The sequence below is a fragment of the Thalassospira xianhensis MCCC 1A02616 genome (assembly GCF_003326475.1).
Lineage (GTDB): Bacteria > Pseudomonadota > Alphaproteobacteria > Rhodospirillales > Thalassospiraceae > Thalassospira > Thalassospira xianhensis.
The window spans coordinates 1-56,310 of sequence record NZ_JPWA01000015.1 but is presented as its reverse complement, the minus strand read 5'-3'; the positions used below and the strand labels follow the sequence as shown (position 1 = coordinate 56,310).

The following is a 56,310-nucleotide window of genomic DNA, read 5'->3' as shown; positions in this document are numbered from 1 at the left end:
TTTCTCGTGGCCCGGTATTGGCAAATGGATTGTCGAGGCGTTGAACCGCCGCGATTACCCGACCATCCAGGGCGGCATCCTGATGATTGCCTTCGTGGTTATGGGGGTCAATCTGTTCGTCGATCTGATGTATGGGGTGATCAATCCCCGCATCCGGCACAAGCGTTAAGGGGGCACGGGAAATGACAAACCAGAATACCCAATCGACCACCCCCGAAACGGCAGCAGCCGAAGTGGTGGCCGTCGAGGACCAGAAGATCAATCCGCCCAGCCCGTTCATGGAAACGTGGAATTATTTCCGCAAGAACCGTGGCGCTTATGTCGGGCTGATCGTCATCTGCTTTATCCTGTTCATGGCGGCATTCGCCCAGTGGATTGCCCCGTTTGATCCGATTGCACAGGACCGCACCGCGTTCCTGAAACCGCCGATCTGGATGGAAGGTGCCGATCCGCGCTATATTCTTGGCACTGACGCGGTTGGCCGCGACATCCTGTCACGTCTGATCCATGGTGCGCAGCTTTCGGTGACCATCGGCGTATTCGTCGTGATCATTTCAATGATCGCCGGTATCATTCTTGGACTGGTTGCGGGATATTTCCGCGGCTGGATCGAAGTCGGCATCATGCGCATGATGGATACCATGCTGGCCCTGCCCAGCCTGATCATGGCGATGGCGATTGTCGCGATCCTCGGCCCGGGGCTTGAAAACGCCATGCTGGCGATTGCGATTGTCCAGTTGCCGCATTATGTGCGCCTGTCGCGTGCATCGGTGGTGTCGGAACTGAACAAGGAATATGTCATCGCATCGCAGATTGCCGGTGCCGGTCATATCCGCCAGATGTTCGTCAATATCCTGCCGAACTGCATGGCACCCCTGATCGTTCAGGGCACATTGGGCATTTCCAGTGCCATCCTTGATGCTGCGGCCCTTGGCTTCCTTGGCCTTGGCGCGCAGCCGCCGCTGCCGGAATGGGGCACCATGCTGGCCGAAGCCCGCGAATTCGTGGGATCGGCATGGTGGGTGATCACCTTCCCCGGCCTTTGCATCCTCGTCACCGTGCTTGCCTTCAACCTGATGGGTGATGGTCTGCGCGATGCCCTTGATCCCAAGATGAAGCGGTAAGTCATGGCTCTTCTCGAAGTTAAAAACCTGACAGTCGAGTTCGGCTCCGAAGACCGGCCGTTCCGTGCTGTTGATAATGTAAGCTATTCCGTTGATCGCGGTGAAGTCCTTGGCATCGTCGGTGAGTCCGGGTCGGGTAAATCCGTATCCTCGCTTGCCGTTATGGGCCTGATCGACTTCCCCGGTCGTGTCACTGCCGACAGCCTGACCTTTGATGGTCAGGACCTGCTGACGATGTCGCCCGGCAAGCGCCGTGCGATTACGGGCAAGGATATCGGCATGATCTTTCAGGATCCGATGTCGGCGCTTAATCCGTGCTTCACGGTTGAAGCCCAGATCATGGAAGCCCTGAAAGTCCATGAAGGTGGTTCAAAAAAGGAGCGGCGTGAACGTACGCTTGACCTTCTGAACCAGGTTGGTATTCCCGATCCGAAATCACGCATGACGGCCTATCCCCATCAACTTTCGGGCGGGATGAGCCAGCGTATCGTGATTGCGATGGCAATTGCCTGCAATCCGCGCCTGCTGATTGCCGATGAACCGACCACCGCCCTTGACGTGACCATTCAGGCCCAGATCATCGACCTGCTGCTGAAATTGCAGGACGATAGCGATATGGCCCTGATCCTGATCACGCACGATCTGGCACTGGTATCGGAAGCGGCTGATCGCATTCAGGTGATGTATGCCGGTCAGCTGTTTGAAAGTGGCCCGGCTGACAGCATCTTTGCCGCCCCGCGCCATCCCTATACCCAGGCGTTGCTTGAGGCATTGCCGGAACGTTCCGAAGGCCATGATCGCCTGCGCACCATCCCCGGTGTGGTTCCGGGTCAGTATGACCGCCCGGCGGGCTGTCTTCTGGCGCCGCGTTGCCGTTATGCCAATGATCGTTGCGTTGTCGAACGCCCCGATGTTGGTGCCTATAACGGGCGCGATGTGCGTTGCTTCTATCCGCTTGACGACCACGGCCAGCCGACCGGCCAGACAACCGGGGAGACCGTGTAATGAGCTTCCTTGATGCAAAACCCGGTGTTCCGCTGCTGGAATCCGATGATCTTGTCCGTCACTACGAAGTCAGCCGCGGTCTTGGCAAACCCAGTGCGATGGTCAAGGCGCTTGATGGTGTTTCCTTTACGCTGGAAGCCAAGAAAACGCTGGCGGTTGTTGGCGAGTCCGGTTGCGGCAAGTCCACGCTTGGCCGTCAGCTGACCCTGATTGAAAAGCCCAGCGCCGGACAGCTCAAAATCAACGGCGAAGCGGTTGGTGATCTGAGCGACAAGGAAGCCAAACTGTTCCGTCGCACGGTTCAGATGATCTTCCAGAACCCTTACGGGTCGCTGAACCCGCGCAAGAAGGTCGGCCAGATCCTTGGCGAGCCGGTGTTGCTGAACATGGATCTCGGCCGCAAGGAGCGCGAGGAACGTGTGCGCGATACCATGGCCAAGGTTGGCCTGCGCCCCGAATTTTACGGGCGCTATCCGCATATGTTTTCGGGCGGGCAGCGTCAGCGTATCGCGATTGCGCGCGCGCTGATCCTTGAACCGAAAGTCATCGTTGCCGATGAACCGGTTTCCGCCCTTGACGTATCGGTCCAGGCACAGGTTCTGAACCTGATGATGGACCTGCAGGAAGAGATGAATGTCGCCTATGTCTTCATCTCGCACGACCTTTCTGTTGTTCGCCATATTGCAGATGACGTCATGGTGATGTATTTGGGGCGCGTCGCTGAAAAGGGACCGACCGAAGAAATCTTTGCCAAACCGCTGCATCCCTATACAAGGGCGCTTCTGGCATCGGCACCAAAGATCGATCCGGCGCATCGCGTCAAGGCAGAGCCGCTTACCGGTGAACTGCCTTCACCGATCAATCCGCCGTCGGGCTGTGCGTTTCATAAACGCTGCCCGTTCGCGACCGACCATTGCGCACAGGTTCGCCCTGAATTGCGCATGTATGAAGGCCGCGAGGTGGCTTGCCATCGGGTCGAAGAAATCGCCTGAAAACAGGCGATCGCCCGGATATCCGGGTAGACAAGGGAGCAAGGGGGCGCGCTTTAACCAGCGCGCCCCTGAGCATTTGGAAGATAACTTTTCCGAGATTTCCGATCAGGCGGTACTACGCGTCCGGTCCGTTAAGGCCAGCAGCACCCCTGCGGCGATCAGAAGGCTGCCGCTAATGCGGTTAAGCCAGCGCATGTGACGTGCGGAACGGATCAGTCCCTTTACCTGCCCGCCGACCAGCCCGTATCCCAGAAGAACACAGGCCTCCATCGCGATGAAGGTCACGCCCATGATCGCAAATTGCGGGCCGTATGAACCGGCCTGATCAAGGAATTGCGGGAAGAAGGCGGTAAAGATCAGGATCGCCTTGGGATTGCCAATCGCGGTCAGGAATTCCGTCCGGGCCAATGACATCGCACCGGGATGGGCGACAAAACCGACGCTATCACCGGGAATCTCCGGTTCGGCAACCTTGGTCCGCCAGCTTTTGAGGCCAAGATAAACCAGATAGATCGCCCCACCCCATTTGATGATCATGAAGGCGGTTTCGCTGGCGGCAAGCACCACGCCAAGCCCCATGGCCGTCACCACAATCATCAGGGCAAAAGCAAGCAGTCGGCCCGCCCCGCCGATGGCGGCCGACGCAACGCCGTGACGCGCGCCATTGAACATCGCGAGAAGATTATTCGGTCCGGGGGCCATCGAAAGCGCCAAGGCAGCGCCGGAAAACAGCAACCATGTATCAAGCTGCATTTCGGGAAGTCCTGTGAAAAATTGGTGACCGGCTGATTGCGCCCGAAATTCAGTCGCGCGTCAAGGCGGCAATCATGGTTGCCGCAGCCGGCCATTTCGACGACAGGTCGGCCCGTTTGCCCATCGCAAAATCGGCGAAATCAAAACCGGGCGCCACCGTACAGCCCAGAAGGGAAAATTTGCCACCGGGTTTAAGGCGCGCGCCCTGCCAGACATTTTTCGGCACAATCATTTGCGGTTTCTGCCCCGCCAGCAGGTCATTGCCGATTTCAACCCGCCGGTGACTGCCATCGGCATAAAGTTGGAGCTGTTCAACCGGATCGCCAAGGTAATGATGGAAAATCTCGTCACTGGTCAGGATATGCATGCCCGAGAAGGTATCAGGGGTCAGCAGGTAATAGATCGCGGTCCCCGTTGATCGCACGCCAAGATACCGGTTGCCCGGATTGCAGGTTTCCAGCGCGCGGAATGTTTCCGCATAAAAGCCGCCTTCCGGATGAGGTTGCAGGCCGAGTTTTTCGATCAGGCTTTCGATGGTGAAATCATGGGGCATGATGGCACTTCCCTGCATGGATTGGATGATTGCCAACCATCATGACAAAAAAGGGGAACGGTGCAAACCGTTCCCCCGTATAATTTGGACATATGCGAAACGAGGACTTAGTGGCCCTTGTGTTCCTGATCGCCCATTTTCATGTCGCCGTGATCCATCCCGGCATCGCCGTGCGGGCCTTTGGACATTGACCCCATCACATCAATGGTCACCGGTATGTCGCCCGCCTTTTCAAAGGTCAGCGTTACGTCGATTTTTTCACCTTCGACCAGCGGCTTGTGCAGGCCGATCAGCATGACGTGATAGCTGCCCGGTTTGAACATCAGTTCACCATGCATCGGCACATCGATCCCGCCTTCGACCGGGCGCATCTTCATGACGTTGTTTTCCATGATATGCGTGTGCAGTTCGGTTTTATCGGCCAGATCGGATTTCACCCCGACAATGCGATCCGCCATGCCGGTATTTTCCACCGTCAGGAAGGCCGCGCCATTCGGCACCTTGCCAAGCGATGCCTTGGCCCAGGCATCCTTGATTTCGATATCGGCGGCAAACGCCTGGGTCGCGGCAAACAGACCGGCCAGGGTCGCAATAACAGCAAACAGTTTTTTCATGATCTTTGTTTCCATCCTGATCCGGTGTGGATTGGTTGCATCACACCGGTGATTTGATTTCGGGTGTATCGGGAAATCAGATGGAATACGGTGGTGCGCGGGAATAGCGCGTACGCGGCAACGTGATCGTGGTGGCAATCAGGCGGGCTTGCGCATATTCGGCATCATGGATGATTGAAACCGGCGCACCAAACGGCACGCCCAGATTTACCATCGCCCCATGATGGGACGCGCAGAGCGAACAGAAACCATGACCTGCAGAATGCCCGCCGGAATTTTGGGATGCAGCATCGGGTGTGGCGTCGCCAAACGATACTGCGCGCACCCCATCCGCCGTGCAGATGAAAATCAGATCGCCACCGGGTGCGGCATTTGCCCCGGTAATGGCGGTTAACCCGCCGCCACTGCCCCCACCCAGAAGTGCGGTCACGAAACCCGATTGCGTCACCCCGGTCATCAGGATGACAACCGCCAGCAGCCAGACACGCAGGAGTTTGCCCGCGGCCCGGATATTCGTATGTGACAGCTTCGGTTTGGTGCGAATAAGCATGGAATTGGGTATGCCCGAATTTACCCCCCGCGACAATGAGATATATCATTGCCGCAGGATGACAATTGGGGCACGATCACTGCCGAAAAAGCTGATCCAGGCTGATCGAAAGGATACGTTTTTGCCGTACGCAATGGCTGTTCCGATATCCCTGCCCCATCCAGCAATGGTCGATGCCGATTGGGCAGACAGTTTTGCGATCACGATTGACGATCCCGACATCACACCCGAACAAGCCGCGCAAAAGATCATGGATGGCCGGCCGGTCTGGATGGGTTATCTGCTGGCACTGCGTAACATGATGGTCCGGCCGCTGGGGCTTAAAACCGGGCCGGAGCCAGATGCCAACGTCATCGGCCTTTTCCCGGTGATTGAGCGCGGGGACGATTTCATCGTGCTGGGCATGGATGACAGACATCTGGATTTTCGTCTGACGGTAGAGGTCGAAAAATTCCAGTGCGGGCAGACGGTGATCCGGTCCAGCACCCTTATCCGGCGGCACAATATGCTGGGTCGGGTGTATCTTGGCAGCATCATGCCGTTTCATAAGGCAATCGTGCCCGCGATGCTAAACGGCGCGTTCGCATCCCGATAGGCGGATAAAGAACGGGCCGGTCAAAACCGGCCCGCGTCATCCCATCAAATCAGATCATATCCCGTGCCCGGACCAGTTCATCGAACTTCGCCCCGTCAAGGAAGCCGAGCGCAATGGTTGCTTCCTTAAGGCTGCTGCGATCCTTGTGCGCCTTTTTGGCGACGGCGGCGGCGTTGTCATAGCCGATATGGGGTGCAAGGGCGGTCACCAGCATCAGGCTTTGTTCGACATAGTGATCGATTTTTTCCTGATCGGCTTCAAGGCCGACAACGCAGTTATCGGCAAAGCTGACCGAGGCATCGGCGATCAGGCGGATCGATTGCAGCAGGTTATAAATGATCACCGGCTTGAACACGTTCAGATCCAGATGACCGTTTGACCCACCAACCGTTACCGCAACATGGTTGCCGATAACCTGCGCGCAGACCATGGTGAGGGCTTCGGCCTGGGTCGGGTTGACCTTGCCCGGCATGATCGATGATCCCGGCTCGTTCGCGGGCAGGACCAGTTCACCAAGCCCGCAACGCGGACCGGAACCCAGCAGGCGGATATCGTTGCCGATCTTCATCAGCGACGTCGCCAGAACGTTCAGCACACCCGACATTTCAACACAGGCATCGTGGGCGGCAAGGGCTTCGAACTTGTTGGCCGCCGTTTCGAATTTAAGCCCGGTGATTGTCGAAACCTGTTTGGCAAATTCGACGTCAAAGCCCTTTGGGGCATTCAGGCCGGTGCCAAGCGCCGTGCCACCCTGCGCCAGTTTGCGAAGCCGAACCAGCGCATCATCAATACGATCAAGGCCAAGGGCGATCTGGGCGGCATAGCCCGAAAATTCCTGCCCCAGTGTCAGGGGTACTGCATCCTGCATGTGGGTGCGGCCAATTTTGACGATATCTGCAAAGGCTTTGACCTTGGCATCAAGGGCACTTCGCAAATGGGCAAGGGCCGGTTTCAGGTTTTCTTCGATCTCGACCACGGCGGCGATATGCATGGCGGCCGGGAAGCTGTCGTTGGACGACTGGCCGCGATTGACATGATCGTTGGGGTGAACCGGGTCACGTTTGCCCATCGGCTTGCCAAGGATTTCACAGGCACGGTTGGCGATGACCTCGTTGGCATTCATGTTGGTCTGGGTGCCACTGCCGGTCTGCCAGACGACAAGCGGGAAGTGATCAAGAAGCTTGCCATCGGCGACTTCGCGCGCGGCTGCCTCGATTGCCTTCGCAAGGTCTGCATCCAGATTGCCAAGGGCTGCATTGGCGCGCGCGGCGGCAAGTTTCTGGATCCCGAATGCCCGGATCAGCGCATCGGGCATGCGTTCGCCCCCGATGCGGAAATTCTGTTTGGATCGCTGGGTTTGCGCCCCCCAATACCGGTCCGCAGGCACGTCGATGCTGCCCATGGTGTCCTGTTCGGTGCGGGTGGTCACTGGATTGGTCACGATAGAAATCCTCCGTGTCAGAAAACATACTGACCGGGGCGGGAACCCGGCTGGCAACTATCTTTTGCCGTTCCCGAATATGGGCGCAAATGATCGTTCGCGCAAAGTCACTGTGTTGAAAAAATGCAGTTTTATCATCAGCGATAAAATATCAGCTGGCGATGGCACCCTGATCTGACGAGGCGTTGTCCTGCCATGCGACAATCTGAACGCCCATACGGTCAAGATGTGACAACAGTTTTTCAGGTGGCAAGCGATCCGTGATCACCCCGGTCAGGGCTTCAAGCGGTGCGATATTTTCAAGGTAACGCTGATCGAACTTGGTGTGATCCACCATCAGCCACGTTTCATCGGACCGTTCCATCATGGCGCGTTTGACCGCGACCGCGCGACGGTTAACGTCACTGAACCCCTGCCAGGCAACGCCCGATGCCCCGATAAAGGCCTTGTTGGCGTGAAAACGGCGCAGGAATTCGATTGTGTCATTGCCGTAGACCGCATTTTCACGAGGATCAAACTGCCCCGGACACATGATGACATCGTCAATGACGGCCTGTTCGCCCATGCCATGCACCACCGCATAGCAATTGGTCAGAACGGTGCGCCGCAATGCGCCGGGATTCTGGGCCATGTAGGGGGCAAGCTGGCTGACGGTGGAACCGGCATCGATCATGATCACATCGCCCGGCCGGATCATGTTGCCCGCCATGATGCCGATCCGTTCGAACCCGGCGACCGCGGTCATCTGGCGCTGGGCCAGATCAGGTTGATGGCCCATTGGCTGTGCGGATGCGCCGCCGAATTCGCGCTTGATCAAGCCATCGTCACTTAGCGCGTCCAGATCGCGGCGAATTGTTTCAGTTGCCACATCGAATCGTTCCGCCAATGTGGCAACTCTCACATGCGGATGAATTTGCAGTTCCTGAAGGATACGCTGCTGTCGTTCTTTTTTTCCGATACGCAAAGAGCCTCTCTCCCCCTGAACCGCCTAGCCCGCACCACTTTCGGATAAGGTTAGCAGTTATTTTTGTAACTGATTGTTACAGTTTTATGTTGCTTTTCAAACTTTTTACCACTTTATAATGTTGATAAAAGCAACAACAAAAACAACAAAACCACATTTAAAACCGGCATGAAGCCCGCGTTTACAGGGAAGAAAGGTTCTGTCACATGTTTTCACATGCGAAAAAAATGGACATTTTGAAAGTTTCCACACTGCTTGCCGCCATCGGAATGATGAGCTTTGGCAGCAGCCCGGCATTTGCACAGGCCGATGATTGCATCGCACGTGGCGATCTTGATCAGATGTATTGTGATATGGATGGCGATCTGGTTGCCGATGCACCGCCCGCCGATCAGCAGGTTGACCCGGACACCCTCGTGTTTGCCTATACCCCGGTCGAAGACCCGGCGGTTTATGCCGATATCTGGGAGCCGTTCCTTGAACATCTTGAAAAAGTGACCGGCAAGGACGTTCATTTCTTTGCGGTTCAGTCGAATTCCGCCGAAGTCGAAGCCATGCGCAGCGGTCGTCTGCATGTTGCCGGTTTCTCGACCGGGCCGACCCCGTTTGCAGTTAACCTTGCCGGTGCGGTTCCGTTTGCCCTGATGGGTGCGGATGATGGCCGTTTTGGTTACACCTTGCAGCTTTATACCCGCGTTGACAGCGGCATCAATTCGCTTGCCGATCTTAAAGGCAAACGTGTCGCCCATACGTCCCCGACCTCGAACTCGGGCAACCTTGCACCGCGCGCCCTTCTGCCCGGTCAGGGCATCGTCCCGGAACAGGATTACGAAGTCGTCTATTCCGGATCGCACGACCAGTCGATGCTGGGCGTTGTTGCCGGTGACTATGACGCAGCCCCGGTCGCATCCGAAGTGGTTGAACGTATGGCCCAGCGCGATCTGTACGATCCGGCTGACGTCAAAATCCTTTATGAAAGCAAGCCGTTCCCGACCACTTCGTTCAACTATGCCTATAACCTGAAGCCCGAACTGATCGAAAAGATCAAGGAAGCCTTCTTTACCTTCGACATGAAGGGCACGGCACTTGGCGAAGAATTCAAGGGTGTCACCAAATTCGTACCGGTCACCTATCAGAAAGACTGGGACGTCATTCGTGAAATCCAGGCTGCCAACGGTGTGAAATACACCCCGGACAACCTGAAGTAATCCCTTTTTTCAAACTGCTTCTGCCGGGATCGATTTTCGATCCCGGTAGTCTTTTTTCAAGGTATCGTGATGCTGCGTATCAAAGATCTGGTCAAACGCTATGGCAAGGATGAGGCCGTTCTCAAGGACCTGAACCTTGAGGTTCCCGGCGAAAGCGTCGTTGCCATCATTGGGGCATCGGGTGCTGGTAAAAGCACGCTTTTGCGCTGTATTAACCGTCTGGTCGAACCGACATCGGGCTCAATTGACCTTAACGGCACCGAACTGACGACTTTGTCCGGCGGCGAGTTGCGTTTGGCACGTCGCCGTATCGGCATGATTTTTCAGGGTTTCAACCTGATCAACCGTTTGACGGTGATGGAAAATGTTCTGTCGGGACGGTTGGGATATGTTCCAACCTGGCGCGCCATGACCCGCAATTTCCCCCAAAGCGACATTGATCGTGCCTTCCAATTGATGGAACGTGTCGGTATTGCCCATTATGCCAACAAACGCGCCGATGAATTATCGGGTGGCGAACGCCAGCGTGTCGGCGTCGTTCGCGCCCTGATGCAGGAACCCGAAATCCTGCTGGCCGATGAGCCCACGGCGTCGCTTGACCCCAAAACATCACGACAGATCATGGAATTGCTGCGTGCGCTTGCATCCGAGCTGCACCTGCCGGTTCTGATCAATATCCACAATGTCACCGAGGCCAAGGAATATACCCAGCGCATCGTCGGCATGCGGTTTGGTCGCATCATCTTTGACAGTGTGCCGACCGATCTTACCCAGGATGCCATGGATGAAATCTATGCCGGGGTTCCGGCAGAAGAACGTGGCGAAACCGGCGATCCGGAATCCCTGCGCGAGGTTGTATCGCAATGACCAGCTCCGTTGAAAAAACAACGGGCCATCGCACTTGGAAAAAACCGCCCTTTATCGCCAATCCGGCGATACGCTGGGCGATCATCCTTGGCGTATTGGCCTATGTCGTGTGGGCGGTCACCAGCCTGCCGTTTAACTGGGAACGTATTCAGGAAGGCATTCCGCGCGCCATCCGTATTTTCAAGGGCGCCTTCCCGCCTGACATGATCCGGGGTGAACTGGTGTTGCAGGGCTTTCTTGAAAGCATCAAGATCGCCATCGTTGCAACCCTTGCCGGTGTGATGCTCAGCGTGCCGATTGCCTTTGCCGCCGCATCCAATATTGCGCCCAAATGGCTTTATAACATCGGGCGTGCCACCATCATTATCGCGCGCAGTTTCCATCCGGTGATCGTTGCCATCCTGTTCGTCAAGGCGGTTGGTTTTGGTCCGCTGGCGGGGATTCTGACCCTGACGATCTATTCCATCGGTTTCGTTGCCAAAATGCTGGCCGAGCGGATCGAGGAAATCGACTGGGGCCAGGTTGAAGCCATCCGGGCGGCCGGTGGCGGGACATTTATCACCATGCTGTATGCCGTGATCCCGCAAATCATGCCCCGTCAGATCGGTCTTTCGATCTATCAGCTTGACAGCAATCTGCGTGCATCTGCCGTGGTCGGCATTGTGGGCGCGGGCGGGATCGGATCGACCCTGATGAATGCGTTTCGGCGCTATGACTATGACTTCGCGCTTGCGATCACGCTTTGCATTATCGGCGTCATCCTGATCAGCGAAGCCATAAGCGGCCGGATCCGGAGGAACATATGGTAACTACAACAAAAAATGCCGGGCCGGACGCCATCGCCGAACGCGAATGGTCACGCTATACCCCCAAACAACGCTGGCTGCGCTTTGCCATGTATGGCGGCGTAGTTCTGGCAACGGTCTGGTCGCTTTCGACGATCAACATCATCTGGCCGTGGCTTTGGGATGCCCCGAAACAAATGGGCGATCTTTTTTCGCGCATGTATCCGCCATCCCTCAATGATTGGGAAATGATCGCAATCACATTGCTTGAAACCGTCAATATTGCGACGATTGCAACCTTCTTTGCGGTGTTCCTTTCATTGCCGATTGCCCTGATCGCGGCCCAGAACACCACGCCCAACAAGCTGACGCTTTGGATTGGCCGGTTTATTCTGGTGTCGTCGCGGTCGGTCAATACCATCATCTGGGCGCTGCTGTTTGTTGCGATTTTCGGCCCCGGTGTGATGGCCGGTATTCTGGCGATTATTTTCCGTTCGATCGGTTTTATCGGCAAATTGCTGGGCGAGGCGATCGAGGAAATCGACCGGGCCCCGATCGAGGCGCTTGAGTCCGTCGGTGCATCGCGGTTCAAAATCCTGATTTACGGGGTTGTGCCACAGGTCATGCCGACTTTCTTTGCGGTGTCGATCCTGCGTTGGGACATCAATTTGCGTGAAAGTACGGTTCTGGGTCTGGTCGGGGCTGGCGGGATCGGTATCGTCCTGCAAGGCGCGATTGACACCTTTGCCTGGCAGACGGTTGCCACCATTCTTCTGGCGATCATCGGTCTTGTGATCGTGGGCGAGGCCCTGGCGGCCTGGCTGCGCAAAAAGGTGATCTGACGTGTCTGAACATTACGACCTTCTGGTCGTAGGCGGCGGCATCAATGGTGCGGGTATTGCCCGTGATGCCGCCGGTCGCGGCCTGTCCGTCCTTCTGGTCGAACAGCGCGACCTTGCCTCGGCCACCTCTTCATCCTCGACCAAACTGATCCATGGCGGTCTGCGTTATCTTGAACATTACGAATTCCGGCTGGTGCGCGAAGCCTTGCAGGAACGCGAAGTTCTTCTGGCAGCCGCCCCGCATATCATCTGGCCGCTGACCTTCGTTCTGCCGCACCATAAAGGCCTTCGGCCCAAATGGATGCTGCGTGCCGGACTGTTTCTGTATGACCATCTGGCAAAGCGCAAACGCCTGCCGGCTTCACGTGCCCTGTCCCTGAATGGCACGGCTGAGGGCAAACCGCTTCTGAACCAGTTCACCAGCGGCTTTTCCTATTCCGATTGCTGGGTCGATGATGCCAGGCTTGTGGTTTTAAACGCCCTTGATGCGCAGGCACGCGGGGCGGTGATCAAAACCCGGACGCGCTGTGCCGCCCTTGTGCGCGGAACGGACGGCTGGACCGCGACACTGCAATCCGAAGACGGCAAGGAAACCAGCATTTCGGCAAAGGCCGTGGTCAATGCCGCAGGTCCATGGGTGACCGAAATGGTCAATCGTGCCGGGCTTGGTGACAAGGCCGCGGGGTTACGCCTTGTCAAAGGCAGCCATTTTGTCGTGCCGCGCATTCACCCGCATGATCATTGCTATATCTTCCAGAACAGCGATGGTCGCATTGCCTTTGCCATCCCCTATCAGCAGGATTACACCCTGATCGGGACGACGGATGTGCCCTATGACGGTGATCCGGCCGAGGTGAAGATCAATGATGACGAAATCGATTACCTGCTTGATCTGGTGAACGGCTATCTGGCGACGCCCTTAACGCGGGCAGATATCGTTTGGGATTATGCCGGTGTCCGGCCGCTTTATGACGACAAGAACAGCAACGCATCGGCGGTCACGCGCGATTACGTGTTCGATCTCGATACCGGAGACGGCGATGCACCGGCGATCCTGTCGATATATGGCGGGAAAATCACCACCTATCGGCGGTTGGCCGAACATGCCTTGCAAAAGCTTTGTCCGGTTCTGGGCAATGATGCATCGGACTGGACCGCGACATCGGTTCTGCCGGGCGGGGATATGGCCGATGGCAATTTCGACCGGTTCCTGAGCAGTGTCAGGACAAAGTTCGGTTGGCTGCCCGAACAGGTCGCCCATCGCTGGGCACGCTGTTATGGCACGCGCCTGTTTGACATCGCGCCAAATGCCAAGGCCATTGGTGATCTGGGTGCGGAAGTTGCGCCCAACCTGTTTGAGGCAGAACTCCGTTTCCTGATGACACAGGAATGGGCCCGGTCCGCCGAGGATGTCCTTTGGCGACGGACCAAGCTTGGCCTTGGCATGGAAGAAAGCGATATCAACGCGGTTCGGGACTGGTTTGCAAACCGCGCGGATCAACTTGCCGCACAGTAAGCAACCGGCAACCGGTTACTTGCGCAGATCATCCCATTTGACGAATTCGTGGGCGATGAAATCTTCCATCATCGCCCGCCACATCCGTTCGGCCATGTCTTCGTCAAAGCCATCGATGCGGCACTGGGCACGGACCTTGGTGATCACATCCTCGATCCGGTCTTCGTCACGCACGGCATCGCGGGTCGGTTTGATGCGCGCGGCCTGTTCGATATAGTTCAGCCGTTCCGCCATCAGCGCCACCAGAAGCCTGTCCACCCGATCCACATTCGCACGTACATCGGACATGGTTTCGCAAGGGTTGGCTTTGGTCGTCATCACGGCAGAACTTTCATTATTCACGGAAAATGAAAAATGGCGGCGATTATTCACCGCCATTTCACAATATCTAATAGGCGTATTCCCGGAACAGCGGATCAACCGATCCGTTCCATTCGGTTTCGTATTTATCAAGGAATTCCTCGGCCAGGGTACGGCCACTTTCGGCAACGTCTTCGAGGCTTTCGAGGAAGTGGCTTTCATCGTCGCCATAGGCATCCATGCGACCACGCGCCTTAAGCCCCTGTTTGGAGACGGCCAGAACGTCCTTGGCGAGGTCCTGAACGGTGCCGTTTTTGAACTTCGTAGCAAGGGCGCTACGCGGTACATCGTCGCGAAGGGCTTCGCGTTCGGCATGGCTGAGATCCTTGACGAGATCCCATGCAGCATCGAGTGCGACATCGTCATACAGCAGGCCAACCCAAAGGGCCGGAAGCGCACAGATGCGTTTCCACGGGCCACCATCCGCGCCGCGCATTTCAAGGAATTTCTTGAGGCGGACTTCGGGGAAGGCGGTCGTCATGTGATCGGACCAGTCATTCATCGTCGGGCGTTCACCCGGCAGAACGTCAAGCTTTCCGGCCATGAAATCGCGGAACGATTTGCCTGCGGCATTGATGTATTTGCCATCGCGATAAACGAAATACATCGGCACATCGAGCATGTAATCGACATAACGTTCAAAGCCAAAACCGTCTTCGAACACGAAGGGCAGCATGCCGCAACGGTCCGGGTCGGTATCGGTCCAGACGTGGGATCGCGACGACAGATAGCCGCTTGGCTTGCCATCCACGAACGGGGATGCGGCAAACAGCGCGGTCGCAACCGGCTGAAGCGCCAGCGACGTTCTGAATTTCTTGATCATGTCGGCTTCGGAGGCGAAATCCAGATTGACCTGAATGGTCGAGGTCCGAAGCATCATGTCCAGGCCAAGATTGCCAACCTTGGGCATATAGTCGCGCATGATCGCGTAGCGGCCCTTGGGCATCCACGGAATATCGTCGCGTTTCCATTTCGGCTGATGACCGACACCCAGCATTTCGATATCAAGATCACCGCAGATTTCGCGGATTTCATGAAGATGCTGATGCACTTCGCCACAGGTCTGGTGAATGTTTTTAAGCGGCGCACCGGACAATTCGATCTGCCCGCCCGGTTCAAGCGAGACGGAACAGTTATCCTTGGTGAGCGCAATCACATTGCCGTTTTCAATGATCGGTTCCCAATCAAAGCGTTCGGCAAGTTGTGTCAGAAGGGTCTTTACCCCCCGCTCCCCTTCGTAAGGGATCGGGCGAAGATCGTTACGGGTAAAGGCGAATTTTTCGTGTTCTGTGCCGATGGCCCAGTCTTTTTTCGGTGTACATCCGGACTCGAACCATTCGACAAGCTGACGACGGCTTTCGATGACCGGGCTGTCGCCGGTGGAGGCGCTGACAGTCATAAGGGCTTCCCCTAATCTCTCGTGACCGGAGGTATCGACCAGTCGCCGATGCGATCCTGAAACACGGACAAAGCAGCAATTGCCGCGGTTTCAGCCCGCAAGATACGCGGACCAAGGCTTACAGGCGTTGCAAAAGACTGTTTGCGGATGCGTTCAATTTCGTCGGCGCTAAAGCCGCCTTCGGGTCCAATCACGATTGCATGGTTAACAACATTGTCGTTGTCGATAGCCGAGCCAGCGCCCTTTGCCAATAGCTGACTTAACACTTCACCAATTGGTGAGCCCGATCCCGTCTCGTCACAGAACAATAAATGCCGGTTTTCCGGCCAGTCTGCGAGCCAATCAAGCAATTTAACCGGTGGGGCAATTTCCGGCACGCTGAGGCGTTCGCATTGCTCGGCGGCCTCGATCACCTGGGCTTGCAGACGATCAAGGCGGACCTTGTCGGTAATGCCATGTGCGGTGACAATCGGTTGCAGGGTGCCAACCCCCATTTCGACCGACTTTTCGATCAGAAAATCAAGGCGCTGCTTTTTGATCGGGGCAAAAGCCAGGATCGGACCGCGTTCAACAATCTGGTCACGCAATTGCCGTTCGGCAGTCAAGGTGCCCTTCTTTTTGCGAAGGTGATCGATGGTCGCCAGCCATTCACCATCAAGACCATTAAATATCTTGATTGGCGTTCCGGGCTTGAGGCGCATCACATGTTCAAGGTAATGAGACTGTTCAGGTGCGAGTTCGATCTCGCATCCCGGCGTGATAGGATCGGAAACGAATAGGCGTTGCCGGGCGCGGGTGGCGTCGTCTGTCATATATGTCCCCAGGCCGGTTATTCGGCGAAGTTCAGTTTGTTAAAGAGTTACATAGGCCAATTATGTCACAGGTCAACCAACCGATACAGAACACGAAGAACGATATGCCGTCTGATGGCTGGATCGACCGGTTCGCGCCGTTGGCAAGTCGGCCCTACCTTAAACTGGCACGACTTGACCGTCCGATTGGCACATGGCTTCTGCTTTTGCCTTGCTGGTGGTCAACCGCCATGGCAAGCGACGGTGCGCCCAGCATATTGATGATGGTTTACTTTGCCATTGGTGCATTGATCATGCGCGGGGCCGGTTGCGTGGTCAATGATCTGGCGGATCGCAATTTTGACGGCAAGGTCGAACGCACGGCAACCCGCCCGATCCCTAGCGGTCAGGTCAAGGTATGGCAGGCGATTGCGTTTCTGGGTCTTTTGCTTCTGATCGGGCTTGCCGTGCTGCTGCAATTCCGGATCGAGGCGATCATTGTCGGCATCTGTTCCCTGCCGCTTGTCATCACTTATCCGTTCATGAAACGCATCACCTATTGGCCGCAGGCGGTTTTGGGGCTGACATTTAACTGGGGGGCGCTTGTCGGCTGGGCCGCGGTCACCGGCACCGTCGCACCGGCAGCGGTTGCGATGTATGTCGCGGGGTTCTTCTGGACGCTTGGTTACGACACCATATATGCCCATCAGGACAAGGATGACGACATCAAGATCGGGGTAAAGTCGCTTGCCCTTCGGCTTGGCGATGCAACGCCTAGATGGGCGATGGGATTTTATACCGTGACGACCCTTTTTCTGGGTGTTTCGGGCATGCTGGCCGGGTTGCACTGGATTTATTTCCCACTTCTGGCACTGGCGTGTTTGCATCTGGCGTGGCAGGTTGCCACGGTCAAACTTGATGATGCCGCAAACTGCCTGAAACGGTTTAAATCAAACCGTGATTTCGGTTTGATGGTATTGGCGGCCATCATCATTGCCAATCTGGTCGGCACCGGACTTTAGGCCGATATATGAGCTGATTTTTCCTTCATCTGAACCATTATCGAAAGACCGCCCATGATCGCACCGCTTGCCCTGATGATTGCCGGACTGATCCTTGCGGGTGTCGGGGCGCAATGGTTCGCATGGCGGGCCGGTATTCCGGCAATCGTGTTGCTGTCTATCGTCGGCCTGCTGCTGGGACCGGGAACCGATCTGATCGATCCGGTCAATGATTTCGGCACACTGTTGCAGCCCCTTGTTGCCGTCGCGGTTGCGGTGATCCTGTTTGAAGGCGGGCTTGCGCTTGATTTCCGGGAACTGACGCACAGTGTCAGTGGCGTGATCCGCCTGACGACGATTGCCCCGCTTGTCGCGTGGCTGCTGGGCGCAGGTGCCGCACATTATCTGGCCGATCTTTCATGGCCGGTGGCGGCCCTGTTTGGCGGGATCATGATCGTGACCGGCCCGACGGTGATTGCACCGCTGTTGCGCCATGCCCGATTGTCAAAACGACCGGCGACGCTTCTGAAATGGGAAGGCATCGTTAATGACCCGATCGGGGCACTGTTTGCCGTACTTGCCTACGAAGTCATTGTCGCCAGCCAGCATGGCAACGGGTTTGGCGCGGCAGTCGGTCATCTGGCACTTAATATCCTGCTGGCAGTCCTGATCGGCCTGGCGTTTGGCTTGGGGACGGTTCAGATTTTCAAACGCGGCTGGATCCCGGAATTTTTGAAAGCCCCGCTTGTCCTTGGTGTGCTTCTGACCTGCTTTGCCGGGGCCAATGAAATTCAGGAAGAAAGCGGCTTGCTGGCCGTAACGGTGCTGGGCCTGACGATTGGCAATGCCCATCTGATGGCGATTGATGAAATCCGCCGGTTCAAGGAAACCCTGACGGTCATTCTGGTTTCCAGCGTGTTCATCATCCTGACCGCGACACTTGAATGGTCGATGATTGCCGAACTGACATGGGGGCATGGGCTTTTTGTTCTGGCCATGCTGTTTGTCGTGCGACCGGTTTCGGTGATCGGGTCGCTGGCATTTTCACGGGTGACCTGGAAAGAGCGGTTACTGGTCGGCTGGATCGCACCGCGCGGGATTGTCGCGGTGGCGGTTTCCGGCCTGTTTGGCGCGGAGCTTGTCGAACTTGGCTATGCCGACGGGGCGCTTTTGATCCCGCTGGCCTTTGCCATGGTGTTTTCGACCGTGGTGCTGCATGGCTTTTCCATCCGCCCCATGGCCCGCCACCTTGATCTGGCCGTTAAAGGCCCACCCGGTGTTCTGATTGTGGGTGCGCATCGCTGGACGATTGATCTTGCCCGGCGTCTTGTCGAGCTTGACATTCCGGTGGTGGTTGCCGATAGCCGCTGGCACAGCATGCGCATGGCGCGCGAGGCCGGATTGCAGACCTATTACGGGGAAGTGCTTTCGGAAGTTTTCGAACATCACCTTGATACTTCCTCGCTTGGCAAGCTGATCGCGACCACGGATAACGATGCCTATAACACGCTGGTTTGTACCGATTTCGCGCCCGAGTTCGGCCGACGGGCCGTTTTCCAGACCGGCATGCACGGATCACCCGAAGACCCGAAACGCCATAGCCAGACACTTGGCGGGCTGCCACTGTTTTCCGAGCCGATGACAACCGACGACATCCGGGAGGATTTCCGGCACGGGGCCGAAATTCGGCAAACCCGTCTGACCGACGAATTCGGATGGAATGATTTTATTGAGGTTCAGGGCACCGAACCGCCGGTCATTGCCCTTGTCCGCGGGGCGCAGCTTCATATGGGGCCTGACATTCCCAAGGCAAAGCCGCGTGATATCTTGCTGTATCTTGGTCGCAATGCCCAAAACAGCCAGAAGCCCGACGAAAGCCCGGATGCGACTTCGCTTGCACCCGGGTCACAAAGCAAGTAAGCCCCGGCAATCAAATTCACCCTGATATGGGCCGATCATGACCGATAATGTTTTCGCCGATGCCTTGGTCCCCGAAGTCGACGATCCGCGTTTTGCCGATCTGATCGATACCTTTACCGTACCGGCACGGGTGCCATTGGCGCCCGAGGTCGAAATGTATCTGGCCACCCATATCACGCCACTTTGGCAGGCGACCGAGGATATTCTTGGTGTGCTGGATATCCCGCCGCCCTATTGGGCGTTTGCATGGCCGGGCGGACAGGCGATTACGCGATACATCCTTGATCACCCGGAATTGGTCCGCGGCAAAAAGGTTCTGGATTTTGCGTGCGGTGGCGGCATGCAGGCGATTGCCTGCGTCATGGCCGGTGCGGACAGCATTCTGGCAAACGACATTGACCCGGTGGCCATTACCGCCACCCGACTGAATGCCAAGCGCAATGGCGTTGCATTTGAAACCACGACCGAAAACTTTGTCGGGACGCAATCGGCAACCCGGCGCTGGGATGTGATTTTTGCCGGTGATGTCTGCTACCAGCAGCAAATGGCCAATGCCGTCCTGCAATGGCTGATGAGCGAGGCACGACTTGGCACGCGGGTCATCCTTGCCGATCCGGGCCGGACATATGCCCCGACACGCAACATCGACGAACTTGAAACCTATGACGTGCCGGTGGATGTTGCGGTCGAGGATGTTGAAAACAAATTCACCCGGATCTGGCAGCTTTTGCCAGACCGGGAGAATTAGGGTCAGGATCTATTCAGCTTGCGATCTGTTTCACGCAATCATTCAGTTCGCTGATGCCGGTGAACACGAACTGGATATTCTTTGAAATATCCTGTGTCACGCTGGTTTGTTCTTCCACTGCCGAAGCCACGGCATTGACGTAATCGCTGACCTCGTTGGCCGATGTTGAAATTTGCTGTGTCGAACTGACGACACGTTTGGTGATGCTCAACATCGAGCCAATCTGGACTTCGATCTGATCTGTTGCCTTGGCCGTCTGGGTTGCAAGGTTTTTAACCTCGCCCGCGACCACGGCAAAGCCCTTGCCCGCATCACCGGCACGGGCGGCCTCAATCGTTGCATTCAGGGCCAGCAGGTTTACCTGTTCAGCCAGATCACGGATGATCTGCACCACGCCGGTCATCGCTTCGGATGTTGTTTCCAACTCTCCGCGAATTTCATCGGCCATCTGGATTTTTGAAACAATGTCGGTCACGGCAATCTGGGAACGTTGCATGCTTTCGCTGATTTCCTGAATGGCTGCCAGCATTTCCTCGGATGCGCTGGCGACGGCTTCAGCACTTGCGCTTGATCCTTCAGCAAGTTCTTCGGCCGTGATACGGGTCTGAACCTGTTTGGTGATGTCGGTGGCATATTTGACCACCTTGAACGGCCGACCGTTCATATCTATCACCGGATTATAGCTGGCCTGAATCCAGATTTCCTTGCCACCCTTGCCAAAGCGTTTGAATTCCGCGACCTGATATTTCCCCTGTCCAAGGGCCGCCCAGAAATCACGATATTTGTCGCTTTTGGCATATTCCGGATCAACAAATATGCTGTGATGCTTTCCTTTGACCTCGTCGCGGGAATAGCCCATCGCATTCAGAAAGTTGTCATTGGCATCAATGATCGTACCGTCCATCTCAAACGAAATAACCGCCTGCGATTTGCCGATGGCATCAATCTGGCCTGCAAAATCGGCTCTTTGTATTTTTTCGGCTGTGATATCGGTCGCGTATTTTACAACCTTGAACGGGCGTCCGGACATATCCATGATCGGGTTGTAACTGGCCTGTATCCAGACTTCCTTACCGTTCTTTCCAAACCGCTGATATTCGGCAGACATATATTTACCGTCGCGCAGCCTGGCCCAGAAATCGGCATATTCGCGGCTTTGGGCAAATTCGGGTGAAACAAACATCCGGTGATGTTTGCCCTGCACCTCGGACAACTCGTATCCCATCGCAGAAAGGAAGTTTTCATTGGCCTTCAGGATCGTACCATCCATGGCAAATTCTATCACTGCCTGGGATTTTCCGATGGCATCGACCTGTCCGGCATAATCCGCCGATCTCAGTTTACGATCGGTGACATCGGTTGCGACCTTGAAAACCTTGTAAGGGACACCGCGATGATTAAGCACCGGGTTATAGGTTGCCTGTATCCAGACTTCCTTGCCATTCTTGCCAAATCGCTGGAATTCGGCGGTAAAGAATTTACCCGCACGCAGTTTTTCCCAGAAATCCTTGTATTCGGAACTTTGGGCGTATTTCTCATCGACAAACATTTTGTGATGCTTGCCGCGAATATCTGACAGGTCATAGCCCATCAGGTTCAGGAAATTCTGGTTCGCATCCAGTATCTTGCCATCAAGCGTGAACTCGATAGTACCCTGGGATCTTTTGATCGCTTCGACGATATGGGCATCGTCGGACCGCGCACTAAACATTTCATCCTCCCCACGAAATGAGCATTGCTGCGTAACGCAGCAATGCTGGCAGCAGAAAAACTGCGCCAGTTAATCCCCCCAAAGGATCTTTTGATTTTTCCCATTCCGATACCTCTGTTGTACCCCGAGCATCGGAATTGTATTTTCAACGAATACAACCGGATGTTTCTGGTTCATCCGATTGCAGTCATCAAAGTCTTTTTGGTTTCAGGTTGCTTTTCCCCTTGCAAACCACATTCGAAATCAAAGCAATTTCAAATGGTTACAAAACATGAGAAAGAAAGCAACAACGTAATGGAACGATAATTCTGATGTGGGATCATTCCGCTGATTTTAAATAGCGGCCGGCCAGTTTTTTCCGCATTACAATATTATCAGTCAACCAAAGCACGAAATCGGGATGCATCGGTTGCCCCGCGCGCATTGCGATATGTGCGATCATTTCCCACTGGTTCAGGGACCTGAACCGCCGTTTCGTTGCTGCGATCCCCGCCAGGGCAAAGATATCGTTCGCGTCAAAAACATGCCCGGCAGTCGACTGATAGCTGCCGATCAGATCAACCGATACCCCGCAATCAAGATGCAGGTTTTTTCCGTCAATCTGCTGGTACCGGTAATGATCGGGAACGGATTCCGTTGCGTGCATGTGGGTCAGTTGCACCGCATTCAGCCACGTCACGGCAACCCGTACGCGGGTTCCAGGTGACGGGGCCAATGTTGCGGGGATCGCCCCATAGCCGGTCATATGCGCGGAATAAACGATATCATGGTGATCCATCCAGCCAACCGTGACCGGAACCGGGTCCAGATGACGCGGGGCAGCAAATTTTCGCGCCAGTTGAACCGGCGCCCGGTTGGACCCCACCGCCAGAACAGGCGTTCGTCCGGCGATGGCATCGGTAATGCTGTCGTCCGGAAGGGCCACAACCGCACCATCGACAAACAGGAAGTCATGATCCGGCGCGGTATAGGGATATAAAAACGCGCGCAGGAGATCCTGCGCGCGTGGGTGTTTTTCAATCTGTTCGCGCAAGGAACGATCCGGGATCGCCTGCGCATCAGAAACAGAAAACATCGTCAATCGGTTCCGGTTTTAAGGCCGGTTCAGCCCTCAACGACGCGATAACGGCAATTGCAGTTATCAACGTGCTGCCAAGCCAGTTTCGACCAAGCCTTTTCGGCATCCTTGAAGGTCGCAAACGGGCCGTGGCGTTCTTCTTCGCCGCCGACCGGCTTTTCGAAATCGGTGGTTTCGTATTCGCCACCGACAACCCAGTATTCTTCGAGACGTTCGATACGGTAACGCGAATTGGCGTCGTCAACCGACTGCCAAGCCATCTTGGACCATTCTTTTTCCGCGTCTTCGAAGCTGCCAAACGGACCGACTTTGGTTTCTTCGCCGATCGGCTTGTCAAAACCGGTATCCTGATAGGTGCCCCCGATAACCCAGTACTTGGCCATCTGTGCGTCCTTCATGCTTTGGTGAATGTCGACAGGCCGCACAGGGTGGTGCTGCGCAACCCGGTTTCTTGCCCCTGTATAACCAAATCCGTCTGCAACCGACACCACCAATTTGGTCAATATTGCCATTCAGTCGACGCATAGACGACCAGAAGGCGACAATTTTCCTTTTTATTCTGACTGTTCGCTCTGCCGGATCGCCGCCGTAGGCGGCAGATATCCCAAATGATTTGGTGGGCACAAAGAGCAAAAGGAAAACAAAATGAACATAACACATATCAAGCGTGCCGGTCTTGCTGGCGTTATTTCGATCACCGCGGCCCTGTCTGCCTGCGGAACACCATCGGCGACCCCGGATATTGATGTTCAAAGTGACGATATGGAAGAAGCCACCGCAACGGTTGTTGCGTCGGGATACAGCCCGTTAACCGGTACCGCATTGGTCAATACGATCAATGACCAGACCTTTTCCTATCGTGACGAGGGCAAGGAAACCAACGTGAATGTCACCTATTTCCAGAATGGCATGGCATCCATTACCTGGATTGATGAGGACGGTGATCGCGGCATGCGCGAAAAACTCTGGACCATCGAACAGGGGCAATATCTGTGCCTTTGGGGCCAGGATGAGGAAGATGATTGCATGTCGGTCCTGACCAAGGCGGGCCAGTTGGCAACCATCGATAATGATGGAAACGTCGCCTATTACACCAATCGTTCTTCGTAATTTTCCTGTCTGGCATCCACTCCCTTCAGCCCGATAAGGGAGTGGATGCTGGACATCACGCCTGCACCGTATTAATTCGTGAAACAACAGATTTATTGTTGGCACGGTTTGTTGCTGGTCCGGCTATTGCCAGCTTTGACCGACCGATTTCACAGATTGCGGTGCCCATGCCCTATCAATCCCTTCGCGACTTCATCGACGAGCTTGAAAAGACAGACCGTCTGGTCCGGGTTAGCGAACCGGTTTCCCCCTATCTTGAGATGACGGAAATCCAGACGCGCCTTCTGGCCGAAGGTGGCCCGGCGGTCCTGTTTGAAAATGTCATTGGCGAGGACGGCCAGAAATATGACATGCCGGTTCTGGTGAACCTTTTTGGCACCGTGGACCGCGTGGCGGCCGGCATGAACCGCAAGCCCGAAGAATTGCGCGAAGTCGGCGAAACGCTGGCGTTTCTCAAACAGCCCGAACCACCGGGAAGCCTTAGGGAAGCATTTTCGATGCTGCCCTTGGCCAAGACCGTAATGGCGATGAAGCCCAAAACGGTTTCCAAGGCACCGTGTCAGGAAATCGTCCTTGAAGGTGACGACATTGACCTTTCAAAATTGCCGATCCAGTCCTGCTGGCCGGGGGAGCCGGCCCCGCTGATCACGTGGCCGCTGGTTGTGACACAGGGCCCGACCGCCAATGAAAAGGGCGGTGACAAACGCGATGTGTTCAATCTTGGCATCTATCGCATGCAGGTTCTGGGCAAGAACAAGGCGATCATGCGCTGGCTGAAACATCGTGGCGGGGCGCAGCATCATGCGCGATGGAAAAAGGAAAAGCGCGATCCGTTGCCGGCCGCCATCGTGCTGGGTGCCGATCCGGGTACGATCCTTGCCGCGGTGACACCGGTTCCCGATACGCTTTCGGAATATCAGTTTGCCGGATTGCTGCGCGGGGAAAAGGTCGAGCTGGTTGAGTGCAAAACCGTTCCGCTGAAAGTTCCGGCGACGGCCGAAATCATTCTGGAAGGTTATGTGTCGCTTGATGAATATGCGCCCGAGGGGCCGTATGGCGACCATACCGGTTATTATAACTCGGTCGAGGAATTCCCGGTCTTTAACATCACCGCAATCACCATGCGCAAAAAGCCGATCTATCTGTCGACCTTTACCGGTCGCCCGCCAGATGAGCCATCGGTCCTTGGCGAAGCGTTGAACGATGTCTTCGTGCCATTATTGCAGCAGCAATTCCCCGAAATCGTCGATTTCTGGCTGCCGCCCGAAGGATGTTCGTACCGCATCGCGGTCGTGTCGATGAAAAAAGCCTATCCGGGGCATGCCAAGCGCGTAATGATGGGTGTGTGGTCGTTCCTGCGGCAATTCATGTATACGAAATTCGTCATTGTGGTGGATGACGATATTGATGTGCGTGACTGGAAAGACGTGATGTGGGCGATTTCAACCCGCATGGATCCGGTGCGCGACATCACCACCGTGACCGAAACCCCCATCGACTATCTTGATTTCGCATCGCCCGAAAGCGGCCTTGGCGGCAAGCTTGGCCTTGATGCGACCAACAAGCTGCCCCCGGAAACCCATCGGGAATGGGGCGAAAAGATCTTCATGGAAGACGAGATTATTGATCGGGTTGATGCCAAATGGGACCGGTACGGATTGCCGGGATCGGGCAAGAAAATCTGGCGGGATTAAATTCCCTGAAACACCATGTCCAGTGCGTCGGTGAGAACGAATTTTTCAGAAAACTCACCGACCACTTCTCCGAGTTCCGCAACCGCGACTGTCGCAATGAACTGCGGAAGCAAAACCCATCGGGTATCGTTAATCATGATAACCGGGTTCAAACGCCCGATTGGTTTTGGTATTTCCGAATGCGGACGAAGCGGCACAACCACACGCGTGTTCATATCCGCAAGAAGATCGGCCTGCACATCCACAACATATCCGTTGGCGAATTTATGAATGTCATAACGCGCCATCAGAATTTCCGATGCGATGCCAATGGAATACCGTGCGTTTCAACATAGTCATTGCTGGCCTGTATCGCCGCACTATTTTCCTTTTTCCAGATTTCGGCCTGTCGTTTCGTAACCGCGTCTCTTAGTCCGGCCTCGGCACTGCGTGAAATATTGATTCCAAGCTGCTTTGCCGTTTCCAGAAGTTCGGAATCAAGACTGACATTGGTCGCCTTGCGGGTATGTTTGTTCGTAACAGCGCCCATACTGCACCCCATATCTTATGTGCATAATATATGCGCACTATATCACGCATACTTTCCCGCCTCAATTCCGGAAGAACACCCAATTCTGTCCGTCATCAGACGGCTTATCCGACCAGAAGAACTGTGGCGCGTCACACATGAAATCGTCGACCCGAACCGCGATATTGCAAAGATCGCCATCACCCATGACATCACGCATGTATTCGGGATCGTTGACCTGCCAGCTCATGACCGGCGGGGCGGTTTTATCGTCGATGCACAGGGCGTATTGTTCGGACTGGGCAAACGGGATCTGTTTTAATTCGGAATGCGCCTGTCCCTTGTGATTGGACACCATCAGGACGTCGAAAAAAGGTCCTTCGGGATTGTCACGATCCACCCAGCCGACGATCTGGTCATTGACATCGTCGCAGGTGAAATCCCCCACCAGAACCTGATGACGGTTTTGCGCGGCATATTGCCCGGCCTGAATGCGCATTTCGCGGTAAAGGTCATCGGCGGTTACAGGTGCCGCCACAGTATCATTTGGTGTCGCAGTTTCCTGGGCATTAGCCTGCAACATCGGCAGGGAAGTTCCCAGAAGCAGTGTTGCCACAAACAGGTTTCGCACGTGTATTTCCCGTCATTTCTTGCAGGTTTCCGGTTTTTCCCGGTTCGGTTTTCCGGTCATAATAGCAACTTGCGAAGAAAAAATGGCCAAAGATCAATTTCGGTCAAACAAACGCTTCACACACCGGGTGCGCGCGAAGCAGAGCGCCCTGCCAGATGATATCAGCGACAGTTTCAGGTCCCTGTCCTTTTCTTGCCCTTTGCGAAAAGCGATCAGCCTGCCTATAACCATAGGAAACCACATTCCGATCAAAGGGAGCTTCCATGCCCAAAACCGACATGACACTCGATCGCATCACCGACCTGCTGGCGCGCGCAAAAAAGGCGGGTGCCGACGATGCGGATGCCGTTTATGTCGAAGGCACGTCACTTTCGGTATCGCAGCGACTGGGCAAAATGGAGAAGCTTGAACGATCAGAGGGTGCTGATCTTGGCCTGCGTGTTCTGATCGGCAAGCAGCAGGCGGTTGTCTCATCATCCGACACCAGCGAAAGCGCGTTGAACGAGCTGGTCGAGCGCGCCGTCGCCATGGCGAAAAACGCCCCCGAGGACCCATTCTGCGGCATTGCCGACCCATCTGAACTTGCCGAAACATTTGATGTCGAGGCGCTTGAACTTTGCGAACCGGGTGAAGTCAGTCAGGAAAAGCTGATTGCATGGGCCACCGCCTGCGAAGAAGCTGCACGATCGGTTGAAGGCATCACCAATTCCGAGGGCGCAGATGCAGGATGGGAAACCCACCAGATCACGCTTGCCGCGACCAACGGCTTTGCCAATTCCTATGCTGGCAGCGGCAGCCACATTTCCGTATCCGTCCTTGCCGGAACCGGCACCGGCATGGAACGCGATTATGATTATGACAGCGCGGTCTTTTCGACCGATCTGCGCGATCCGGTCGATATCGGCCTGAAGGCAGCGGAAAAAACCCTGAAACGGTTGAACCCGCGCAAGGTCAAAAGCACACAGGTGCCCGTGATTTACGATCCGCGCGTTTCGGCATCCCTCGTCGGGCATCTGGCCGGTGCGATCAACGGATCGGGTATTGCGCGCGGCACCAGTTTCCTTCTGGATGCCATGGGCAAGGAAATCTTTGCGCCGGGGATCAACATCATTGATAACCCGCACCGCAAACGTGGCCTGCGATCCAAACCGTTTGACGCCGAAGGTGTCGCCAACGAAAAACGTCATCTGATTGAAAATGGTGTTCTGAAAACCTGGATCATGGATTTGCGGTCCGCCCGCCAGCTTGGCCTGAAATCAACCGGCAACGCATCGCGTGGTGCAGGAAGCCTGCCGGGTCCGTCCACCACGAACCTTTACATGGAACCGGGCACCATATCGCCCGCCGACATGATCAAGGACATCAAACAGGGCCTTTACATCACCGAAATGATCGGAAGCAGCGTTAATGGTGTGACCGGCGATTATTCGCGTGGGGCATCGGGCTTCTGGATCGAGAATGGCGAACTTGCGTATCCGGTGTCTGAAATCACGGTTGCCGGCAACCTGAAGGACATGTTCAGAACGGCCGTACCGGCCAATGACCTGACCTTCAAATACGGCACCAATGCCCCGACAATCCGGATTGATGGCATGACACTGGCCGGGCAATAAGCCCGAAAATCAATCGGCGGCGATTTGCAACAGGGGTGTGTTTTGCGCATCCCTGTTTTCGTTTTGGCGGCCATTGCATTGGTCGGCATAGGCCTGAGGCACCATAACCCGTACCGGATAAGGTGACAGGCTGATTTCGCAGGGCAGCTTGCCGGCACTTTCGCCGTCAATCTGCAAGGGTGCGGGGCCGCAATGGCTGGTGATGGTCAGTCGTTCGGTCTGTACGACCGATACATCGGTTTGCGCATGCAACCGGTTCAGCGTCAAAGCAATCCCGTATCGCGCCAGCGCCATAAAACCGCTTCCTGGCATCAGCACGACATCAAGGCTGTTATCGGTCAGTTTGGCGTCGGGGGAAATAACGAACGCCCCGCCATAATGCTTAGCATGTGTCGCAACCACACCGGCGACGCGATATTGTTCGCGTCCGATATTGACCTCGAAATCGCGGTGATGCGGAAAGATGATATTACGGAGCCCTTCGATAACATATGCGCCCTTGCCGATCAGTCTTTTAAGTTTTAGCGACACATTTGCGACGGTATCGGCATCAGCCCCCATACCCACCATCAAAAAGAACGCCCGGCCGTTGACCAGCCCGGGCCGCACCCAGACCTGTGCCGGGTTATTGATGTAATCGGCAATTGCCTGCGCGCGGATTTCAAGCCCGACCTCGACCGCCAGAACATTGGCTGTTCCCAGCGGAATGATACCAAGCGGCGGAACTTCGTGGCCTTCGATCTGCGCATCAAGCAAACCGTTCAGAGCCTCGTTCAGCGACCCATCGCCGCCGGCAACAAAAAGCCGTTGATGGGCACGAACCTTGCGCGCCAGTTCACGCGCATGGCCGGGATGGGTTGTCTGTAACAATTCAACCTTTACACCGGCTTTTTGCAAAATGCTTGAAAGGAAACGCTGTTTGTTTCCGCCTGCACGCGGATTGAAGATGACAGTTACCCCGTCATGGGTCATTGCGAAAAACTTTCGAAATAAAAATGAAACATTACTTTCGCGTTCCCTTTATACAAAATGAAATATGTAACAGGATATTGACAGAACCGATAAATTTATATGAACGGGTTATATATTCGCGCCATTTGTTTTAAACAATTACTGGTTGGGGACAGTATCCGGCATGTAAAACCGTCGGATTCCAGCCGTCCTTATGGCAGGATACGGAGGAGCGGCAATGACAGCGATGACGCTGCAACCGCATTACCGCACGGTCTGGATTTCAGACGTCCATCTCGGAACACGTGGATGTCAGGCAGATCTTCTTTTGGATTTCCTCAATGAAGTAACGGCGGATACCTATTATCTGGTTGGCGATATCATTGACGGCTGGCGGCTTAAGAAAAGCTGGTACTGGCCCGAAAGCCACCACGCCGTTATCACCACAATCATGGACAAGGCCAAGAACGGTGCAAAGGTCATTTTTGTGCCCGGCAACCATGATGAATTCGCCCGTGAGTTTGTCGATATGACCTTCGGGCATGTCGAAGTCAAGATGAACGACATTCACGAGACGGCGGATGGCAGAAAGCTTCTGATCATTCACGGCGACGAGTTTGATGGTGTCGTCAAATATGCCAAGTGGCTCGCCTATCTTGGGGATACGGCCTACAACCTCGCGATTGTCCTGAACCGTTACTACAACGGCATTCGCCGCCGATTGGGTTACGGATACTGGTCGCTGTCGGCCTATCTTAAGAACCGGGTCAAGAACGCGGTCCAGTTCGTCTGCAACTTCGAAAATGCCGTCGCGCACGAAGCCGCCAAACGCAAGGTGGATGGCGTGGTTTGCGGCCATATCCATCATGCCGAGAAACGCATGATTGGCGATGTGCTGTATTGCAATGACGGCGACTGGGTCGAAAGCTGCACCGCGCTTGTCGAAGACAAGGCCGGAAAACTTGAACTGCTTTACTGGGCGGAAATGCGCCAGATGGCGATGACACATTCCCAACCCGGCCGCGATGCAGCCAGTGCGCCGTCCCTTGGACTTGGCAAGCTGATGTCGCTGTTCCGGATTGCCGGGGAAAGTACCCGCACCGCGTCCCGCAGTTCAAAAAAGAACAGCGGCACGCCGATTGGAAAGACCGCATGAGAATATTGATCGTATCCGATGCCTGGTATCCCCAGGTAAATGGAGTAGTGCGTACCCTTGAAACCGTGCGCAACGAACTGGGCGAGATGGGGCATGATGTCCATATCATCTCGCCCGATCAATTCCGGACGATCCCCTGCCCTACCTATCCGGAAATCAGACTGGCTCTGTTTGCCAAACGCAAGCTTGCCCGGATGATTGATGCCCTGCAGCCGGTTGCCATCCATATCGCGACCGAAGGCCCGCTGGGTCAGGCGGCACGTGCTTATTGCCTGAAACGCGAATTGCCGTTTTCATCGGCCTATCACACCCGGTTCCCGGAATATCTGCATGCGCGGACGCGCCTGCCGCTTTCGATTTCCTATCGCGGGATGCGGCGGTTCCATAACAAATCACAATCGGTCATGGTGGCCACGGAAACGCTTCGCGAAGAACTGGCCGATCGCGGCTTTAACAGGCTGAATATCTGGTCGCGGGGTGTTGACCTTAACCTGTTCAAACCACGACCCGATGCAAGTTTCGGGGATTTCCCCAAACCGCACTGGCTGTTTGTTGGCCGGGTGGCGGTTGAAAAGAATATCGGACATTTTCTGGATCTTGACCTGCCGGGGACAAAATTCGTTGTCGGTGACGGGCCGCAACTGACGGAACTGAAATCGAAATATCCGAATGCGCAGTTCCTTGGCAAAAAAATCGGCGAGGAGCTGGCAATTGCCTTTGCCTCGGCCGATGTTTTTGTCTTCCCGAGCAAAACCGACACCTTTGGCCTTGTTATTCTTGAGGCCCTGGCATCGGGAACCCCGGTTGCGGTATTCCCGGTTCAGGGACCAGCCGACATCGTGCGCGGGACCAAGGCAGGTGCCATTGACGCCGACCTGCGCGAAGCCGCCATGGCAGCCCTTGAGCTTGACGGTAAAGACGCACGTGCATTGGCGGAACAATATAGCTGGCGCAATTCAGCCACGCAGTTCCTGCACAATCTGGCACCATTTTCGGGCGGGTTTGACGGGGCTGCGGCAAAACGTCTGGCCGTTGAGGACATCACCGAGGTGAAAGCATCGGTGGAACCGGCAATAGTCATGCCCGTGGAACAACCGGCGCAGTAATCTGCGCCGGTGTTTGGTGTTTTATTCGGTCACCGGGGCAACGTCATAGGGAGCGTCCTTGCCGCGCAGACTTCGACGCAGAATGCCATATGCCCGCATCGCGTTGATCGCATCCGTCCCGAGCCAGCGACGGAAAGGTTTCAACGCAATGTAAACCGGTCGAATAACCCTCACGATATGAGACAGCGGTTTCATTTGGGGCGCGGTCCTGCCGGTTGCCGCCAGATATGCCCGCCATCCCGAACGCAAAAGATCGGGACGGCGTTTGAAGCCGCGTTGGATGGAAAACAGAAACAGCAGGACATCGCGCGCCTGCGCATCGGGCAATGGCATGCGTTTGTTGGGGTCTTCTTCGAAATCGATGAAGCCGATCCTGCCATCATCACGGATGGTCATGTTGCGCAAAAGGGGCGCGCCATGGGTAAAGCCGCTGATGTGCAAATCGGCCAAGGCGGCCCCGGCCTTGGCAATCAGTTCGGCAACGCGGTCTTCATCACCGGCCTTTACCGCATCGCTGATGACGGTTTGCAAAATGGCCCCGTTATCCCCGATTGCAATCCAGTTATCTGTGACCGCCAGAAGATCGGGAACCAGAACCCCCGCCTTCGTCAAGGCATGAATGATTTCAGCCTCGCTCGCCAGACCGGCCTTGCCGCCGGGCGATACGGTCGGGCGCAACATCGGTATCCGCGTCAGGGTCGCGATCAACCGCTGCAGGCGATGCCAGCCCTTTTCCTTTGGCGGAACGGCCTGCTTGACCCAGATACGGCGACCGGCCCAACGCAGCGGAAAAACACGTGCGCCCACACCTTGCGCAATCGTCTGTTCCACGAACACGTGGAGTTGCTCTGTCATTTTTTTATCTTATATGTCGTTTTTCGTGGCCTGCATTCCTGCAAGCCCTGTCAGTATCAGTTAAGTTACGTTGCTGCGGCTTGCCGCACCTGCCCGGGCATGCTAGCAACAGCCCGGAAAGATCAAGATATCCATGATGCCTCATCCATATAGATAGTGTCGGACTGACACAATCGGAAATGGCGTCGCACGACCGGGAAGAATTCATTGCCAAAGCATTCGTTAGATCACACGACAGAACATTGGAACACATTGCCAATGATCAAACGCATCGTTAAGGATGCGGTTGCCCCCTATTTCGGCAAGATTGTTCTGGCTTTGGTTTGCATGGCGCTTATGGCGGCGGCAACCGGCGGCTATGCCTATCTGATGGACCCGGTGATTAACGAGGTCTTCGTCAAAAAGAACCCGGCGATGCTGCTCCCTGTCGGGGTTGCCGTCCTTGCAGCCTTCGCGCTGAAAGGCTTTGCCAATTACGGGCAATCGGTTCTGATGAGCTATGTCGGCGGTCGTATTCTTGCCGATATTCAGAACAAGCTTTACGAGCATGTCATCCGGCTTGATATCGGATTTTTCCACAGCACCAACACCGGCAAACTGATCACGCGCTTTACCAGTGATATCACCGCAATGCGTGCGGCCGTTTCCGTATCGCTGACCGGTTTTGGCAAGGACTTTCTGACCGCCATCGTTCTGATTGGCGTCATGTTCTATCAGGATTGGCAGCTTGCCATCATTGCGTTCACGGTGTTTCCCGCCGCCATCCTGCCGATTGCACGGCTGGGTCGGCGGATGCGCAAGGTTTCAGCCAATACGCAACAGCAGATCGGTGAATTCGCAACCCTTCTGGAACAGACTTTTCAGGGTGTCCGTCATGTCAAAGCCTATGGCATGGAACCCTATGAATGTTCACGAATGGAAAAGCTTGTCGAAACCGTTTTCGATCTGAGCTTCAAGGCCCAGAAAGTCAGCGCGCGTTCGTCCCCCATCATGGAAACACTCGGCGGGGCCGCAATCACGACGATCATCATCTATGGCGGCAGCCGCGTCATTGACGGGGCAAGCGACCCGGGCAGTTTCTTTTCGTTCATTACGGCCCTGCTGCTGGCATATGAACCGGTCAAGCGCCTTGCAAATATCAATATCAACCTGCAGGCCGGTCTTGCAGCATCCCAGCGCGTGTTTACCGTTCTTGATATCGAACCGGAAATTCGCGATGCCGATGATGCCAAAACGCTTGAGGTCAAGGGCGGCGCCATCCAGTTCAAGGATGTCGCGTTTTCCTATAATGATGAAACGACCGCATTACACGATATCAGCCTTGATATCGAAGCCGGTCAGACGATCGCACTTGTCGGGCCCTCGGGTGCCGGTAAATCGACGATCCTGAACCTGATCCCGCGGTTTTACGACATCAATGCAGGTGCGATCACCATTGACGGCCAAGATATTCGCGATGTGACACTGGAAAGCCTGCGTTCGGCAACCGCACTGGTCAGTCAGGAAATCACGCTGTTCGATGATACGGTCCGATCCAACATCGCCTATGGCCGGTTTGGTGCGACCGACGCCGAAATTGAGGAAGCCGCCCGCCACGCGGCAGCGCATGATTTCATCCTGCAGCTTGAAAACGGTTATGACACCATTGTCGGCGAACATGGTGTGAAGCTTTCGGGCGGGCAGCGCCAGCGTATTGCGATTGCGCGGGCAATGTTGAAAAATGCCCCAATCCTGCTTCTGGACGAGGCGACGTCGGCCCTTGATACGGAATCGGAACGCCATATTCAGGGGGCCCTGACCGAGTTGATGAAGGGTCGCACAACGCTTGTTATTGCGCATCGCCTGTCGACAATTATTGATGCCGACAAAATTTGCGTTATTCAGAACGGACGCGTCACGGAACAGGGACGCCATGAAGAATTGCTTGCACTGGGAGGGGCTTACGCCAATCTCTATAATCTGCAATTCTCGGAAGAAACCGAAAATCAGGCCTAAAACATTCGGGATAAACTGGCGTGCAGTTGCATAAGCGGATCATAAAAAGCGATCAGGCGCGTAGCACTTTGTGCTGGCTTGCGGCAGCCTATATCCGGTTCGTCCGGCTCACCGGCCGCTGGCACACGGAAGGCGGGGATCATCCTGCCCATTTCCTGACGGAAGGCAAACCGTTTATCGTGGCTTTCTGGCATCAGCGTTTGCTGATGATGCCCTATACATGGCGTTCGGTTGCCGGTGACCGCCCGTTTAACATGCTGATTTCATCGCATCGCGATGGTGAAATCATTTCCCGCACCATTGGTCATTTCGGGATTGCCACGATTGCAGGGTCAACCGGGCAGGGCAAAGGCGGTGCGGCAGCGTTGCGGCGCATTCTGAAGGCGCTGAAATCCGGTGAAGTCGTCGGCATGACCCCGGATGGACCGCGTGGACCGCGCATGCGGATTTCGGATGGCATTGTGCAGGCGGCAAAGCTTGCAGGCGTTCCGATTTTCCCGCTGACCTATTCGGCATCAAACCGGCGCGTCTTTGACAGTTGGGACCGGTTCGTGCTGCCGCTTCCGTTTTCAAAAGGCGTGTTTAGCTGGGGCGATCCGATCCATATCGGACGGGATCTGGATGATGCCGGGCTGGAGGAAAAGCGGCTGGAGCTGGAAACGGCCTTGACCAGGCTGACACAGCAAAGCGACCGCAAGCTTGGCCTTGACGTGATTGAGCCCGCCGGCCCCGATGAGCTTCCCAAACAGAAGCGTTCGGCCATGGCAACGGCAGAACAGGAAAGCGCCAAATGAGCCTGTTTTACGCCTATCGCGTGGCGACACGGCTTTTGGGTCCGGTACTTGGCATTTATCTGCAACGGCGCAAAAAACGCGGCAAGGAAGATGCAGGACGGATCGGTGAACGGTTCGGTCATGCCAGTGCATTGCGCCCGAAGGGGAAACTCGTCTGGATACATGGTGCCAGTGTTGGCGAATCCCTATCATCCCTGCCGGTGATTGATGCCATTCGTGCGCGTTTTCCCGAAACCTCGATCCTTGTCACCACCGGCACAGTTACGTCGGCGGCAATGATGTATCAACGCCTTCCCAAAGGGGTGATCCATCAGTTCATCCCCATTGATCGGCAGGTTTGCGTTGCGCGTTTTCTGCATCACTGGAAACCGGATGCGGCTCTTTGGCTTGAAAGTGATTTCTGGCCCAATATTCTGACCAAGGCCAAGAAGGCAGGGACAAGACTGGCACTGCTTAATGGCCGCATTTCGGCCCGAAGCTTTAAAAGCTATTCACGATTTCCATCCTTTATCACACCGGTCATTTCCGCATTTGACCTGATCCTGACGCAAGGAAGCAAGGAAACCGAACGGTTCGTTTCCCTTGGCGGCAAGGATGTGCGCGCCGTCGGGAACCTGAAATTTGCAGCCCCCCCGCTGCCGGTCGAAGCCGACGCCCTAACCGAACTGCAATCGCAGATCGGCACCCGCCCGGTATGGCTTGCGGCAAGTACGTTTGAGGGCGAGGAACTGGCCTGCGCACAGGTTCATCAAGCACTTTCGCCAAAACATGAAGGCCTTTTGACAGTTATTGTTCCCCGTCATCCGGATCGTGCTGATGAAATCGAGGCGGATCTGATTGCCCAGGGATTGCGCGTTGCCCGCCGAAGCCTGGGGCACAAAATCACCGAAGATATCGACATCTATCTTGGCGATACGATGGGCGAGATGGGGCTTTATTACCGGGTTGCACCGGTTTGCCTGATCGGAAAATCCCTTTGTGCGTCCGGCGGGCAGAACCCGCTTGAACCGGCACGGCTTGGATGCGCCATTCTGCATGGCCCCGATATGAGCAATTTTAGCGAGATCAGTCAGGAACTTCTTACAGCACACGCCTGCCGACCGGTTGCTGATCGTGACGACCTGACAAGGCAGATTGATATTCTTCTGACCCAACCGGAAAAGGCGAGCGCACTGGCAAATGCCGCCTTGGCATATGCCAATTCAAAGGCCGAGGTTCTCGAACGAACCATTGATGCGATCACCCCGCTTTTAACCGGGGAGGTTGCCAATGCGCGCGCCTGATTTCTGGCTGGCAGACGGCTGCATGGCCAAGGCACTGTCGCCTTTTTCCCTGCTGTGGCGCGCAGGTGCAGGCATTCGGGCGATGACAACAACCATGCGCCATCCGGGATGCAAGGTTTTCTGCGTTGGCAACTTTACCATCGGCGGTGCGGGTAAAACACCGACCGCAATCGCGCTGTATCACACGTTGCACAAAATGGGCATTCAGGCCCATTTCCTGAGCCGTGGATATGGCGGCCGGGAAACCGGCCCGCACCGTGTTGATCCGATGAAGGACACCGCAGCCGATGTCGGGGACGAGCCGCTGCTTCTGGCGCGAACGGCGCCGGCATGGATTTCGCGGGACCGGGGTATGGGCGCCGAAACGGCCAGAAATGCCGGGGCAAAGGCCATCATTCTGGATGACGGACTGCAAAATCCATCGTTAATCAAGGATTGCAGCTTTGCGGTTGTCGACAGCGTTTTCGGGATTGGAAACGGTCGCGTCATTCCCGCAGGCCCGATGCGCGAAACCCTTGAACAGGGATTGGCCAAAGTTCGTGCGATCATTCTGATCGGCGATGGCAATCCGCCGTTCCTGAAAAACCTGCCCGCGTCGGTTCCGGTTTTGCGCGCCCGCATTGTTCCCTGCAATGGTGCCGAATTTGCCGGACGCAGGGTTCTCGCCTTTGCGGGGATTTCCCGCCCGGCCAAATTCCATGATAGTCTGCGCGCAGTCGGTGCCGATATTGTTGCGACCGTCGACTTTGCGGATCATCACCCGTTCCGTGCGGCCGAATTGGCGGAGCTGCATCAAAAAGCCAAGTCGTTGAATGCCGATTTGGTCACGACAGAAAAAGACCTGATGCGCTTGCCTGCCGGGCAGCGGAACGGCATAAACACCCTTGATATTGTGCTGGAATTCGAAGCCCCGGACCAGCTGGAGAAAATAATTACGGCGGTGTTGTCCGATGCCTGAACGCAGTGCCTTTTATCAAGCACGACAGAAATATATTTCCCACCCGTTGCAGGGATTGGGAGCCTATTTTCTGTTTGGCTTTTTCCGGATCATGCCGATTGATCTTGCATCAAAGATCGGTGGCAGCCTTTTACGCACGATTGGCCCGAAGCTTGGTCAAAGCAAGAAAGCCCGAAACAATCTGGTTAAGGCCTTTCCGGAGAAATCGGCAGCAGAAATCGAAACCATCATAACCGATATGTGGGAAAATCTCGGTCGCAGTGTCGCGGAAATCCCCCATCTTCCAAATCTCGTCTGCGGCAGCTCCCGCCTTGAAATTGTGGGCCTTGAAAACGGTCTGGTGACCAAGTCCGATAACAAACCGGGCCTGTTCTTTACCGGCCATATCGGAAACTGGGAAGTTTCGACCAAAATCGGCGATGCGCTTGATATGGATATGATGACCATTTACCGCGCACCGGATAACCCTTGGGTCGACAAACTTTTCAAAAGTGTCCGCAGGGGATTTCGAGGTGAACTGGTGCCAAAGGGATCGAAGGGTGCCCGAAAATTTGCATCCTTCCTGAAACGGGGTGGCCATGCGGCGATGCTGGTTGATCAAAAGCTCAATAACGGGATTGCCGTACCCTTCTTTGGCCGCGATGCAATGACGGCACCAGCCCTGGCACAGTTCGCACTTCGTTATGAATGCCCTGTCATTCCGATCAGGGTGGAACGGCTTAAAGGTGCCTATTTCCGGATGACGTTTTATCCGGACATACAGATCAGCAAAACCGATGATCCAAAGGCAGATACGTTGCGCATCATGACCGATGTTAACGCGATCATGGAAAACTGGATCCGCGAACGGCCCGCACAATGGTTGTGGCTTCACAAACGCTGGCCGAACTGATCATCGTTAATCGCACCCGGCATTAACCGAATGGGAACACCCTTGCAGCAGACTGGTGGATACCTCTCCACCTTGTCCGGGGGAAGTTCCCTTTTGCTGCGTTTCGTCGTCCCGCTTTTTCTGATTTTTGTTGGTTCAATGTTTGCCGTCTGGCCGTCATTCGCGCTGGAAGGTGATGTTGGCAAGATAGAAAGCAGTTCAAAGAATGTGCGGATACGGATTGCCGAACTTGATCAGCAATTGCAGACACATCTGCGAGAAGCCGTTGAAAAGTTCGGGGATCGCCAGATCGAGTGCGGCAAGAGTGCCGAGAAAAAGCCGCTGTCTGATTGCATCGCCGAAGACGGTGATGATCTGACCCAAACCAGACTGTCAATCGCGCGCACCAAAGATGGCGACGTGAAAGACGGCCCGCTTGACGAGCTTGCCGCGACCGAAGAACGCTTTGCGATGTTCATCGAACGCATGAACAAAACCAACGATCTTCTGTCACGTGCCGGGGCCAAGATGTATCGAACGAGTTTCGATATCACACCGGAAATGGATCAGCTTCGCCGACAGGTTATCGCCTATGTCGAACGCAAACAGGAATATGATCTGCGTCTCAATCAGGCCATGTTGATTGCAGGTGTGACGCTTGTCCTGATTGCCATTTTCGCGATGATTTTTTTTGCCACACGACGCATTCGGGGAAATTAACAGCGATCATCATTTGTCGCAGGACAAATTGCATTGATAATGCGGTCAATCCCCTTTACCGAGTGGCGTAAGAGCTATCGCCCGAGGAAACCATAATGACACAGGCCTACTGGCAGGACATTCTGGTCGCATTGCGCCAGATCATCCGCGCAACCGATCTTCATTCCAAACGAATGATGAAAGCCTGTGGCCTGACCATCCCGCAGGTGATGGTCCTGCGCGCGATTGACGAATTGCAGAACGTCACGGTGCGTCGCATTTCCAATCATGTGTCACTGAGCCAGGCAACGGTTACCACAATCCTGAACCGCCTTGAACAGCGCGGGCTCGCAGAGCGCCGTCGCAGCACCACGGACAAGCGCGTGGTCAATACGGTTCTGACGGAGGCAGGTCAGAACGTATTAAAAGCAGCCCCCACCATGCTGCACGAAGAATTCATATCGCAGTTCGATGCCCTGCCAGATTGGGAAAAAACGCAGCTTCTGTCATCCATGCAGCGAGTTGCCACCATGATGAATGCGGAAAATATAGATGCGGCTCCGTTGCTTGACGTCCGCCCTGCGGACGAAATTCCGCGTTAAGCTGGTTCAAGCCGGATTACAGATCGGTAATCACAAATTGATGGCCATTACGTCGGGCATCCCCCACCGCATTGAATTTTGTGCCGTCGCCACTGACCTTGGCGGCGTGAACACCGCCAAAGAACATATCCTCCGCATCCCAGCGCTGCTGGTCTTCCAGGCTAAGACCATCCAGAAGCGCTCCGTCAAATCCCGGTTCGACCGACAAAAGACTGTCTTCGACATGAAGTCGCGGTGCCGCCACCGCCCCATGTAGGGTCATGTCATAGGCATCGATATTCAGCATCACCTGCAACATGGTCGAACGAATGCGGTTTGACCCGCCAGATCCAAGTGCAATCGCATCACCATTCGCCGCCAGATACAGGGCCGGGGTCATCATTGACGTCATGCGCACACCGCACGGCCAGTGATGGAACCCATCGGGTGACAGATCAGCTTCGCCCAGCATGTTGTTAAGCATGATCCCGGTCCCAGGAACCATCCGCCCGGAACAGGACCCGTTCGAGATTGTTGCGGCGGCGAGATTGCCATCACCATCAACCACGGAAATATGGGTCGTGCCATTCTGGCTAAGCGGACGTTCGCCGATCATCGAGCGGTAGGATTCGCAGAATTCATCGGCAAGGATTGCTGGGCTTGCGCCATGTTCGCTACGTGCCAGCCCGGTGACATGAAGAATGCGCGAAATCGCTTCAAGATGACGGGCCGATCCAAATGCCCCGAGTTCAATTTCGCGCGCAAGCTTAAGCCCGAACCCGACCAGAACCCCGCCCGATGCAGGCGGCGGATTTAAAACAAACCGTCCGTTGCGTCCGGCAATCAATAGCGGATCACGGACCAGAACCCGGTATGCCGCCAAATCAGCGCCTGTAAGATAGCCACCATATTCCCGGCATTCGGTCACTAGCGCATGACCAAGATCGCCGTGATAAAAACCATCAGCCCCGGTTCGCAGCAGATATTCAATGCTGTCGGCCATATCGGACTGATGATGAAGATCGCCCTCGCCCAACAGTTCGAACCCGTCTTCGGCCTGATGTCCCGGCGACCCAAAAACCGCCCGGCTATCAGAAGAAAACGCCAGAAGCGGCGTCACAATCCCCATGACATATCGCTGAAACGCATCCAGTCTGATCCCGTCACGTGCGGCGGTAATTGCCGGTTCGGCCAGCATCGCCATCGGCAATGATCCAAGATCGTCATGCAGCTTGAAAATACCGGCAACCACGCCCGGCGTTGCAACCGAACCGTATCCGCCGTGAAATTCCTGGGTAACGCCACCGGTAAATGTCGCAAACCGGCTTTCAAATTCAAGTTCCTCGCGCGGGCGTTTGGCAAGCGGGGTTTCGACAAAGAAATCATAAAGCCTTGGCGGTTTTCCCGCCGGACGGGTCATGACAAATCCGCCACCGCCCAGCGACGCCAGAACCGGCTCCGCCACGCATGCCGTCCACATCGCAGCGGTGATCGCGTCAAAGGCATTGCCGCCTGCCTCAAGCACATCGGCAGCCGCGCGTGCTGTGACATCATGTCCTGCGGCGACGGCTCCGTGCTTTTTCATGGCAGACGTTCCCTATTGTTTATCCATCATCAATTGCTGGCCTTTGCCTTTGCGGCCTTTTGTGCGTCTTCCATCGGCGGCACAAGAAGGGCCGCGTCAACGCGCGCATCCCCGACATTGATCCGCCAATCGAGATGCGGCCCGGTTGCACGGCCGCTTGCCCCGACCTTGGCAATTGGATCACCCTGACGAACCACATCACCAACTTTCACATCGATTTCCGACAAATGCAAAAAGGCCGAAACCATGCCAAGCCCGTGATCGATGAACAGGGTCGCCCCGGAAAAATACATATCGGGATGCGCCAGCGTCACAATCCCGTCAGCCGGTGCGACGACCTCGGTGCCGGTCGGAACGGCGATGTCTACTCCCCAATGCGGGGCACGCGGTTCGCCATTCAAAATGCGTTGCGATCCATATACACCGCTGATCGGGCCGAGAACCGGCCAGATAAAGCCGTTCTTGTAAAATTCCTGCGTGAAACGCTCGACACGTGCTTCACGGGCCTGACGCGAATCATCCTTGATCCGATCCATGACTTTCGGATCCGGTGTCACCATCTTGGGTGGCAGGCCATCAATCCGCTGGATATCAAATTCGCGATCACCGATGTCATAGGCATATTCTTCGACTGCCCCATCAGCCTTGCGCAGGGTCAGCTTGGCGGGGCCTTCGTAATCGCGTGGAAAGCCAAGGATAAACGCCCCGTCCGGCCCGATCGTATCAATCGCATTGCCATCCAGAAGGATGCTGCTTCCGGGGTCGGTCTGCCCGAACACGATGCCGCCCTGAACAAACTGGCCCTCATAGGTTGGTTCGGCCGCGATCGCACCGAAACACGATACGATCAAACCGGTTGTCGCCAGAAACGTGGTCATTCCGAAACGCATCACAAAAGGCTCCCTTGCCTGTCATCATCTTTGGGGGCCGGGTCTTTTTTCCGGGCCGGTTTCGGTTTGGATGCGGATTTCGGCGCGACTGTGGCAACCGGTGCCGCCTCGGGCTCTCCAGAGGAATACGTCCCTGCTGTTACATCGGCACGTCCATCCTGCATTTCCAGAATGTAACCCTGCCCGGCAATCAGATCCGATGCCCTGCCGATCAAACCTTCGTCCGCACCGCGCACCACGGCAAAACCGCGTTTGAGAACATTGCGATAGGAATAGCTTTCCAGAAGACGGTCATAGCGCGCCAGTCCTTCGGCTTCGCGGTTCAGGATATTTTTAACCGCCGCCTGCATCCGAGCAGCCAGATCGTCGATCTGTTTGTGATCACGTGCGATATCGCGTTTGGCATTTGCCGGGCGAAGTCCGGCGGCCGCCTGATCAAGTCGGGCCTTTTGCATCTGGATCGCGGACTTGATCGCCCCATCCAGCCGCAGACCAGCATTTTCCAACCGTCCGCGTTTTTCCGAAAGCTGTTCGCGCGGACTGACCAGCCGTGCCCCGGCTTCGTTCAGACGCGCACGCGCCTGCTGTAAAACACTGCCTGCCGCACGCGGCAGTCGATCCGACCAGTTATCAAGGGTCTGGCTGCGTTCTTCAAGCATCCGGCGCGGATCGCCAAGGCCACGCGCAAGGCTTTCAAGGGCGGTGCGTTTTTCCACGCCAAGCCGACGGACGGCCTGCGTCAGACGAAGGCCGTCTTCCTCGACCTGGCCGATCAGATCAAGCCGCACGGGAACGGCCTTTTCCGCAGCCCCCGTCGGGGTGGGCGCGCGCAGGTCGGACACAAAATCAATCAGGGTGGTATCGGTTTCATGGCCGACCGCCGAGATCACCGGAATGTCGGATTCCGCCACCGCACGGGCAATGATTTCCTCGTTAAACGCCCAAAGGTCTTCAAGTGACCCGCCACCGCGCGCGACGATCAGGACATCGGGGCGCGGAATATTGCCATAAGGCAAAAGATCGTTGAAACCGCGCACCGCCTGCGCGACCTGTTCGGCAGCACCGGTTCCCTGCACCACCACGGGCCATAACAAAACCCGGCGCGGGAAACGTTCGCGAAGCCGATGCATGATATCGCGGATAACCGCCCCGGTTGGGGATGTTACAATCCCGATGACATCAGGCAGGAACGGGATCGGCTTTTTGCGATCCGCATCAAACAGTCCTTCGGCGGCAAGTTTCTTTTTGCGTTCTTCCAGAAGTTTCAGAAGCGCGCCTTCGCCCGCGACTTCCATCGTTTCGATGACAATCTGGTATTTCGACCGGCCCGGGAATGTCGTCAATCGCCCGGTAACAATGACTTCCATGCCGTCTTCGGGTGCAAGGCCAAGTTTGGATGCCTGCCCGCGCCAGCACACACCATCCAGCACCGCCTGATCATCCTTGAGCGCCAGATAAAGATGGCCGCTGCTGGCACGTTTGAAACCGGAAATCTCGCCGCGCACACGCACAAACGAAAACGCATCCTCGACCGTGCGTTTAAGCGCGTTGGAAAGATCGGAGACCGAAAATTCCGGCAGATTTCCCGGTTTCGCGGGTTCTTCGGGCATGGGAGCGAACGGGTCGAACAAATCTTGCGTCATCAAGGGCACTTTATGCTAAAAGCCCGCATAAATTTTCAAGCGGGATGGGGTGCAAGCCTAGTTCATCCCGTCTGGACCATCAAGCAGTCGGACACGTAATCGAGGTTAAAATCATGAAGGTTCTGGTCGTTGGCGGTGGCGGACGTGAACATGCATTGTGCTGGGCAATTGCCAAGAGCCCGCGCTTGACCAAACTTTGGTGTGCACCGGGCAATGCCGGGATTGCCGATTCCGCGCAATGTGTTGCCATTTCCGATAGCGATATTGACGGCCTTGTGAAATTTGCCACCGACAATGCGGTCGATCTGGTTGTTGTCGGCCCCGAGGCCCCGTTGGTCGCGGGCCTTGTTGATGCGTTGGATGCAGTTGGCATCAAATCGTTTGGCTGTTCAAAGGCTGCTGCACAGCTTGAAGGCTCCAAGGGTTTCATGAAGGACATGGTGGCAAAGTTTGGCGTCCCGTCCGCTGCCTATGGCCGTTTCACCACGCCTGACGATGCCCGTGCCTTTGTTGAAAAACACGGTGCCCCGATTGTTGTCAAAACCGACGGCCTTGCCGCGGGCAAGGGTGTGACGATTTGCCAGACAGTTGATGAAGCCCTTGCCGCGATTGACGAATGCATGGTCGGTGGCAAATTCGGCGATGCCGGTGCGGAGTTGGTGATCGAGGAATTCATGACCGGCGAAGAAGCATCCTTCTTTGCGGTTTGTGACGGTGAAAACGTCATCCCGCTAATTGCAGCACAGGATCACAAAGCGGTCGGCGAAGGCGATACCGGCCCGAATACCGGTGGTATGGGCGCCTATTCCCCCGCCCCGGTCTTTACGCAATCGGTTGAGGACAAGGTCATGGAACAGATCATTGTTCCGACCGTCAAGGGCATGGCCGCCGAAGGCCATCCGTTCAAGGGGGTTTTGTTTGCCGGTCTGATGATTGACGATGCGGGCAATCCGAAACTGATCGAATACAACATCCGTTTTGGCGATCCGGAATGCCAGGTTCTGATGACGCGTCTGAAATCGGATGTGCTTGATATCCTTGATGGGGCAGCGACCGGCAAACTCGATACCGTCGAACCCGAATGGCATTATGAAACCGCCATGGTCGTTGTCATGGCCGCCAAGGGGTATCCGGGCAGCTACGAAAAAGGTACCGAGATCAAAAACGTGGCCGATGCCGATGCAATGGACAAGGTCAAGGTCCTGCATGCGGGCACGAAAATGGATGGTGACAAACTGACCGCGACGGGCGGTCGTGTTCTTGGCGTTACCGCACGCGGCACGTCGGTGACCGAGGCGCAGAAACGCGCCTATCAGGCCGTTGACGCCATTGACTGGCCGGGCGGTTTTTGCCGCCGTGATATCGGCTGGCGCGCGATTGCACGCGAACAGAAGTAAGCCTTTGAATTGAAAAAGACCGGGTCATGCAGCCCGGTCTTTTTTCATACCTGTGTGATAACGCACAGTACATTCCCCATTCGGGCCATGTTCGATGGTGGCATCCACACCGAACACATCACGCAAATTTTCCGATGTCAGAATGTCGGCAGGGCTGCCGATCCCGACCAGTTCCCCATCACGCATCATGGCAATCCGGTCGCAATACATCGCGGCATGGTTAAGATCGTGCAGGGCGGCCACCACGGTAACCGGCAATTCGCGCACCAGTTCCAGCAATCCAAGCTGATGACGGATGTCCAGATGGTTTGTCGGCTCGTCCAGTAGCAGGAATTTTGGCTCCTGCGCCAGTGCGCGCGCGATATGAACCCGCTGCTTTTCACCGCCCGAAAGCGTATGCCAGAACCGGTCAGCCAGATGGGTCATATCAACATCGCCGAGCGCACGTTCCACAATCGCATCATCGCGTTCCGACCAAGGCGACAGCATGCTGAGATAAGGTGTGCGCCCCAGTGCCACCGCCTCGCGCGCGGTCAAGCGGTCTGTGGTGTCGGCCTGCTGTTCGACAAAGCCGATCTGCCGGGCCAGTTTGCGACGGCCATGCTTTTTCATGTCCTGCCCTGCCAACATCGCGCGCCCCTGATCAGGTGGACGAATACCGGCCAAAACCGACATCAAACTTGTTTTGCCCGATCCGTTCGGCCCGATCAGGCCCAGAAACTCGCCCGGTTTAACACGGAGCGAGACATTTTTGATGATCTTGCGAAAACCGGCAGACCAGACGATATCGCACAGTTCCAGGGTCATCGCAAAATCCTTCCGTGACACAGGATCAGGGCAAAGGCCGGCGCCCCGACAAGGGCAGTAATCACACCGATTGGCAACACCTGCCCCGGAACGATCACGCGTGAGATGACATCGGCACAGACCAGAAACAGTGCGCCGATCAACGCCGATAACGGCAATACCAGCCCATGGCGCGTTCCGACAAAAAAGCGCGCGGCATGCGGGATCACCAGTCCAACAAAGCCGATGGCCCCCACAATGCTGACCATCACCGCCGTCATCATTGCGGCAGCGGCAATCAGCACGGCATAAACCCGCCTGACCGGGACACCAAGCGATGCTGCGGATTCACGACCAAATGTAAAGGCATCAAGTGCGCGTGCATGCCAGAGACACACGACAAGCCCGGCAATAGCCACGGGCAAGGCCAGCCACACGTCGGGCCAGCGCACGCCGCTAAGATTGCCCAGAAGCCAGAACATGATGCCGCGCGCCTGTTCGGCACTGGCCGATTTGGTGACAATGAAGGATGTCAGGGCGTTAAACATCTGCGACCCGGCAATCCCGGCCAGAATGATCGCCCCCGTGCCGCGCCCTGCCTGTAATGCCAGAACGGTCACAAAGGCAAATGCCGCCACTGCGCCGATAAATGCACCAAGTGACAGCGAAAGCATCCCGGCCCCAAGACCAAGGATCACGATACTGACCGCCCCCGTCGATGCCCCGGCTGAAATGCCCAGCAAGTAAGGATCGGCAAGACTGTTACGCAAAAGCGCCTGCAAGACCGCCCCGGAAACAGCAAGTGCCGCCCCGCAACTTGCAGCAACAATCGCGCGGCTCAGCCGATAGTTCCAGATAATACCGGCATCAATCGCATCCACCGGATGCCCGGCATCCCATAAGTGATTGGCAATCGTATCGATCACCGTACCCACCGGGATTGCCGTTTCGCCCACCGATGCGGCAACCGCCAGGACCGCTGCCAGCAACATCAGCGCGGCAAATGCCACGCTGATGCGTTTGATGAAAACAGGGCTGGAAATGATATTCCCGATCATTGGCCCGATCACTGGGTTGCCTCGAACGCCTCGATTGCCTTGGCCAGCGTTTCAATGCCGTCGATTGTCCGCATGGTCGGGTTCATCGACTGGGCATCCATGACGACGATATTTCCGCTTTTGACCGCATTCATCTGACGGGTTACCGGATCGGATTTCAGGAACTGCATTTTAAGTTCCCAGTCATCGGCCGGAAAACGACGACGATCCATTTTGCCAATCACAATGATATCGGGATTGGTTCGTGCGATGGTTTCCCACCCGACTGTGGGCCATTCATCATCACTGTCGATGACATTCTCCACACCTAGGATCGACATGACATAGGCCGGTGCGCCTTTCTGCCCGGCAACAAACGGATCAACATCGATTTCAGCACTGGAGAACCAGAACAGTGCCGAAATTCCCTTGCCATTCACGGCGGCCACTTTTTCTCGCGCCGCTTTTTCGCGGGCTTTGAAATCGGCAATCAGATCAGCGCCGCGTTCCTCGACATCGAAGATTTTCGAAAGGTCGGCTATCCCCTGATAGATCTGATCCATCGAAAAGGCATCAATCCGCGTTCCGTCACCGCCCGTGGTGTTGTCCTTACCGACGCAATCGGCTGGCGCGGTATAGACCGGGATTGAAAGTTCAGCAAACTGGTCAATCGTTCCGACCTTGCCATTCGGGCCGATATGCCATTGGAACTGGGTTGCGACCATATCGGGTTTCTGTCCGACCACACTTTCAAAGCTGGGATCGTTGTCTGCCAGACGCGGGATGGTTTCATTGACCTGCCGGAATTCTTCCTGCACCGGGCCAAGCCACACCGCCGTTCCGACCACCCTGTCAGCCAGCCCCAGCAGATAGAGCAGTTCCGTACTGCTTTGACCAAGCGATACGACACGGTTCGGAGCCTGATCAAAGGTCAGGGTTCGACCACAATTTTCCAGTGTAAGCGGATATTCCGTCGCAGATGCGTATTGTGCGAAAGAAGCCAGTCCTGCAGCAAACACCCCGACTGCAAGAACCTTTTTGTTCAATTCAATCACTTTGCGTCCTTTCATGGATATGCCGATCCGGAATTTCATTTCCCGACCGGACATACCAAACCAATAAATGTTATGTTATAACATAACATCAAAGTTACTATGGTCAAGGGACTGGCTAAAGTGCTGAAAAATGGCGGGAAATGCCGGGATCCAAGGGCGGTCCAATGGCTTTCAGCCCGCCCGGAACGGTGACATATACCGACATCCTCCGGGGCACCCCGCCCGGTCCGTCGTATTCATGTCAGCAGGTCTCCTGGCTCGCGGGTCGTTGTGTTTTCCTGCCTTCCCGGGAAATATCCCAGTGGCTTTCAGAAGGAAACACTCACCGCCTACAGTTGCGGGGGCAGCTTCGGTTAACCGTCTTCACGGACGGCTTCGAATTCCCTTTATCCTTATCGGATACTGACATTTATCGGTGTCACATAGTCACGAAGGCCGGTCAAGCCAATTGCGAATAAATCGCAATGATTACAATTTTCAATAGGCGTTCGCCGCCGCCGTGCCATCGCCGCCCAGCCGCCCAAGGATCGCCGAGACATCGCGCATCGGCGGTGCGCCGAACATGCGGGCATATTCACGACTGAACTGTGATGCGCTTTCATATCCGACTTCATAGGCCGCGGTCGCCGCATCCTTCATTTCCGTCAGCATCATCTGGCGCGCCATCGTCAGGCGAAGGCGTTTCTGATACTGCAGCGGGCTCATGGAGGTGACCTGCTTGAAATGATGATGGAAGGAGGACGGGCTCATATTCGCCTGTGCCGCCAGATCATCGACCCGAAGCGGTGCGGCAAAATCGTCCTTCATCAGACGGATGATTTTGGAAATGCGCTGCATGTTGCTGCCGCCCATTCCGATTTGTGCAATTCGGGCACCCTGAAGTCCGCGCAGAAGGCGATAATGCACCTCGCGCAGAAGCATCGGTGCCATCACGGAAATATCGTCTTTCTCATCGCACAGGCGCAACAGGCGCATCACGGCATCCAGCAAGGTATCGCTGGCGTTATCGACATGAAGCCCGCAATCGCTTTCGGATGCCGATCCGACCTGAAGATCAATCTGGGTGACAAGATCGCCCAACATCTGACCATCCAGTTCAATCGACAAGCTGCGATAAGGAAGTGCTGCACTGGCATTTGTCACACAACCGACAATCGGCAGGTCGACCGACGCCACCAGATACTTTCCGGGGGCGTAACTGAAAACCGCCTCGCCCAGAGTGACCTCTTTGGCACCTGACGCGATGATACAAAGGCATGGCTTGTAGATTGTCGGGACTTTCATCGAGGGCCCGGTCGCACGATACAAGTGCATCGCATCCACCGGCGTCTGGGTAACACCTTCTTTTTCGCAGTATTTGTCAATCAGATCAGACATCTCTTCGAATACAGACATCACCAAACTCCTTTGTTTCTCTAATATGAACTATAGCGATCCGGACTGTACTGAAAAGCGGTTTTCGTACTGTTCGGAGAATCAGGCAATTGATCAAGAGTTATGTGTATTCATCAAATTGCTGTTTGCAATCACATTGAGCGCCATCAACCAAACACGGAGGACGTCATGTCGCTTATGTCCAGCAATGTTGAAAACAAGGTCGTCGTTATCACCGGTGCCAGCAGCGGGATTGGCGAAGCTACGGCAAAACTTCTGGCTGAAAATGGTGCAAAGGTCGTTCTTGCGGCCCGCCGCACGGCCAAGCTCCATTCCATCGTCGCCGAAATCGAAGCCGAAGGCGGCACCGCCACATGCCGCGCGGTTGATGTCACCGATGCCGACGATGTCGAAGCACTGGTCTATTTCGCCAAAAACACCTATGGCCGCGTTGATGTGATGTTTAACAATGCCGGCGTCATGCCCCTGTCGCCACTTGCCGAACTGAAAATCGACGAGTGGAACAAGATGATCGACGTCAATATCCGTGGCGTTCTGAACGGTATTGCCGCCACCCTGCCATTGTTCAAGGAACAGGGCGGTGGTCATATCATCAACACCGCATCAATCGGGGCGCATCTGGTATCGCCGACCGCCGCGGTTTACTGCGCCACCAAATACGCCGTCTGGGCCATTTCCGATGGCCTGCGTCAGGAAAGCCGGGATATCCGCGTTACCATGGTTTCGCCGGGTGTTACCGAAACCGAACTTGGCAACGATATCACCGATGACAGCGCCAAGGGCTTCCTCGGCGAACTGCGCAAAACCGCCCTTAGCCCGATTTCGATTGCCTGGTCTGTCCTTTATGCAATCGCCCAGCCCGACAGCGTAGATATCAACGAGATCATCGTGCGCCCGACGGCATCGGCATATTGATCCGTACCGCCCAAGGAGGCCCGCATGGCACGTCATATGTTTGCGTCTTCTATCACCAGTCTTCTGATGCTGTTTTCCAGCACAGCCACCGCACAGGAGGATACCGTCATGTCCGGAACCGCGTCGAACGATCCGCATCCCTATGTCGGCATGTGGGTCACGGCAGACGGCAATATCCGTCAGGAATTGCTGGCCAATGGACGTTATGACGAGGCGCGCGGCAATCGCCAGTCCGCCTATCAGGGACGTTACGAAATTTCCGGCAATCACATCGATTACTGGGATGATACCGGCTTTACCGCGGATGGCTATTTCGAAGATGGCGTTCTGTATCACGCCGGAATGGTGATGTATCGCCAGCCGCTGCAATAGATTTCAGAACTTCAGAGCCCCACTGCACCGGTTAACCCCGATGCAGACCCCGCAAGGAACGGTATCCAATGGACGGATGCCGTTCCTTTTTCATCTGTGAAATATGACGATGATCAGCTTGCCGTCGCCGGCACATTGTCGGTCCGGGCATTCAATTGGCCAGCGGTTGCAAAGGTGAACAGATCAATCGGTTCGGAAAGCCCCCGCACATCCATTTGCCCGATTTTGCGAAAATCATCTGCGGCCAGATATTTTGTCGTTGTGCCCGAAATCAGAACCTCGGTCCCGAGTTCCTTGTTCATGACCTCAAGCCTTGCAGCAAGGTTCACCGTATCACCATGCACGGTATAGCTTTGTCGCCCACCGCCACCGACACTTCCAGCGATGACCGTTCCGGTGCAGATACCGATCCGGGTTTGAATGTGAATACCGGCAAAATCGCGCTGATGAACAAGATCATTGATCTCGCGGGCGGCCCGGATGGCACATCCGGCATGATCAGCATCCTCGACCGGGACATTGAAGGTCGCCAGAACGGCATCCCCCTGAAACTGCGTAATCACGCCGTGATGGCGGGTGATGATCTGTGAAACCGCATCGAAATAGGCATTCAGAACTTCGACAATCCCCTTTGGCCCGATGGTTTCGGTCAGCTTGGTAAAATCTGCCACGTCCGCAAACAGGATGGTTGCCTCACGCTCGATCGGGGACAGTGTCCCGCGTTTGGAAATCAGCACTTCGGCAACAGCGGGTGGCACATACTGGCCGAAAACATCGGAAATGGCGCTGCGTTCCTGTTCGGCCTCGATCTGGCGACGGACCGTATGACGCGCCCGCCACATGACAAACCCAATCAGGATCGCCACGACGACGAGCGCAAGCGCTTCCTGGGCACGGCTCCAGGCGCCGATAAAATCGGGGCTAAAAAAATAGGTCATAAAAGTCTGGGTATCGGGCGATGTGCCGATATCCTGCCAGTCATAGGTCTGTTCCATGTCGCGGATGGCATAGGCAAACGCGCCAAGCCATCCGGCGGCCCCGCAAATCCCGGCCCATAAAACAAGCCCCGGCGAAAAACTGAACGCCGCCACACCAAGAATAATGAAATAAAACGGGAATATCGGCGTTCTGAAGATCACGACCTGGGGCAGATCGACATGGTCAAATACCGGCTGCGTCGCAATCAGAAGCGACAGGAACCCGATATCAAGCGCAATGAACAGATATTTGGTCCAGTTCCGGTCATAGGATGAACCGATAATGCGGTAATGGATAACGCCAAGCCCGGCAAAGACACCAAGCGCAATCAGATATTCAATGGCACGTAGTGGATCGCCTGATCGCGACGCGACAAGCCAGACCCCCATCAGAACCAGCGCAACCAACCGCCCCTTGATCGCCAGGCGAAGGCCTTTCTGTTCTGCCTCGTGGAAAATGGCGGCCTGCTCCGATTTTCCGATAACAGCTTGCTGCATGAAAATGCCCTTATGCGATGGCGACCCCGCCATTTTAAACGATTGCAAGTTTATTTAGGCAGACATCGAACATACCGCTATGCGAAAAATGCAGATATTACGATCTTGAATTCGCCATGTTTTATCCCGATTACGTCCACACTGTCCGGTATAGTTCCGGACATCTTAAATTAACGGGACCTGATTGATGACGACTTCTGTGGAACGCAGACGATTTCTGAAATCCATGGCCGCTGCCGGGCTGATCCTGCCGGGCATGTCGATGGTCAATGGTGCCTCGGCCGCGAATGAAAAACTTGATCTTGGCGAACCGCAAAGCTTCAGCTTTGACGCCCTGATCAAGCGCGCCGAAGCCATGGCAAAATCGCCTTACGAGCCGCCTGTCGCCCCCGACCCCGAAATTGTCGGCAAGATCGATTACGACATCCACGGCAAGCTGCATTACAAGCGCGAATTTTCGCCTTATGCTGATGGTTCGGGCACCTATCCGCTGACCTTCTTCCATCTCGGTATGTATTTCGCCAAACCGGTTCACATGTATCTGGTTGACGGTGGCAAATCGCGCGAAGTGGTTTATACGCCGGATTATTTCGACATGCCCGAAGACAGCATTGCACGCAAGCTTTCGGAAAACAGCGGCTTTGCCGGGTTCCGTCTGCATGAAAATGTGGAACGCGATGACTGGAAAACCCAGGACTGGGCAGCGTTTCTTGGCGCGTCCTATTTCCGTGCCATCGGCGATGAAGGCCAATACGGCCTGTCTGCGCGCGGCATTGTTGTCAATACGGCAACATCGCAGCCTGAAGAATTCCCTGATTTCCGCGAATTTTATATCGAGCCGGCAAAATCGGCCAATGCCCCGGTTACGGTCTATGCCCTGCTGGATGGCCCCAGCATCACGGGTGCCTATCGGTTCTATCTGACGCGCGGCGAAGGGGTGACGATGGATGTCGAAAAACATCTGTTCCTGCGCAAGGATATCGAACGCCTTGGCATCGCACCGCTGACCAGCATGTTCTGGTATTCAGAACAGAACAAATCATTCCGCTTTGACTGGCGTCCCGAAGTCCATGACAGCGACGGGCTGGAACTTTGGACCGGGAATGGCGAACGCATCTGGCGTCAGTTGAACAATCCGGAAATCATCCGCACGTCGGCATTTAGCGATAAAAACCCGCGTGGGTTTGGACTTATGCAGCGGGATCGCGAAGTCAGCCATTATCTTGACGGTGTACGTTATCACCGCCGCCCCAGCCTGTGGGTCGAACCGCTTGGCGCATGGGAAGACGGTGCCGTGCAGCTTGTCGAAATCCCGACCGATGACGAAATCCACGATAATATCGGCGCCTTCTGGGTGCCAAATGCACCGGCCAAGGCAGGCAACAGCTATCAGTTCCGCTATCGCCTGTATTGGCAGGCACAGAATCCGTTCCCGATGGACAAGCTTGCCCATGCGACCGCCACCCGTATGGGCCGCGGCGGCAATCCGGGCACGGTCCGTCCGAAGGATGAGTTGAAATTCTCGGTCGAGTTCGAGGGGGACATCCTTGGAACCCTGGCCTATGGTGAGTTCCCGGAAGTCATTGTTTCCACCTCGCGCGGGGAAATTGTCCGTACCAAGATCGAGCCGATCATGGATACCCGTATCTGGCGTGCGGCGTTTGACCTTAAAGTCGAGGGCAACGAGCCGGTTGATTTGCGGATGTATCTGAAACGTGGTGATGCCCCGCTTAGTGAAACGTGGATGTTCCAACATTTGCCGGGACTTCGCGGGCAGACACGCGAATAAAAACAAAGGCCCGTCATTTTGACGGGCCTTTTATTTTTGATCTTGGATCCTAGCGTAACGACCCAAAGAATTCTTTCAGAAGCTTGCCTGCCTCGACCTCGCCAATTCCGCCATAGACTTCAGGGCGATGATGGCAGCTTGTGCTTTCAAACACGCGCGGGCCGTGATCAATGCCGCCGCTTTTAGGGTCATAAGCCCCGAAATAAACGCGCCGCAGGCGGGCAAACGAGATGGCAGTTGCGCACATCGGACAGGGTTCCAGCGTGACATACAGATCGCAATTGGGCAGGCGCGGTTCACCCTTGGCCCCGGCAGCGGCCCGAATCACAAGGATTTCGGCATGGGCTGTCGGATCATTGAGTTCCTCGGTCAGATTGCCGGCACGCGCCAGCACCTCGCCGCTGTCGGCATCGACAAGAACCGCACCGACCGGCACCTCGCCACGCCTTGCGGCTGCGCGCGCCTCTTCCAGCGCCATATCCATATAGCTGTCTGCGCTCATGATTTGCTTTCCATCCCGGAATAATGAGTTGACCGCAGCATCATCATACCCGGCCCATCGCACTGTCTGTTGACTGTTTTTCTTGAGTTTTAAGGATATGAGATTGCAATCTGTGCAAGGATCGGTCAAGCGGTGATAAGATCATGGCCGATTGCACATATGCGTGAATTGCCGTTGCCCTTCTAACGCACCGGGGTTAGTTTCCGGCCAAATTCATGGCATCGCCAGCAAACATAGCGACCAACCGCCACCACCAACGGGATTTGACAGATCATGAGTGCCAGAAAACCGATCATCGGCATTACCCTTGATTCCGAGGAACCCGGCGGCTATTCCAAATTCCCTTGGTATGCCCTACGCGAAAACTATGCTGGTGCAGTGACGGCTGCGGGCGGCATTCCCATGCCCCTGCCCCACGAGGTCGAACTGGTTCCCGATCTGCTTGATCTGATTGACGGGCTTGTTGTCACCGGTGGTGCGTTTGATGTCGATCCCAGCCTGTTTGGGGCCGAAGAACGCCATGACACGGTCGTCACCAAAGACCGCCGCACCAAGTTTGAATGGGCCATGGCCGAAGGTGCACTTAAACGCAACATGCCGGTTCTGGGCATCTGCGGCGGGCAACAATTACTGAATGTGATCCTTGGCGGATCGTTGATCCAGCATATCCCAGACAGTGTTGAAAACTGCCTGCCACATGAACAACCCAACCCGCGCAACGAGCCGGGGCATGATGTGACCGTCGAAGCCGGTACCCTGCTTTCGCGCATTGTCGGCGATGTCAAAAGCCTGTCGGTCAATTCCGCCCATCATCAGGCCGTTGATAAGGTTGGCCCGAATGTAATCATCAATTCCGTCGCCCCGGATGGCGTGATCGAAGGGATTGAACATCCGGGATATCGTTATTGTCTTGGGGTGCAGTGGCATCCCGAATTTCATATCAGTTCGGGCGATGCGAAAATCTTCGACGCCCTGATTTCCGAGGCCCGCAAATGAGCGACCAGACCCCGAACCCGACCGAAGATACCGAAGAAAGCAAACCCGAACGCATTGCCAAACGCATTGCGCGTTCCGGTGTTTGTTCGCGTCGTGATGCCGAACGCATGATCGAGGAAGGTCTGGTGAAGCTGAACGGAAAGGTGCTTGATAGCCCAGCCGTAACCGTCACCGACGAGGACGAGATTTACGTCAATGGCAAACCCTTGCCGCAAAAGGAAAAGCCGCGCCTGTGGCGTCTGTTTAAAAAACGCGGGCTGGTCACCAGCCACCGTGACGAGCAGGGCCGCGATACGGTTTTCGAACATCTGCCAAGCTATATGCCACGCGTGATTTCGGTCGGTCGTCTTGATCTGAATTCCGAGGGTCTTTTGCTGTTGACCAATGATGGCGAGCTTGCCCGTTATCTTGAACTGCCTGCAACCGGCTGGGCACGCCGTTATCGGGTGCGCGTGCATGGCCGGATTGACGAGGCCAAACTCAAACAGCTTGAAGACGGTGTCACGGTTGACGGGATCAATTACGGGTCGATTCAGGCCGAAGTTGACGTTCAGAAAGACAGCAATGCCTGGATGACCGTGACCCTTCGCGAAGGCAAAAACCGTGAAATCCGCCGCGTGATGGAACATCTTGGCTGGCCGGTAACCCGTTTGATGCGCGTGTCCTATGGCCCGTTCCAGTTAGGCAATCTGGCACCCGGCGATTGCGAGGAAATCACCGGCAAGGTGATGAAAGAACAGCTGGCCGCGTTCTTCAAGGGTGATTACAGCAAGATTTCCGAAAAGAAATCGGTCGCGCGCGGCGGCACCGGCCGCCCCAAGGCACCGCGTACCGTATTTGGCAAACCCGCC

The 56,310-nt window shown here is 55.6% G+C and carries 58 protein-coding genes and 1 riboswitch (1 of these 59 only partly in view); of the genes, 32 read left to right on the top strand and 26 right to left on the bottom strand.

What is annotated here, in order from left to right; translation table 11 throughout:
- The 4 genes in view from TH5_RS13470 to TH5_RS13455 are tightly spaced (at most 13 nt apart) and all read left to right on the top strand, a layout consistent with a single transcriptional unit that may run on beyond the window.
- Window positions 1-169, top strand: partial view of an ABC transporter permease subunit gene (locus TH5_RS13470; protein ID WP_037991198.1) — the end only. 842 nt of this gene lie to the left of the window's left edge; the window shows 169 of its 1,011 coding nt (coding positions 843-1,011); its start codon lies beyond the left edge, outside the window; the stop codon is at window positions 167-169.
- A gap of 13 nt (window positions 170-182) precedes the next feature.
- Entirely contained in the window at window positions 183-1,124 is a 942-nt protein-coding gene (locus TH5_RS13465) for an ABC transporter permease subunit (protein WP_208638448.1), read from the top strand.
- A gap of 3 nt (window positions 1,125-1,127) precedes the next feature.
- The gene (dppD, locus tag TH5_RS13460; protein WP_062951479.1) at window positions 1,128-2,129 is read left to right on the top strand and encodes a dipeptide ABC transporter ATP-binding protein; all 1,002 of its coding nucleotides are present in this window, start codon (window positions 1,128-1,130) and stop codon (window positions 2,127-2,129) included.
- Window positions 2,129-3,121, top strand: coding sequence for a peptide ABC transporter ATP-binding protein (locus tag TH5_RS13455; RefSeq protein ID WP_114122303.1), 993 nt, complete (start codon window positions 2,129-2,131; stop codon window positions 3,119-3,121). The genes dppD and TH5_RS13455 overlap by 1 nt, the downstream gene beginning before the upstream one ends.
- A 105-nt stretch (window positions 3,122-3,226) precedes the next feature.
- Here the strand turns inward: TH5_RS13455 and TH5_RS13450 are convergent, their stop codons facing one another.
- From TH5_RS13450 to TH5_RS25515, 4 genes are all read right to left on the bottom strand, one after another.
- Complete coding sequence (locus tag TH5_RS13450; RefSeq protein WP_114122302.1) at window positions 3,227-3,874, bottom strand: LysE family translocator; 648 nt, start codon at window positions 3,872-3,874, stop codon at window positions 3,227-3,229.
- Window positions 3,875-3,923: 49 nt separating this feature from the next.
- Window positions 3,924-4,427, bottom strand: coding sequence for a cupin domain-containing protein (locus TH5_RS13445; RefSeq protein ID WP_114122341.1), 504 nt, complete (start codon window positions 4,425-4,427; stop codon window positions 3,924-3,926).
- Window positions 4,428-4,534: 107 nt separating this feature from the next.
- Complete coding sequence (locus TH5_RS13440; protein WP_231858229.1) at window positions 4,535-5,041, bottom strand: copper chaperone PCu(A)C; 507 nt, start codon at window positions 5,039-5,041, stop codon at window positions 4,535-4,537.
- Between the two features lie 76 nt (window positions 5,042-5,117).
- The gene (locus TH5_RS25515; protein WP_167443552.1) at window positions 5,118-5,591 is read right to left on the bottom strand and encodes a DUF2946 family protein; all 474 of its coding nucleotides are present in this window, start codon (window positions 5,589-5,591) and stop codon (window positions 5,118-5,120) included.
- A gap of 121 nt (window positions 5,592-5,712) precedes the next feature.
- On the opposite strand from TH5_RS25515, the gene TH5_RS25510 reads away from it, so the two are divergent.
- A complete protein-coding gene (locus TH5_RS25510) occupies window positions 5,713-6,186 on the top strand; it encodes a DUF2867 domain-containing protein (protein WP_167443551.1) in 474 nt (157 codons plus the stop codon).
- Window positions 6,187-6,235: 49 nt separating this feature from the next.
- Here the strand turns inward: TH5_RS25510 and fumC are convergent, their stop codons facing one another.
- The gene (gene fumC / locus TH5_RS13430) at window positions 6,236-7,627 is read right to left on the bottom strand and encodes a class II fumarate hydratase (RefSeq protein WP_114122300.1); all 1,392 of its coding nucleotides are present in this window, start codon (window positions 7,625-7,627) and stop codon (window positions 6,236-6,238) included.
- A 151-nt stretch (window positions 7,628-7,778) separates the two neighbouring features.
- Entirely contained in the window at window positions 7,779-8,591 is an 813-nt protein-coding gene (locus tag TH5_RS13425; protein WP_114122299.1) for a DeoR/GlpR family DNA-binding transcription regulator, read from the bottom strand.
- Between the two features lie 227 nt (window positions 8,592-8,818).
- On the opposite strand from TH5_RS13425, the gene phnD reads away from it, so the two are divergent.
- The 5 genes from phnD (at window position 8,819) to glpD (ending at window position 13,809) form a co-directional block, all read left to right on the top strand.
- Entirely contained in the window at window positions 8,819-9,799 is a 981-nt protein-coding gene (gene phnD / locus TH5_RS13420; protein ID WP_244204913.1) for a phosphate/phosphite/phosphonate ABC transporter substrate-binding protein, read from the top strand.
- A gap of 69 nt (window positions 9,800-9,868) precedes the next feature.
- Window positions 9,869-10,666 carry a phosphonate ABC transporter ATP-binding protein gene (gene phnC, locus TH5_RS13415; protein WP_114122297.1) on the top strand — a complete coding sequence of 266 codons (798 nt, stop codon included), beginning with the start codon at window positions 9,869-9,871 and terminating at the stop codon, window positions 10,664-10,666.
- A complete protein-coding gene (gene phnE / locus TH5_RS13410) occupies window positions 10,663-11,475 on the top strand; it encodes a phosphonate ABC transporter, permease protein PhnE (protein WP_063093293.1) in 813 nt (270 codons plus the stop codon). Before phnC ends, phnE (TH5_RS13410) begins: the two co-directional genes overlap by 4 nt.
- Window positions 11,469-12,293, top strand: coding sequence for a phosphonate ABC transporter, permease protein PhnE (gene phnE, locus TH5_RS13405; protein ID WP_062950608.1), 825 nt, complete (start codon window positions 11,469-11,471; stop codon window positions 12,291-12,293). Before phnE (TH5_RS13410) ends, phnE (TH5_RS13405) begins: the two co-directional genes overlap by 7 nt.
- A gap of 1 nt (window position 12,294) precedes the next feature.
- A complete protein-coding gene (gene glpD, locus TH5_RS13400) occupies window positions 12,295-13,809 on the top strand; it encodes a glycerol-3-phosphate dehydrogenase (RefSeq protein WP_114122296.1) in 1,515 nt (504 codons plus the stop codon).
- A gap of 15 nt (window positions 13,810-13,824) precedes the next feature.
- Here glpD and TH5_RS13395 read toward each other — a convergent pair whose 3' ends face one another.
- The 3 genes from TH5_RS13395 to TH5_RS13385 are packed head-to-tail and all read right to left on the bottom strand — an operon-like array spanning window position 13,825 to window position 16,380.
- A complete protein-coding gene (locus TH5_RS13395) occupies window positions 13,825-14,187 on the bottom strand; it encodes a chorismate mutase (RefSeq protein WP_114122295.1) in 363 nt (120 codons plus the stop codon).
- Between the two features lie 10 nt (window positions 14,188-14,197).
- Window positions 14,198-15,568, bottom strand: a complete 1,371-nt coding sequence (locus tag TH5_RS13390) for a glutamate--cysteine ligase (RefSeq protein ID WP_114122294.1) — start codon at window positions 15,566-15,568, stop codon at window positions 14,198-14,200.
- 11 nt (window positions 15,569-15,579) lie between these two features.
- On the bottom strand, window positions 15,580-16,380 hold the full coding sequence (locus TH5_RS13385; RefSeq protein ID WP_114122293.1) for a 16S rRNA (uracil(1498)-N(3))-methyltransferase: 801 nt from the start codon (window positions 16,378-16,380) through the stop codon (window positions 15,580-15,582).
- 62 nt (window positions 16,381-16,442) lie between these two features.
- Here TH5_RS13385 and ubiA point away from each other — a divergent pair, with 62 nt between their 5' ends.
- The 3 genes from ubiA to TH5_RS13370 are packed head-to-tail and all read left to right on the top strand — an operon-like array spanning window position 16,443 to window position 20,028.
- Window positions 16,443-17,381 carry a 4-hydroxybenzoate octaprenyltransferase gene (gene ubiA / locus TH5_RS13380; RefSeq protein ID WP_114122292.1) on the top strand — a complete coding sequence of 313 codons (939 nt, stop codon included), beginning with the start codon at window positions 16,443-16,445 and terminating at the stop codon, window positions 17,379-17,381.
- Window positions 17,382-17,435: 54 nt separating this feature from the next.
- Entirely contained in the window at window positions 17,436-19,280 is a 1,845-nt protein-coding gene (locus tag TH5_RS13375) for a cation:proton antiporter (RefSeq protein ID WP_114122291.1), read from the top strand.
- A gap of 37 nt (window positions 19,281-19,317) precedes the next feature.
- The gene (locus TH5_RS13370; RefSeq protein ID WP_114122290.1) at window positions 19,318-20,028 is read left to right on the top strand and encodes a class I SAM-dependent methyltransferase; all 711 of its coding nucleotides are present in this window, start codon (window positions 19,318-19,320) and stop codon (window positions 20,026-20,028) included.
- Between the two features lie 13 nt (window positions 20,029-20,041).
- Here the strand turns inward: TH5_RS13370 and TH5_RS26000 are convergent, their stop codons facing one another.
- Window positions 20,042-21,739 carry a methyl-accepting chemotaxis protein gene (locus TH5_RS26000; RefSeq protein ID WP_114122289.1) on the bottom strand — a complete coding sequence of 566 codons (1,698 nt, stop codon included), beginning with the start codon at window positions 21,737-21,739 and terminating at the stop codon, window positions 20,042-20,044.
- A gap of 24 nt (window positions 21,740-21,763) precedes the next feature.
- Here TH5_RS26000 and TH5_RS13360 point away from each other — a divergent pair, with 24 nt between their 5' ends.
- Window positions 21,764-22,045, top strand: coding sequence for a hypothetical protein (locus TH5_RS13360; RefSeq protein ID WP_147250106.1), 282 nt, complete (start codon window positions 21,764-21,766; stop codon window positions 22,043-22,045).
- A gap of 13 nt (window positions 22,046-22,058) precedes the next feature.
- On the opposite strand, the gene TH5_RS13355 is transcribed toward TH5_RS13360, so the two are convergent.
- Window positions 22,059-22,814, bottom strand: coding sequence for a hypothetical protein (locus tag TH5_RS13355; protein WP_114122287.1), 756 nt, complete (start codon window positions 22,812-22,814; stop codon window positions 22,059-22,061).
- A 29-nt stretch (window positions 22,815-22,843) separates the two neighbouring features.
- Entirely contained in the window at window positions 22,844-23,200 is a 357-nt protein-coding gene (locus TH5_RS13350; protein ID WP_007091209.1) for a DUF4170 domain-containing protein, read from the bottom strand.
- A 262-nt stretch (window positions 23,201-23,462) separates the two neighbouring features.
- Between TH5_RS13350 and TH5_RS13345 the strand changes: the two genes are divergently transcribed.
- Entirely contained in the window at window positions 23,463-23,927 is a 465-nt protein-coding gene (locus TH5_RS13345; RefSeq protein ID WP_062950634.1) for a hypothetical protein, read from the top strand.
- 167 nt (window positions 23,928-24,094) lie between these two features.
- The gene (locus TH5_RS13340) at window positions 24,095-25,621 is read left to right on the top strand and encodes a UbiD family decarboxylase (protein WP_114122340.1); all 1,527 of its coding nucleotides are present in this window, start codon (window positions 24,095-24,097) and stop codon (window positions 25,619-25,621) included.
- On the opposite strand, the gene TH5_RS13335 is transcribed toward TH5_RS13340, so the two are convergent.
- The 3 genes from TH5_RS13335 to TH5_RS13325 form a co-directional block, all read right to left on the bottom strand.
- Entirely contained in the window at window positions 25,618-25,908 is a 291-nt protein-coding gene (locus tag TH5_RS13335; RefSeq protein ID WP_114122286.1) for a CcdB family protein, read from the bottom strand. The two genes, TH5_RS13340 and TH5_RS13335, sit on opposite strands and share 4 nt — an antisense overlap.
- Window positions 25,908-26,150, bottom strand: coding sequence for a type II toxin-antitoxin system CcdA family antitoxin (locus TH5_RS13330; protein ID WP_062950642.1), 243 nt, complete (start codon window positions 26,148-26,150; stop codon window positions 25,908-25,910). Before TH5_RS13330 ends, TH5_RS13335 begins: the two co-directional genes overlap by 1 nt.
- Window positions 26,151-26,211: 61 nt before the next feature.
- Window positions 26,212-26,760, bottom strand: coding sequence for a hypothetical protein (locus TH5_RS13325; protein ID WP_114122285.1), 549 nt, complete (start codon window positions 26,758-26,760; stop codon window positions 26,212-26,214).
- Between the two features lie 263 nt (window positions 26,761-27,023).
- Between TH5_RS13325 and TH5_RS13320 the strand changes: the two genes are divergently transcribed.
- On the top strand, window positions 27,024-28,373 hold the full coding sequence (locus TH5_RS13320; protein WP_114122284.1) for a TldD/PmbA family protein: 1,350 nt from the start codon (window positions 27,024-27,026) through the stop codon (window positions 28,371-28,373).
- A 9-nt stretch (window positions 28,374-28,382) separates the two neighbouring features.
- On the opposite strand, the gene TH5_RS13315 is transcribed toward TH5_RS13320, so the two are convergent.
- A complete protein-coding gene (locus tag TH5_RS13315) occupies window positions 28,383-29,345 on the bottom strand; it encodes a diacylglycerol/lipid kinase family protein (RefSeq protein ID WP_114122283.1) in 963 nt (320 codons plus the stop codon).
- 217 nt (window positions 29,346-29,562) lie between these two features.
- Here TH5_RS13315 and TH5_RS13310 point away from each other — a divergent pair, with 217 nt between their 5' ends.
- Window positions 29,563-30,480 (top strand): UDP-2,3-diacylglucosamine diphosphatase, encoded by a 918-nt coding sequence (locus TH5_RS13310; protein WP_114122282.1) that lies wholly within the window; start codon window positions 29,563-29,565, stop codon window positions 30,478-30,480.
- Window positions 30,477-31,586, top strand: a complete 1,110-nt coding sequence (locus TH5_RS13305) for a glycosyltransferase family 4 protein (RefSeq protein WP_114122281.1) — start codon at window positions 30,477-30,479, stop codon at window positions 31,584-31,586. The genes TH5_RS13310 and TH5_RS13305 overlap by 4 nt, the downstream gene beginning before the upstream one ends.
- Before the next feature lie 21 nt (window positions 31,587-31,607).
- Here TH5_RS13305 and TH5_RS13300 read toward each other — a convergent pair whose 3' ends face one another.
- The gene (locus TH5_RS13300) at window positions 31,608-32,441 is read right to left on the bottom strand and encodes a BUD32 family EKC/KEOPS complex subunit (protein WP_114122280.1); all 834 of its coding nucleotides are present in this window, start codon (window positions 32,439-32,441) and stop codon (window positions 31,608-31,610) included.
- A gap of 258 nt (window positions 32,442-32,699) precedes the next feature.
- On the opposite strand from TH5_RS13300, the gene TH5_RS13295 reads away from it, so the two are divergent.
- The 7 genes from TH5_RS13295 (at window position 32,700) to TH5_RS13265 (ending at window position 39,643) form a co-directional block, all read left to right on the top strand.
- Window positions 32,700-34,436, top strand: a complete 1,737-nt coding sequence (locus TH5_RS13295) for an ABC transporter ATP-binding protein (protein WP_114122279.1) — start codon at window positions 32,700-32,702, stop codon at window positions 34,434-34,436.
- A 20-nt stretch (window positions 34,437-34,456) separates the two neighbouring features.
- On the top strand, window positions 34,457-35,230 hold the full coding sequence (locus TH5_RS13290; protein ID WP_114122278.1) for a lysophospholipid acyltransferase family protein: 774 nt from the start codon (window positions 34,457-34,459) through the stop codon (window positions 35,228-35,230).
- The gene (locus TH5_RS13285; RefSeq protein WP_062950661.1) at window positions 35,227-36,513 is read left to right on the top strand and encodes a 3-deoxy-D-manno-octulosonic acid transferase; all 1,287 of its coding nucleotides are present in this window, start codon (window positions 35,227-35,229) and stop codon (window positions 36,511-36,513) included. Before TH5_RS13290 ends, TH5_RS13285 begins: the two co-directional genes overlap by 4 nt.
- Window positions 36,500-37,471, top strand: coding sequence for a tetraacyldisaccharide 4'-kinase (lpxK, locus tag TH5_RS13280; RefSeq protein WP_114122277.1), 972 nt, complete (start codon window positions 36,500-36,502; stop codon window positions 37,469-37,471). Before TH5_RS13285 ends, lpxK begins: the two co-directional genes overlap by 14 nt.
- Complete coding sequence (locus TH5_RS13275) at window positions 37,464-38,363, top strand: LpxL/LpxP family acyltransferase (protein ID WP_114122276.1); 900 nt, start codon at window positions 37,464-37,466, stop codon at window positions 38,361-38,363. The genes lpxK and TH5_RS13275 overlap by 8 nt, the downstream gene beginning before the upstream one ends.
- 93 nt (window positions 38,364-38,456) lie before the next feature.
- Entirely contained in the window at window positions 38,457-39,062 is a 606-nt protein-coding gene (locus TH5_RS13270) for a hypothetical protein (protein ID WP_114111628.1), read from the top strand.
- Window positions 39,063-39,157: 95 nt separating this feature from the next.
- Window positions 39,158-39,643, top strand: coding sequence for a MarR family winged helix-turn-helix transcriptional regulator (locus tag TH5_RS13265; RefSeq protein ID WP_062950673.1), 486 nt, complete (start codon window positions 39,158-39,160; stop codon window positions 39,641-39,643).
- 16 nt (window positions 39,644-39,659) lie between these two features.
- Here the strand turns inward: TH5_RS13265 and TH5_RS13260 are convergent, their stop codons facing one another.
- The 3 genes from TH5_RS13260 to xseA are packed head-to-tail and all read right to left on the bottom strand — an operon-like array spanning window position 39,660 to window position 43,740.
- Window positions 39,660-41,207, bottom strand: a complete 1,548-nt coding sequence (locus TH5_RS13260; protein ID WP_114122275.1) for a gamma-glutamyltransferase family protein — start codon at window positions 41,205-41,207, stop codon at window positions 39,660-39,662.
- 29 nt (window positions 41,208-41,236) lie between these two features.
- Window positions 41,237-42,097: a M23 family metallopeptidase gene (locus tag TH5_RS13255; protein ID WP_114122274.1), complete on the bottom strand. Its 861-nt coding sequence runs from the start codon at window positions 42,095-42,097 to the stop codon at window positions 41,237-41,239.
- Window positions 42,097-43,740 (bottom strand): exodeoxyribonuclease VII large subunit, encoded by a 1,644-nt coding sequence (gene xseA / locus TH5_RS13250; RefSeq protein ID WP_114122273.1) that lies wholly within the window; start codon window positions 43,738-43,740, stop codon window positions 42,097-42,099. Before xseA ends, TH5_RS13255 begins: the two co-directional genes overlap by 1 nt.
- 113 nt (window positions 43,741-43,853) lie before the next feature.
- On the opposite strand from xseA, the gene purD reads away from it, so the two are divergent.
- Entirely contained in the window at window positions 43,854-45,137 is a 1,284-nt protein-coding gene (purD, locus tag TH5_RS13245) for a phosphoribosylamine--glycine ligase (RefSeq protein WP_114122272.1), read from the top strand.
- A gap of 24 nt (window positions 45,138-45,161) precedes the next feature.
- On the opposite strand, the gene TH5_RS13240 is transcribed toward purD, so the two are convergent.
- The 4 genes from TH5_RS13240 to TH5_RS13225 form a co-directional block, all read right to left on the bottom strand.
- A complete protein-coding gene (locus tag TH5_RS13240) occupies window positions 45,162-45,944 on the bottom strand; it encodes an ABC transporter ATP-binding protein (RefSeq protein ID WP_114122271.1) in 783 nt (260 codons plus the stop codon).
- Window positions 45,941-46,981 (bottom strand): FecCD family ABC transporter permease, encoded by a 1,041-nt coding sequence (locus tag TH5_RS13235; RefSeq protein ID WP_114122270.1) that lies wholly within the window; start codon window positions 46,979-46,981, stop codon window positions 45,941-45,943. Before TH5_RS13235 ends, TH5_RS13240 begins: the two co-directional genes overlap by 4 nt.
- Window positions 46,982-46,989: 8 nt before the next feature.
- Entirely contained in the window at window positions 46,990-48,030 is a 1,041-nt protein-coding gene (locus TH5_RS13230) for an ABC transporter substrate-binding protein (protein WP_244204912.1), read from the bottom strand.
- A 211-nt stretch (window positions 48,031-48,241) separates the two neighbouring features.
- Window positions 48,242-48,437, bottom strand: a riboswitch (cobalamin riboswitch).
- A gap of 55 nt (window positions 48,438-48,492) precedes the next feature.
- Entirely contained in the window at window positions 48,493-49,410 is a 918-nt protein-coding gene (locus TH5_RS13225) for an AraC family transcriptional regulator (RefSeq protein ID WP_114122269.1), read from the bottom strand.
- 168 nt (window positions 49,411-49,578) lie between these two features.
- Between TH5_RS13225 and TH5_RS13220 the strand changes: the two genes are divergently transcribed.
- Complete coding sequence (locus TH5_RS13220; RefSeq protein WP_181850075.1) at window positions 49,579-50,325, top strand: SDR family oxidoreductase; 747 nt, start codon at window positions 49,579-49,581, stop codon at window positions 50,323-50,325.
- Between the two features lie 24 nt (window positions 50,326-50,349).
- Window positions 50,350-50,697, top strand: a complete 348-nt coding sequence (locus tag TH5_RS13215; RefSeq protein WP_062950683.1) for an Atu4866 domain-containing protein — start codon at window positions 50,350-50,352, stop codon at window positions 50,695-50,697.
- 113 nt (window positions 50,698-50,810) lie between these two features.
- Here TH5_RS13215 and TH5_RS13210 read toward each other — a convergent pair whose 3' ends face one another.
- Window positions 50,811-52,172: an adenylate/guanylate cyclase domain-containing protein gene (locus TH5_RS13210; RefSeq protein WP_167443550.1), complete on the bottom strand. Its 1,362-nt coding sequence runs from the start codon at window positions 52,170-52,172 to the stop codon at window positions 50,811-50,813.
- A 187-nt stretch (window positions 52,173-52,359) separates the two neighbouring features.
- Between TH5_RS13210 and TH5_RS13205 the strand changes: the two genes are divergently transcribed.
- The gene (locus TH5_RS13205; protein ID WP_097051125.1) at window positions 52,360-53,961 is read left to right on the top strand and encodes an OpgD/OpgG family glucan biosynthesis protein; all 1,602 of its coding nucleotides are present in this window, start codon (window positions 52,360-52,362) and stop codon (window positions 53,959-53,961) included.
- A 49-nt stretch (window positions 53,962-54,010) separates the two neighbouring features.
- Here TH5_RS13205 and TH5_RS13200 read toward each other — a convergent pair whose 3' ends face one another.
- Window positions 54,011-54,463 (bottom strand): nucleoside deaminase, encoded by a 453-nt coding sequence (locus tag TH5_RS13200; protein WP_097051126.1) that lies wholly within the window; start codon window positions 54,461-54,463, stop codon window positions 54,011-54,013.
- A gap of 273 nt (window positions 54,464-54,736) precedes the next feature.
- Between TH5_RS13200 and TH5_RS13195 the strand changes: the two genes are divergently transcribed.
- Together TH5_RS13195 and TH5_RS13190 are read left to right on the top strand one after the other, a co-directional pair.
- Window positions 54,737-55,459, top strand: coding sequence for a gamma-glutamyl-gamma-aminobutyrate hydrolase family protein (locus TH5_RS13195; protein ID WP_097051127.1), 723 nt, complete (start codon window positions 54,737-54,739; stop codon window positions 55,457-55,459).
- The coding region (locus tag TH5_RS13190; protein ID WP_147250105.1) for a pseudouridine synthase at window positions 55,456-56,310 on the top strand (855 nt) is incomplete at its 3' end. The genes TH5_RS13195 and TH5_RS13190, both read left to right, overlap by 4 nt.

What these genes read in the sequence shown, in the direction of transcription:
- TH5_RS13215 (WP_062950683.1), top strand. Translation starts at nt 50,350, where the DNA reads ATGGCACGTCATATGTTTGCGTCTTCTATCACCAGTCTTCTGATGCTG.
- TH5_RS13230 (WP_244204912.1), bottom strand. Translation starts at nt 48,030, where the DNA reads ATGAAAGGACGCAAAGTGATTGAATTGAACAAAAAGGTTCTTGCAGTC.
- TH5_RS13395 (WP_114122295.1), bottom strand. Translation starts at nt 14,187, where the DNA reads ATGGCGGTGAATAATCGCCGCCATTTTTCATTTTCCGTGAATAATGAA.
- TH5_RS13440 (WP_231858229.1), bottom strand. Translation starts at nt 5,041, where the DNA reads ATGAAAAAACTGTTTGCTGTTATTGCGACCCTGGCCGGTCTGTTTGCC.
- phnD (WP_244204913.1), top strand. Translation starts at nt 8,819, where the DNA reads ATGGACATTTTGAAAGTTTCCACACTGCTTGCCGCCATCGGAATGATG.
- TH5_RS13450 (WP_114122302.1), bottom strand. Translation starts at nt 3,874, where the DNA reads ATGCAGCTTGATACATGGTTGCTGTTTTCCGGCGCTGCCTTGGCGCTT.
- TH5_RS13235 (WP_114122270.1), bottom strand. Translation starts at nt 46,981, where the DNA reads ATGATCGGGAATATCATTTCCAGCCCTGTTTTCATCAAACGCATCAGC.
- TH5_RS13310 (WP_114122282.1), top strand. Translation starts at nt 29,563, where the DNA reads ATGACAGCGATGACGCTGCAACCGCATTACCGCACGGTCTGGATTTCA.
- TH5_RS13345 (WP_062950634.1), top strand. Translation starts at nt 23,463, where the DNA reads ATGAACATAACACATATCAAGCGTGCCGGTCTTGCTGGCGTTATTTCG.
- ubiA (WP_114122292.1), top strand. Translation starts at nt 16,443, where the DNA reads ATGTCACAGGTCAACCAACCGATACAGAACACGAAGAACGATATGCCG.
- TH5_RS13205 (WP_097051125.1), top strand. Translation starts at nt 52,360, where the DNA reads ATGACGACTTCTGTGGAACGCAGACGATTTCTGAAATCCATGGCCGCT.
- purD (WP_114122272.1), top strand. Translation starts at nt 43,854, where the DNA reads ATGAAGGTTCTGGTCGTTGGCGGTGGCGGACGTGAACATGCATTGTGC.
- TH5_RS13385 (WP_114122293.1), bottom strand. Translation starts at nt 16,380, where the DNA reads ATGACAGACGACGCCACCCGCGCCCGGCAACGCCTATTCGTTTCCGAT.
- TH5_RS13390 (WP_114122294.1), bottom strand. Translation starts at nt 15,568, where the DNA reads ATGACTGTCAGCGCCTCCACCGGCGACAGCCCGGTCATCGAAAGCCGT.
- TH5_RS13320 (WP_114122284.1), top strand. Translation starts at nt 27,024, where the DNA reads ATGCCCAAAACCGACATGACACTCGATCGCATCACCGACCTGCTGGCG.
- TH5_RS13260 (WP_114122275.1), bottom strand. Translation starts at nt 41,207, where the DNA reads ATGAAAAAGCACGGAGCCGTCGCCGCAGGACATGATGTCACAGCACGC.
- TH5_RS13255 (WP_114122274.1), bottom strand. Translation starts at nt 42,097, where the DNA reads ATGCGTTTCGGAATGACCACGTTTCTGGCGACAACCGGTTTGATCGTA.
- TH5_RS13295 (WP_114122279.1), top strand. Translation starts at nt 32,700, where the DNA reads ATGATCAAACGCATCGTTAAGGATGCGGTTGCCCCCTATTTCGGCAAG.
- TH5_RS13300 (WP_114122280.1), bottom strand. Translation starts at nt 32,441, where the DNA reads ATGACAGAGCAACTCCACGTGTTCGTGGAACAGACGATTGCGCAAGGT.
- xseA (WP_114122273.1), bottom strand. Translation starts at nt 43,740, where the DNA reads ATGACGCAAGATTTGTTCGACCCGTTCGCTCCCATGCCCGAAGAACCC.
- TH5_RS13370 (WP_114122290.1), top strand. Translation starts at nt 19,318, where the DNA reads ATGACCGATAATGTTTTCGCCGATGCCTTGGTCCCCGAAGTCGACGAT.
- TH5_RS13275 (WP_114122276.1), top strand. Translation starts at nt 37,464, where the DNA reads ATGCCTGAACGCAGTGCCTTTTATCAAGCACGACAGAAATATATTTCC.
- TH5_RS13455 (WP_114122303.1), top strand. Translation starts at nt 2,129, where the DNA reads ATGAGCTTCCTTGATGCAAAACCCGGTGTTCCGCTGCTGGAATCCGAT.
- phnE (WP_063093293.1), top strand. Translation starts at nt 10,663, where the DNA reads ATGACCAGCTCCGTTGAAAAAACAACGGGCCATCGCACTTGGAAAAAA.
- TH5_RS13350 (WP_007091209.1), bottom strand. Translation starts at nt 23,200, where the DNA reads ATGGCCAAGTACTGGGTTATCGGGGGCACCTATCAGGATACCGGTTTT.
- TH5_RS13240 (WP_114122271.1), bottom strand. Translation starts at nt 45,944, where the DNA reads ATGACCCTGGAACTGTGCGATATCGTCTGGTCTGCCGGTTTTCGCAAG.
- TH5_RS13355 (WP_114122287.1), bottom strand. Translation starts at nt 22,814, where the DNA reads ATGTTTTCTGTTTCTGATGCGCAGGCGATCCCGGATCGTTCCTTGCGC.
- TH5_RS26000 (WP_114122289.1), bottom strand. Translation starts at nt 21,739, where the DNA reads ATGTTTAGTGCGCGGTCCGACGATGCCCATATCGTCGAAGCGATCAAA.
- TH5_RS13330 (WP_062950642.1), bottom strand. Translation starts at nt 26,150, where the DNA reads ATGGGCGCTGTTACGAACAAACATACCCGCAAGGCGACCAATGTCAGT.
- dppD (WP_062951479.1), top strand. Translation starts at nt 1,128, where the DNA reads ATGGCTCTTCTCGAAGTTAAAAACCTGACAGTCGAGTTCGGCTCCGAA.
- TH5_RS13210 (WP_167443550.1), bottom strand. Translation starts at nt 52,172, where the DNA reads ATGCAGCAAGCTGTTATCGGAAAATCGGAGCAGGCCGCCATTTTCCAC.
- TH5_RS13315 (WP_114122283.1), bottom strand. Translation starts at nt 29,345, where the DNA reads ATGACCCATGACGGGGTAACTGTCATCTTCAATCCGCGTGCAGGCGGA.
- TH5_RS13305 (WP_114122281.1), top strand. Translation starts at nt 30,477, where the DNA reads ATGAGAATATTGATCGTATCCGATGCCTGGTATCCCCAGGTAAATGGA.
- phnE (WP_062950608.1), top strand. Translation starts at nt 11,469, where the DNA reads ATGGTAACTACAACAAAAAATGCCGGGCCGGACGCCATCGCCGAACGC.
- lpxK (WP_114122277.1), top strand. Translation starts at nt 36,500, where the DNA reads ATGCGCGCGCCTGATTTCTGGCTGGCAGACGGCTGCATGGCCAAGGCA.
- TH5_RS13375 (WP_114122291.1), top strand. Translation starts at nt 17,436, where the DNA reads ATGATCGCACCGCTTGCCCTGATGATTGCCGGACTGATCCTTGCGGGT.
- TH5_RS13335 (WP_114122286.1), bottom strand. Translation starts at nt 25,908, where the DNA reads ATGGCGCGTTATGACATTCATAAATTCGCCAACGGATATGTTGTGGAT.
- TH5_RS13200 (WP_097051126.1), bottom strand. Translation starts at nt 54,463, where the DNA reads ATGAGCGCAGACAGCTATATGGATATGGCGCTGGAAGAGGCGCGCGCA.
- TH5_RS13340 (WP_114122340.1), top strand. Translation starts at nt 24,095, where the DNA reads ATGCCCTATCAATCCCTTCGCGACTTCATCGACGAGCTTGAAAAGACA.
- TH5_RS13465 (WP_208638448.1), top strand. Translation starts at nt 183, where the DNA reads ATGACAAACCAGAATACCCAATCGACCACCCCCGAAACGGCAGCAGCC.
- TH5_RS13285 (WP_062950661.1), top strand. Translation starts at nt 35,227, where the DNA reads ATGAGCCTGTTTTACGCCTATCGCGTGGCGACACGGCTTTTGGGTCCG.
- TH5_RS13265 (WP_062950673.1), top strand. Translation starts at nt 39,158, where the DNA reads ATGACACAGGCCTACTGGCAGGACATTCTGGTCGCATTGCGCCAGATC.
- TH5_RS25515 (WP_167443552.1), bottom strand. Translation starts at nt 5,591, where the DNA reads ATGCTTATTCGCACCAAACCGAAGCTGTCACATACGAATATCCGGGCC.
- TH5_RS13195 (WP_097051127.1), top strand. Translation starts at nt 54,737, where the DNA reads ATGAGTGCCAGAAAACCGATCATCGGCATTACCCTTGATTCCGAGGAA.
- TH5_RS13220 (WP_181850075.1), top strand. Translation starts at nt 49,579, where the DNA reads ATGTCGCTTATGTCCAGCAATGTTGAAAACAAGGTCGTCGTTATCACC.
- TH5_RS13445 (WP_114122341.1), bottom strand. Translation starts at nt 4,427, where the DNA reads ATGCCCCATGATTTCACCATCGAAAGCCTGATCGAAAAACTCGGCCTG.
- phnC (WP_114122297.1), top strand. Translation starts at nt 9,869, where the DNA reads ATGCTGCGTATCAAAGATCTGGTCAAACGCTATGGCAAGGATGAGGCC.
- TH5_RS13225 (WP_114122269.1), bottom strand. Translation starts at nt 49,410, where the DNA reads ATGTCTGTATTCGAAGAGATGTCTGATCTGATTGACAAATACTGCGAA.